Genomic DNA, 46,440 nt, shown 5'->3' with positions numbered 1-46,440 from the left:
GGGCGTTTGCCTCCGGCGGGGATATTTCAGGACAGATGACATCAGGGCCGGCCTTTGCCCCTTCAACTCGGTCCAAATACCCCGGGGGTGCGGGGGCAGCGCCCCCGCTTGCCCGGCCTTCGCCCCCCGGGATCAGCCAGTCTGCCGCGCCAGCCAGTCCAGCAGGGCGGGGTCTTGCGGTTTCGGCCCCGTTGGCGCGGGCGGTGTCGATCACCGCCTTCGCTTCGGCCAGATTCACCCGCCGGATCAGCGCCTTGACCGGCCCGATCGAGGCCGGCCGCATCGACAGTGTGCGGAAGCCCAGCGCCGCCAGCGCCACCGCTTCCACCGGGCGCCCGGCATCTTCCCCGCAGAAGGAGAGCGGCGTTCCCGTTTCGGCCGCCCGGGCGACGATGCCTTCCAGAAAGCCCAGGAAGCTCAGGTTCAGCGTGTCATAGCGCCGCCGCACCCGTTCATTCTCGCGGTCGGCGGCAAAGAAGAACTGCTTGAGGTCATTGCCCCCGACCGAGATGAAATCGGCAAGTTCGAAAAACGCCCGCGGGGCGAAGGCCAGCGAGGGCGTCTCGCACATCGCGCCGATTTCCAGCCGTTCGGGCGCGACATGGCCCAGCGACCGTTCTCGGTGCAATTCGCGCAGCACATGGCTGCGGGCCTCGGCGAATTCGGCATGTTCGGCCACGAAGGGGAACATGATCGACAGCGGCCGCCCCGCCGCCGCGCGGATCAGCGCCTGCACCTGCATCCGCAGCACGCCCGGCTTGTCCAGGCCCACCCGGATTGCGCGCCAGCCCATCGCGGGGTTCGGCTCGTCATTCGGCTTCATGTAGGTCAGCACCTTGTCCGACCCGATGTCGAGGGTGCGGAACACCACGCGCTGGCCCTGTGCGGCATCCATCACCCGCGTGTAGAGCGAGGCCAGCTCGGCCCGCTTGGGCATCTTGTTGCGGATCAGGAACTGCAACTCGGTGCGGAACAGCCCCACCCCCGCCGCGCCCGAGCTTTCAAGGCTGGGCAGATCGGCCATCAGCCCGGCATTCATGTCCAGCCGGATGCAGGTGCCGGCGGTGTCTTCGGCGGGCAGGCCGCGCAGACTGGCATAGCGTTTCTGCGCCTCGGCCTGCATGGCGATCTTGTCGCGAAAGGCGCGGGCAACGGTTTCCTCGGGGCGCAGGTGGACGATGCCCTGATCGCCATCGACAAGGATCTGGTCGCCGTTCAGCGCCTCGGCAGTGATGCGGTCGGCATGGATGACCAGCGGAATGGCCAGCGCGCGGGCGACGATGGCGGCATGGCTGCCGACGCTGCCTTCCTGCAGCACCACGCCACGCAGCTTGCGGCCGTATTCCAGCAGCTCTGCCGGGCCGATGTTGCGCGCGACAAGGACCGGGTTTTCCGGCATCTCGGCGCCGGTGTCCTTGCCCTGCCCGGTCAGGATGCGCAGCAGCCGGTTCGACAGGTCGTCCAGATCGTGCAACCGTTCGCGCAAGTAGGCGTCGGGCACCTGTTCCATCCGCGTCCGGGCCGCCGACTGTTCCTTTTCCACCGCCGCCTCGGCCGACAGGCCGCGCATGATGTCTTCCTCCATCCGGCGCAGCCAGCCGCGCGAATGGGCGAACATGCGATAGGCTTCCAGAACCTGCTTCTGGTCCTTGTCCAGTTCCTCGGCGCCCAGCAGATCGTCGATCGACACCCGCAATTCGCCCACGGCGGCGCGGATGCGGTCGATCTCGGTCAGCGGATCGTCGGCCACCGGGTTGGTCACCACCACCCGCGGCTCATGCAGCCAGACCCGGCCTTCGGCCGCGCCTTCCTGGCCTTGGGTGCCGCGGAACATCACCGGCTGGCGGTGCAGCGCCTTCATCGCGCCGTCATCGCCGATGAAGGCCCCCAGTTCCGTCATCTCGGCCAGCACCATGGCCACGACCTCGACGGCATAGACCTCGTCTTCCGAAAAGCCGCGCGCCTCTTTCGACTGCACGACCAGAACGCCCAGCTTTTCACCAACGCGCTGGATCGGCACCCCCAGGAAGCTGGAGAAGATTTCCTCGCCCGTCTCGGGCATGTAGCGGAAACCCTTTTCTCCCGGCGCATCGGCCGTGTTCACCGGAACCCCGCTGCGCGCCACGCGGCCGACAAGCCCCTCGCCCAGCTTCATCCGGGTCTGGTGGACGGCTTCCTTCTTCAGCCCTTCGGTGGCGCAAAGTTCCAGCGTTTCAGGATCGCGGAACAGGTAGATCGAGCAAACCTCGGTGCCCATCGAATCGGCGATCAGGTGGGTGATGCTGTCCAGCCTGTCCTGGCCCTTGCCCGGAACCGCCAGCACGTCCCGCAGACGGCGCAGCAATTTGCGGCTCTCGCTTTCTGTGCGTTCGGGCATAGGCATGGGTCCCCCTTGCCTTCTCTATAGAAAAGCCGTGCCCCCTTGGCGAGAGGGCACCGCCGCCGCAGGGGCGCTTCGGCGGGCGGACTGCCTGCGTTGCAGGCAGACGCGCGCCCTTGGGGGCGCTGTGCGAACCGTCTCAGGGCGCGGCCAGTGCCGCGGCAACGGCGCGGCCGCTGAGCACCGCGCCATGGGCCGTGCCGAAATAACGCTCTTCACAGGCCTCGCCGCAGAACCACAGCGCGCCGTCCCAATCGGCGCCCGCCAGCGCCTGCCGCTGGCCCGGCACAAGGCCAACCGGATTGAAGCTGTAGCTGCCCAGCGTCCAGGGGTCGCGCGACCAGCGGGTGACCTGCGCCGCAACCGGCTGCGGAAAGGCGCTGCCGAACATGGCGCGCAAGGCGTCATGCGCGGCGGCGGCGGTGGCCCGGTCGTCCAGCCGCTCCACCTCTTGCGCGGCATCGGCGGCGTTGAAGCCCAGAAGGACGGGCTGCTCCAGCCCGCGCGCCAGCGAAACCCATTCGGCCCAAAGCCCCGGCTGCGGCCCCAGCCATTCGATCCAGTCCACATCGCCCGGCCAGGCGATCCGGTCGAAGCGCAGCCATGCCTTGTTCAGAAGGCCCATTTCCAGCCGGTCGATCGCCGCCTGCCGCGCGCTGTCCAGTGATTCGCCAAAGGCAAGGCGCCCTGACCGCAAGAGCCCCAGCGGCACCGACACGATGATGCGCCCCGCCGCGATCTCGCGTCCGTCGGCCAGCGTCACCCGGCCAGGCGCGACGGCCGCCACCGGATGCGACAGCCGGATGTCCAGCCCCCGCGCCAGATGGGCGGTGATCTGGTCATAGCCCTGCGGGAACAGCGCGTCCTCGCCGTCGAATTCGGCCCCGTCCTGGCCATGCCAGGCCGACAGGCGCTGCGCGCTGCCGCCGTATTCCTGTTCCAGCGTGGAATTGACCAGATGCTGCACCAGCCGGCGTTCCCCGGCGGGGGCGCTGGCCCAATCGGCGCTTTCGGTCACCGCCTGCCAGACCGAACGATCCGTCTCTGCCGCCTCGGCCCCGCGCAAGGCCCGGGTCAGCAATCGCTCGGCCTGCCCGAGGTCGATCTCTTCCTCCGCGCCGTCCGGCCCCAGGGTCAGCGCCGCGTCATAGCTGGTGGGCAGCAGCTTCGCCCCCGCCATGCGGGCCAGGTCTGTCAGCGGATTGCCGTCGGTTCCGTGAATCCAGCTTGCGCCCAGGTCCATCGGCAGGTCGGGCCAGAGGCGCGAGGTGTGGATGCGCCCGCCGATGCGGTCGCGCGCTTCCAGCACCACCGTCGCGATCCCGCGCGCCCGCAGCGCCTGCGCCGCCGAAAGCCCGGCCAGACCCGCCCCGATCACCACCACCGGGGCCGCGTCGGCCCGCGCGGTTCGGGCGATCAGCGGGGCGGCCAGGGCGGTGGCAAGAAACGCTCTGCGGCGGATCATGGCGGCCTCTTACAAGGGGTCCGGGCAGGTGGGCACCGCCTTGCAGCCCTTGCGCAATCCGGTCAGCAGCGCGGCAAGCGGATCGGAAAACTGCGTCAGGTCCGGCCGGCTGCACAGGAACGGCAGGTGATCGGCCAGATGTTCGCGCATCGGGGCTTCCCAATCCGGGCCGGTGTCCAGCGCCTGTTCGGCGGTATACAGCAGGAAATCGACATAGGCCTCATAGGCCGCGCCATCGCGGCTGTCGCGGATGGCGCACCAGTCGGCCACGGCCAGTTCGGGCTTGTTCACGGTCAGCGCCAGGAATTCGCGATAGATCTCGCGCGCGGTCTGGCCGCGCTGGATGCGGTCTGTGGCCGCCAGTTGCCACGGGATGATGATCAGCGCCAGCACGGCGGCCAGTGCCGTGATCACCGCCGACAGCGCCCCCAGCGCCGCGGCATGTCTTGCCAGACCACCCATGCGACAACCCCCTACCCTGCGGCGCGCCCGTCCCAACCGGGGGCGCCGCTCACCCTGGGGTGATCGCCTGCCGCCGGGGCGCCTGTCAACAGCGTCGCAGCGGCAGAGCGGGGTGGTGTCAGGCCTTTTCCAGCTCGAACGCGTCGTGCAGCGCCTGCACCGCCAGTTCCATGTACTTGCGGTCGATCAGGACGGAAATCTTGATCTCGCTGGTGGCGATGACCTTGATGTTCACGTTTTCCGCCGCAAGGGCCGCGAACATCTTGGCCGCAACGCCCACCTGGCTGCGCATTCCGATGCCCACGACCGAGACCTTGGCGACATCGGTGTCGGTCAGCAGTTCGTCATACTTGACGATCCCGGCGTCCAGCGCATCCTTCATCGCCTTCTGGGCGCGGGCCACCTGGTTCACCGGCACCGAGAAGGTCATGTCGGTGACGGCCCCGGTATGGGTGCCATAGTTCTTTTCGCTGATGTTCTGGACGATCATGTCCACGTTGACACCGGCTTCGGCCAGGGGGCCGAAGATGGCGCTGGCAACGCCGGGCCGGTCTTCGACGCTGACAAGGGTCATCTTGGCTTCGTCACGGCTGAAGGCCACGCCCGACACAACTTTCGATTCCATGATTTCCTCCTCGTCGCAGACCAGGGTTCCGTTGTTTTCGCTGTCGTCGAAGGATGACAGCACGCGCAGCCGCACCTTGTAGCGCATCGCCAGTTCCACGCTGCGGGTCTGCAGCACCTTGGCGCCAAGGCTGGCCAGTTCCAGCATTTCCTCAAACGCGATCTTGTCCAGCTTGCGCGCCTTGGGGCTGACGCGGGGATCGGTCGTATAGACGCCGTCCACGTCGGTATAGATGTCGCAGCGTTCCGCGCCGAAGGCGGCGGCGAAGGCCACCGCCGTGGTGTCGCTGCCGCCGCGGCCCAGCGTGGTGATGCGGCCTTCGGCCGACAGACCCTGGAACCCGGCAACCACGGCCACCTTGAAGCCTTCGGCGAACTTGGCGTCGATATTGTCGCGCGGAATGTCGATGAACCGCGCGCTGCCATGGGCGCTGGTGGTGTTGATCGGCACCTGCCAGCCCTGCCAGCTTCGCGCGGGCACGCCCATTTCCTGCAACCGCAGCGCCATGAGGCCGGCCGTCACGTTTTCACCGCTGGCGACGACGGCATCATATTCGCGGGCGTCATACAGTTTCGAGGTCTGTTCGACCCAACCCACCAGTTCATTGGTCTTGCCCGACATGGCGCTGACGATGACGATCACGTCATAGCCGCGCTCGACCTCGGCCTGCACCTTCTTCGCCGCATTCTCGATGCGGGCAAGGTCGGCCACAGAAGTGCCGCCGAATTTCATTACCAGAAGCGGCATGGAAACCCTCCCAAGGCCCGTTTCGGAAACCGCGGGCTTCCTAGCCCCCCCTGCCCCTGCACGCAAGGGCAGCCACACGCCCTGACACGGAATTCGCACCCCTCACAGCGCCCTTGCGCGCCGCCCCCCGCCATTGCCATAGTCGCGGCCACCATGACCGCCGCGCCTGCGCCCTTTGACATTGCCGCCTGCCTTGCCGACGGCCCGTCGCAGGCCGAACGCGCCTTGCTGGCCCATGCCGCCGCCGGCACGCTGTGCCAGCTTGGCACCGCCTGCCCCGACCCGGCCGATCCCGCCGCGCCCCGCATCCGTGCGGGCCTGCTGGCGCATCTGCTGTGCGGCGGGTCTGACCTTGCCCCTGTCGCGCCGCAGGGCATCCGCCTGATCGGCGCGGTGATCGAGGGGCCGCTGGTCCTGTCCTTCTGTGACACGCGCGGCGAAACCGACCTGCGGCTTTGCGCCTTTACCGAGACCATCGCCGCCCGCCGCACCCGCTTTGCCCAGCTTGTGCTGTCGGGCAGCCGGATGCCCGGCCTCAATGCCGAAGGGGCCGAGATCGCCGGATCGGCCTTCCTGCTGGGCATCACCGCCACCGGCCGGCTGTCCTTTGCCAATGCCGGGATCGGCGGCCAACTGGCGCTGCATGGCGCGCAGATCGCCGGCCTGACGGCGCAGGGCGCGCGCATCGGCGCCTCGGTCTATCTGCGGGCCACCGCGGGCACCGCTTTCGTCTCGAAGGGCGAGGTTTCGCTGTCGGGGGCCGAGATCGGCGGCCAGCTGGCCTGCGACGGGGCCCGGCTGGCCAACCCCGGCGGCATTGCCCTGACGCTGCAGGCCGCGCATGTGGATGGCGACGTGATCCTGCGCGCGCAAGGCGACCTGCCGTTCCAGACCCAGGGCGAGCTGCGCCTGTCCGGCGCCCGCATCGGCGGCCAGCTTGATTTCGGCGGCGCCCGGCTGGCCAACCCCGCCGGGCCGGCGCTTTCGGCCCAGCGGATGCAGGTCGAGGCCGAGTTCTTCTGGCAGAACGTCACCGTCGAGGCGGGCACCCTGCACCTGCCTTCGGCCCGGGTCGGCGATCTGGTCGATGACCTTGCCTCCTGGCCCGGGGATGGCCGCACCTATCTGGACGGCTTCACCTATGACCGCATCACCCGCGACGCGCCCACCGATGCCGACAGCCGGCTGAAATGGCTGGCCTGCGCCGCCACCAAGGACGGCCGCTTCCTGCCGCAGCCCTATGGCCAATGCGCCAGCGTGCTGCACCGCATGGGGCATGAGGCCGAGGCCCGCGCCATCATGGAGGAACAGGCCCGGCTCAAGGGCATTGCCCGCCGCAAGGCCGCGCGGCTGCGCGGTGGCAGCGGCGACCTGCTGGCCGGGTTCGACTGGCTGTGGGACAGCGCCGCGCGGGCGGTGGTCGGCTATGGCTATGCGCCGTTCCGCGCCCTGCTGTGGATCGCGGGTCTGGCCGTGCTGGCCGCCGGGCTGGCCGCCGCGGCCTGGACCGAAGGTTCGATGGCGCCGAACAATGACCTGATCGTCAGTTCCGAAAGCTGGCAGAAGATCATGGCGCAGGACTGCATCCCCCGCCCCGCCCCCGGCTGCATCGCCAACCCCGCCGCCGTGTGGAACGGCACCGAAGGCGCGGGGCTGGACTGGGAAAGTTTCAATCCCGTCGCCTGGGGCGTCGATGCCGTGGTACCCGTGGTGGACATCGGCCAGACCGCCGCCTGGTCACCGTCGAAAGACCGTGGCTTTTGGGGCTTCACCCTTTGGTGGGCGCGCTGGCCGCTGATCTACCTTGGCTGGCTGGTCACAGCCCTGGCCGCCGCCGCCGCCACCGGCATCATCCAGCGCACCCCGCCGGGAGGTTGAGGGTCCGCGCGGCAGGCGAGCCGCCGGGCGCCCCCAGGGCGGGGCCGGCCTGGCAGATTGCGATGCCGGTCAGTGCCTGTCCCAGGGGATGACGCAGGCGGTGGGTTTGCCGGGGCCGGGCAGGATTTCGAGGGCGCCGCCCAGGGCGTGGCAGGGTGCGCCGTGCCAGGGCGGGACCAGCGCCCCCAGCACATAGCCGGCGATCAGCAGCGCCGCCCCGCCGGCAAGACAGAGGGCCGCCTTAGTCAGCCGCTGTCCAGACACCATCGGCGCCCTTCTTCAGCACCGCGACAAGGCTTTGGACGGGGGCGCCGGCGATCTGCACGTCCACCATGCAGGCAAAGCTGCCATCGTTGTTCTTGCTGCACAGGCCCCCGGGCGTGACCGTGGCCGCCTTTGCGGCCTCGGCCAGGGCGGCATCGGGGGCGGTGGCGGCCATGACCGTGCGGGTCACGGCAATGATGTCGGATTTCTTCGGCCCGCCATAGAGCACGCTTGGCCCGACGGTGAACCAGATCGCGGCAAGCGCGGCGACAACGACAAGGGGAAACAGCTTGAGAAAGGTTTTCATGGGCGCACTCGTTCCTGAACTGCGGTCAGTCAAGCACGCCCTTTCGCCCTTCGCAATCCGGAACAGTGCCGTCCCGCGGCAGAACCCGCGCGCCGGAAACCGGCCTGCGCGCGGGTGGAAGGTCAGGCGCTGATGAAGTCGCGCACGAAGGCGCTGGCGGGCCGGGCGCGGATGTCGGCCGGCTTGCCGATCTGCTCGATCCGGCCGCCCGTGCTGGACCCCGACATCACCACCACCAGATCGGCCAGTTCCATCGCCTCATCCTGGTCATGCGTCACGAACACCGTGGTCAGCCCGGTTTCATCGTGAATGTCGCGCAGGCCCTGGCGCAGCTCCTTGCGGACCTTGGCATCCAGCGCCCCGAAGGGTTCATCCAGCAGCAGCATCCGGGGTTCGATCGCCAGCGCGCGGGCCAGCGCCACCCGCTGCCGCTGGCCGCCCGACAGTTGCGTCGGATAGCGCGCGCCGATTTCGGGCAACTGGATCAGGTCCAGCAGCTTGCCCACCCGCCGCGCGATTTCCGCCTTGGGCGGGCGCGTCGCGCGGGGCCGCGCCTTCAGGCCATAGGCGATGTTCTCGAACACGGTCATGTGCCGGAACAGCGCGTAGGACTGGAAGACGAAGCCCGCCCGGCGTTCCTGCACCGTCAGCCCGGTGGCATCCTGCCCGTCGAACAGCACCCGCCCCGAGGTGGGAAATTCCAGCCCGCCCAGGATGCGCAGCAGCGTGGTCTTGCCCGACCCGGACGGCCCCAGGAGCGCCACCAGCGCCCCCGAAGGAATGGTCAGCGAGACCGGGTGCAGCGCCGCGGTCATGCCGAACTGCTTGGAAATCTCGTCAATCTCGATCTGCATCGGATACCTCTTAATGACGGTGGGTGGCGGCAAGCGCATCTGCATGGCGGATTTCCAGCGCGGTCTTCAGCAGCAGCGTCACCAGCGCCAGCGCCGTCAGCACCGCCGCCAGCGAAAACGCCGCCACCGAAAGATATTCGTTGTACATCATCTCGATGGTGATCGGCATGGTCGCGGTCTGGCCGCGGATCTTGCCCGACACCACGGCGACGGCGCCGAATTCGCCCATGGCGCGGGCGTTGCACAGCAAGACGCCATAGAGCAGCGCCCAGCGGATGTTCGGCAGCGTCACCGTCCAGAAGATGCGCCAGCCGCTGGCGCCCAGCGTCAGCGCCGCCTCTTCCTCGACCCGCCCCTGTTCGATCATCACCGGGATCAGTTCGCGCGCGACGAAGGGAAAGGTGACGAACATGGTGGCCAGCGCAATGCCCGGCAGGGCAAAGATGATGGGGTAGCCCTGCGCCACCAGCCAGCCGCCCAGCGCCGTATTGGCCCCGAACAGCAGCACAAGGCACAGCCCCGCCACCACCGGCGAAACCGAGAACGGCAGGTCGATCAGGGTGATCAGGAAGGCCTTGCCGCGGAAATCGAACTTGGTGATGAACCAGGCCGCCGCGATGCCGAAGACCGCGTTCAGCGGCACGGCGATGGCCGTGATCAGCAGCGTCAGCCGGATCGCGTCGCGCGCGTCCTTGTGGGTCAGAGATGTCACCGCCGCGGCCCAGCCCTTGGCCAGCGCCTCGGTGAAGACGGCGGCCAGCGGGGCCACCACCAGCACGGCCAGCCCCAGCACGGCGATGCCGATCAGCAGCCAGCGCACCGCCGGGCTTTCCTGCGTGGCCGGGCGGAACCGGGGCGCCTTGGCGGGAACAGGAAGTTTCACACCCGCATCAAACATGTCCGATCCTCCGCCGGCTCCAGATCTGGATCAGGTTGATGGCCAGCAGCATGGCGAAGCTGATCAGCAGCATGGCAATGCCGATGGCCGCCGCGCCGTCATAGTTGAACTCTTCCAACTGGATGACGATCAGCAGCGGGGCGATCTCGGTCAGCAGGGGGATGTTGCCGGCGATGAAGATCACGCTGCCGTATTCCCCCACCGCCCGCGCCAGCGCCAGCGCAAAGCCGGTCAGCGCGGCGGGCGCCAGCATCGGCAGGATGACATGGCGCAGCGTGTAAAACCGCGAGGCGCCCAGCGTGGCGCTGGCCTCCTCGACCTCGCGCTCGATCTCCTCGATCACCGGCTGCACGGTTCGGGCCACGAAGGGCAGGCCCACGAAGATCAGCGCGATCAGGATGCCCCATTGCGTATAGGCGATCTTCACGCCGACTTCGCGCGCCAGCGATCCGAAGGCGCCGTTCGGGGCGTAAAGCGCGGTCAGCGCGATGCCCGCCACCGCGGTGGGCAGGGCGAAGGGCAGGTCCACCGCCGCATCCAGAATGCGCCGCCCCGGAAAGCGGTAGCGCACCAGAACCCAGGCCAAAAGCACGCCGAACACCAGATTGAACACCGCCGCCAACAGCGACAGGCGGAACGACAGGAACAGCGCGGACCACACCCGCGGACGATTCACGACTTCCCACATGTTCCCCAGACCGAAACTGGCGCCCCGCAAAAGCAGGGCGCCGATCGGCAGAAGAACAACGATGGACAGCATTGTCAGGGTGATCCCCATGCTCAGCCCAAGGCCGGGCATGGGGGACCGTTGCAGAAGGGGCCTGCCCATCCGGTTCACCTTACTTTGCCACATAGATCTGGTCGAAGATCCCGCCGTCCCCGAAATGTTCGGGCTGCACCTTCTTCCAGCCGCCCAGGTCGTCGATGGTCACCAGATCCAGCTTCGGGAAGCGGGCCACGTCCTCGGGGTTGGCCTTCGAGGCATCCCAGGCACGGTAGAAGTGCTTGTAGGCCAGCGCCTGCCCTTCGGGGCTGTAAAGGAAGTTCAGGTAGGCTTCCGCCAGCTTGCGCTGACCGTCGCTCTTGATATTGGACTCGACCAGCGCGACCGGCGGTTCGGCCAGGACCGAGACCGAGGGGACCACGATGTCGAACTGGTCATCGCCCAGTTCGGCCAGCGCCAGATAGGCCTCGTTCTCCCAGGCCAGCAGCACGTCGCCGATGCCGCGCTGTGCGAAGGTCGTGGTCGAGCCGCGCGCCCCGGTATCCAGCACCGGCACATGCTTGAACAGCGCGCCCAGGAATTCCTTGGGGTCCTTGCCGTTCTTCTCGGCCCAGGCCCAGGCGGCCAGATAGTTCCAGCGCGCGCCGCCGCTGGTCTTGGGGTTGGGGGTGATCACCTCAACCCCGTCGTTGATCAGATCGCCCCAGTCCTTCAGGCCCTTCGGATTGCCCTCGCGCACCAGGAACACGATGGTCGAGGTATAGGGCGAGGAGTTGTGCGGCAGTTTCGACTGCCAGTCCTCGGGCAGCTTGCCCGCCGCCGCGATCTTGTCGATGTCGGACGCCAGCGCCAGCGTGACCACCTGCGCCTCAAGCCCGTCGATCACGGCGCGCGCCTGCGCCCCCGATCCGCCGTGCGAGGTTTCGATGGCGGGGGCTTCATTGCCCTGCGCCACCCACCATTCCGCGAACACCTCGTTGAAATCGCGATAAAGTTCGCGCGTCGGGTCATAGCTGACGTTCAGCAGGCTTTCGGCCTGGGCCGGCGCGCTGCCGAAGCCGATCAGCGCCAGGGCCAGGGCCGACAGCGCCCCTTTCAGGCCGCGCGTCACCGGCCAGCCGGTCAGACGGCGCGAACCGTCGGCAATGGTCACGCGGCCATCGTCATGGTCGGCGATCCGTTCGCCCTGCGCCGTCACGTCACCGGCAATCTTGATGGTTGCAAACATGGGAAACTCCTGTGGGTCTTGCCGGCGGCGAGAGAAGGGAAAGATCGCGGACACAAGGTCCGGCAGAGAGATCAGGGGAAAGGGATGTGCGGTCATCGACGCGCCTCCCGGCCCAGCGGTTCGATCCGGGCCTCCCAGACCGCGGGATCGCGGCCTTCCAGCAATTCGGCGACCGCCTCGTCGGGGCGGCGGGTGAACAGCACCAGCGGGCTGCCGTTGACCCGCAGCGACCGGCCGGTGCGCCGGTCGATCAGGCGCACCGCGCAGGTCACGCGCAGGTCGGCGGCAGGCATGGGCATCGCGGCGGCGGTGCTGGCCAGGCGGAAGGTGCGGTGCGGTGCGGCGGCGGTCATCGTCATCTCCTTGGGCTCAAGGCGGGGCATCAGGCCCCGTCGATGAATTAATAACGACATGATCAGTCGAGTATTGCAAAGGAATATTCACGTCAAAATGTGTCGTGATTTAAGAAGAAAATTCTACCGGCCGCGGCGGGGCACGCGGCAGGGTTGCAGGGGGAATGTTCAGAAAATCAGGGCGTTATTCGCCCAGAACCTGCGCCGCCGTCTGGCCCGACCGCAGCATGTCGGCCAGGGTCAGCGAGTCGATGATCAGCAGGTAGGACCAGAACACTTCGGCAAAGACCTTTCGGATACGGCAGCTTGCCTCATCCGTGCAGTCCTCGCAGCGCTGGTAGGCCGACCGCGACAGGCAGGGCAAGGGCGCGATCGGGCCATCAATCCGCCGCAGCAGATCAGAGATCGACACTTCCGAGGGTTTCTTGATCAGGCTGTAGCCGCCCGACCGGCCCCGGGTCGAGGCGATCACGCCGGCATTGCGCACTTCCAGAAGGATATGTTCCAGAAACCGCTTGGGCGTGCCGGACCGCCGCGCGATCTCTTCGATCGTCAGCGGTTCGGGTGCCTCGCGGGCGGCTTCGTCGGCCAGGGCCAGCAAGGCTTTCAGCGCATATTTCATCTTCTGCGTGATCATGGACCGTACCTAAGGCGCGCAAACACGGGAATCAATGTCGAGAATCACGTCATCCCGCCGACGCGCCCCCTGCCCTGCAACAGAAGAGATTGTATCCCTTCTGTTTCCAATGGAAAATTATACACGATAAAGACTATAGACAATAAGAATATTCCTGCCATGCTGACGCAACCCCCGCCAAGGGACCGAAGACAGGAGATGCAGGATGACCGACCTTGACCTGATCGACCGCAAGATCGTGGCCGAACTCATGCGCGATGCCACCCTTCCCGTGGCCCAGATCGCCGACAAGGTGGGCCTGTCGCAGACCCCGTGCTGGAAGCGCATCCAGAAACTGGAAGCCGCCGGCGTTCTGACGGGCCGCGTCGCCCTGGCCGATCCGGCCCGGCTTGGTTTCGGGCTGACCGTCTTCATGGGGATCGAGGCGCCCGATCATTCCGCCGAATGGCGCGAGACCTTTGCCAAGGCGGTTGCCGCCCTGCCCTCGGTGATGGAAGTCTATCGCATGGCCGGCGAGATGGATTATCTGCTGCGCGTCGCCGTGCCCGACATGGCGGCCTTCGACACGCTTTACAAACGCCTGACCGATGCGGTGCCGATCAAGAACGTCACCTCGCATTTCGCGATGGAGCGGATGAAGTTCACCACCGCCTATCCGGTGGACACGCGCAACCGCTGATCCGCGATATGCTGCCGCGCGAGAACATCCTTCCCTTTCCGGCCCGATCTTTGGACTCCATAATCACGATTAACTTGCTAGATTTACTCCATGGACCCGAGTCGCCCCGAAAGGAGACCGCCATGACCAAGACGCTGATCATTCCGGGCCTCGACGGTTCGCCCGCCCCGCACTGGCAGCATTGGTGGGCCGCCACCGACCCGCGCGCGCTGATGGTCGAACTCTCCGACCCCGGCCGCCCCCTGCCGTCGGTGTGGGAGGTCGAGCTGGCCAGCATGATCCTGCAACACCCCGACAGCGTGCTGGTCGGCCATTCGCTGGGGGCGGTGCTGATCGCCCGCATCCTGGCCCGCTGGCCGCAGCTCAAGGTGCGGGCCGCGCTGCTGGTGGCCCCGGCCGAGCCGGTGGGAAGCGACCGCATCGGTCGCTTCGGCCCGGTGCCGGAACAGCCCTTCGACATTCCCGCCACCATCGTTGCCAGCCGCAACGACCCGTGGATGAGCTTCTCCCGCGCCCGCCAACTGGCCGATAGCTGGGGCGCCTACCTGGTCGACTATGGCATGGCCGGGCATATCAACGTGGCTTCGGGCTTCGGCCCCTGGCCCGAAGGCAAGGCGCTGCGCGACGACCTGATCCAGCGCAGCGAACCCGTCTTCCTTCCCGTACTTCCCGAACCTGCCCGAAGAGCCCTGTGATGAACCGAATTTTCCGCAGCAACCGACCCGGACGCGCCGAATATGCCGGCCTTGTGCTGTTCGTTCTGGCCTGGGGGGCCACCATCGCGCTGACCACCCTGCCGCGCAGCGCCTTTGTGGGCACGACCGCCCCGGTGCAGGCCAGCACGCTGCCCTGACACCGCGGCCCTGCCGCGAAAGCCAAAGGCCCGGAGCATCACGCTCCGGGCCTTTGTCGTTTCGCCGTCTTGGCCCCGGTGTCAGGCCTCTGTGTCAGGCCGGGGTGCCCGTGGCATCGAACACGCCTTCGAACAGGGCCGAGGACAGGTAGCGTTCGCCCGAATCCGGCAGGATCACCACGATGGTCTTGCCCGCATTCTCGGGCCGCGCGGCCAGCCGCAGCGCCACCGCCGTGGCCGCCCCGCAAGAGATGCCGGCCAGAATCCCCTCTTCGCGGGCCAGCCGCAGCGCGGTGGCCATGGCCTCGGCGCTGGTCACCTGTTCGATGGCATCGACCAGCGACAGGTCCAGCACATCCGGCGCGAACCCCGCCCCGATGCCCTGAATCTTGTGCGGACCCGGCGCGACCGGCTCGCCCGCGCGGGTTTGCGTCAGCACCGGGCTTTCCGCCGGCTCGACCGCGACCGAGGTCAGCTTGTGCCCCAGCGTCTGCTTGATGTGGCGCGAGACGCCGGTGATGGTGCCGCCGGTGCCCACGCCCGCCACCAGAATGTCCACCACCCCGCCGGTGTCTTCCCAGATTTCCGGGCCGGTGGTGCGTTCATGAATCGCCGGGTTGGCCGGGTTCTTGAACTGTTGCAGCAGCACATATTTCGGGTCGCTCGCGGCAATCTCCTCGGCCTTGGCGATGGCGCCCTTCATGCCCTTGGCGCCTTCGGTCAGCACCAGTTTCGCGCCATAGGCCAGCAGGATCTTGCGCCGCTCGAGGCTCATCGTCTCGGGCATGGTCAGGGTGATCGGGATGCCGCGCGCCGCCGCCACGAAGGCCAGCGCGATGCCGGTATTGCCCGAGGTCGGCTCGACGATCTCTTTCCCCGGCCCCAGCAGGCCCCGCTCCTCGGCATCCCAGATCATCGCGGCACCGATCCGGCATTTCACCGAATAGGCCGGGTTGCGGCCTTCGATCTTGGCCAGAATCCGCGCGCCCGTCCCGGCGCCGATCCGGTTCAACTGCACCAGCGGCGTGCGCCCGATGCTTAACGAGTTGTCGTCATAGATCCGTGTCATCCGATTGCTCCTTGCAGCCGGGGGCGGCATCCGCCCCGGCCTCTGGCCGCATCCAGCACGGGTTTTCAGGCCCTGAGAAGGTGAAATCGCACCTTCTGTTCTGCGGACCCCGAATTTTGGAACCCCTTTCCGCCCGCGATTTCGGAAGGAGAAGAATATTTTTCCCCGCGCGATCAGACGGTCACGCCGGCCCGCGGGCAAGCCCGGCACCGGCCCCCCGATTCCCGCAGCCCCGCCCGGCCCGTCGCCATGCTGCACCGCAGCCAAGGATTTCGTGGACGCCCCCGCCCCGGCCCGCTTATCACTGCGTCTCAGCCCCGCTGCCAGGAGACCGGATTGCCGCCCCCGCCCCGCCGCCATCTCACCCTTCCGCTGGCGCTGGCCGCGCTGGCCGCAGGCCAGCCCGTCGGGGCCGAAGTGTCCTTCGCCGACCGTGCCGCCGCCCTGCCGGTGCAGCACAGCTATGAAGGCGACTGGAACCATTATGTCGGCGGCGGTGTCGCGGTCTTCGACTGCAACGGCGACGACCTGCCCGAGCTTTTTGCCGCCGGCGGGGCCGCCCCGGCGCATCTGCTCCTCAACACCTCGAAACCGGGGGGCGAACTGACCTTTGCCGAAGGCCAGCTTCCACCGCTGGACGGCACGACCGGCGCCTATCCGATGGACATCGACGGCGATGATCTGCTGGACCTTGTGGTCCTGCGCGACGGCACCAACGCGCTGCTGCGCGGCACGGGGGATTGCAAGTTCACCCCCCCGCCGGCCGAATGGCATTTCGACGGCGGGCAGGAATGGACCACCGCCTTCACCGCCACGTTCGAACCCGGCGAAAGCTGGCCCACCCTTGTTTTCGGCAATTATGTTGACCGCACCAACCCGGACGGCCCGTTCGAGGCCTGCGACCGCAACTTCCTGCACCGCCCCGATGGCCGCGCCTTCGCGCCGCGTGTCGCGCTGGAACCGGGCTTCTGCGCCCTGTCGATGCTGATCTCGGACTGGCAGCGCAACGGCACGCCCGACCTGCGCATCTCGAACGACCGGCAGTATTACGTCCGGGCCGGGCGCGAACAGATGTGGCATCTGCGGCCGCTGGCCGAATATACCGAGGCCGAGGGCTGGCCCACCCTGCGGCTGTGGGGCATGGGCATCGCCAGCCGCGACATCACCGGCGACGGCCTGCCCGAAGTGGTGCTCACCTCGATGGGCGACCAGCCGTTGCAGATCAACCAGGGCGGCGGCGTGATGAAGAACGCCCCCTATTCCATGGGCAGCTACGCCACCACGCCCTATTCCGGCGACGATGGCCGCCCCTCGACCGGCTGGCACGCCCAGTTCGGCGATGTGAACAATGACGGTTGGGACGATCTGTTCATCGCCAAGGGCAATGTGGAACAGATGCCCTCGAACGCCATCCACGACCCGAACAACCTGCTGATCCGCCAGCCTGACGGCAGCTTTGCCGAAAAGGGCGGCGTGACGGGCATCGGCACCACCGAACGGTCGCGCGGGGCGGGGCTGGCCGACCTGAACCGCGACGGCAAGCTGGATCTGGTCGTGGTCAACCGCCGCGCGCCGCTGGAACTGTGGCAGAACACCACCGCCGACGCCGGGCACTGGATCGCGCTGGACCTGCGCACGCCGGGCGCCAACAGCCGCGCCATCGGCGCCATCGTGGAGCTGCGCCTGCCCGATGGGCGCGTCCTGACGCAGGAAAACACCGTGGGCGGCGGCCATGTCTCGGGCCAGGCCGTGCCGCTGCATTTCGGCCTTGGCGCGGCGCAGACCGCCGAGCTGCGGGTGATCTGGCCCGACGCCACCGCTTCCGACTGGACGCCCGTCACCGCCGACCGCCTGTATCGCCTGTCCCCCGGACAAGGCGCCGCCCTGACCCTGACCGAAAGGCCCTGAGCCATGCCCCTGCGCCCCGCCCTGCTGTCGCTGGCCCTTGGCACCGCCGCCCTGGCCGACCCCGTGGCCCCGCCCGCGCCGCTGACCGACGCCGATTTTCCCGCCTTCCCGACCGAGGAAGTGGAACTGGGCCGGCTGCTGTTCTGGGATGCCGAACTGTCGGGCAACCGCAACATCGCCTGCGCCTCGTGCCACCATCCGCGCTTCGGCACCTCGGACGGGCTGTCGCTGGGCATGGGCGAAGGCGGCATCGGCCTTGGCCCCGACCGCCGCGCCAACCCCGACAACCTGCCCGAACAGCGCATCCCCCGCAACGCACCGGCGCTGTGGAATGTCGGCGCCCGGGGCTTCACCGTGATGTTCGCCGATGGCCGCATCGAACAGGACGCCACCCGCCCCTCGGGCTTCCGCACCCCGCTTGAGGACGAGATGGTCAGCGGCTTTGCCTCGCTGCTGTCGGCGCAGACCATGTTCCCCGTGCTGTCCAACGATGAAATGGCCGGCCATTACGAAGAGAACGAAATCTCGACCCTGGTCCGTCAGGGCCGCATCACCGGCGACCATGGCGCCTGGGCCGCCATCGCCGCCCGCATCAGCGCGCTTCCCGCCTATGTCGACCGCTTCCGCGCCGTCTATCCTGAAATCGCCGCCGGCCGCCCCATCGCCTTTACCGACATCTCGAATGCGGTCGCGGCCTATATGACCTTCGACTTCCGGTCGGACACCGCGCCCGTCGATGCCTGGATGCGCGGCGAGGCCCCGCTTGCCCCCGACGCCATGGCGGGGGCCGAACTGTTTTACGGCAAGGCCGGCTGCGGCACCTGCCATTCGGGCGCGCTTTTCACCGACATGAAGTTCCACGCCATGGGCGATCCGCAGATCGGCCCCGGCAAGGCCGAACGCTTCGAATCCCACCAGCATGACACCGGCCGGATGCGGGTGTCGAACAACCCCGACGATGCCTATGCCTTCCGCACGCCCTCGTTGCGCAATGTCACGCTGACCGGGCCCTGGGGCCATGCCGGCGCCTTTGCCAGCCTGCCGGACTATCTGCGCCAGCACATCGCCCCCGGCTCGGCCATCGCCGGCTATACGCTGGAGGCGGCGCTGCTTCCCGCCATGAAGACCGGCAAGCCCGACTTGAACCCCGCCGATGGCGCGGGCGACTTTGCCGCCATCACCGCCGCCGCCAGCCGCACCCCCGCCGTTGCCCTGAGCGACAGTGAACTGGCGCAGATTCTGGCCTTTCTGCAAAGTCTGGAAGACCCGGTCGCCCGCGCCGGGGGCCGGATGCCCATACCCGACAGCGTGCCGTCCGGCCTGCCCGTTGATCGCTGACCGGAAAACACAACCCCTGCGGCAAACCGCTTGATTGTCCAATGGCTGGCTCTATTCTGGGCCGGAACGCTTCAAAAGGTGACCTCGTGCTTCGCAAATCCGGCCTTTCGCTTCTTTTCATTGCCCTTGCCTCTTCCGCGCTTGCGGCCCCCTGCTCGGACACGGGTGGCAATTACGAAAACTGGAAATCGGTCATGGCAGAGGAAGCCCGCAGCGAAGGCGTGGGCGACCGTGGCATCGCCGCGCTGATGGGATCGTCCTATTCCAAGGCCACCATCTCGGCCGACCGGAACCAGAAAAGTTTCAAGTACAGCCTCGACAAGTTCCTTCAGGTGCGCGGCGCCGATACGATCGTGTCGCAGGGCCGCAGCCGCAAGAAGAAGAACGCCAGCTTCTACGCCGGGCTTGAGGCGCAGTATGGCGTGCCCGCCGGGGTTCTGCTGGCGATTCACGGCATGGAAACCGGCTTCGGCGGCTTCATGGGCGATACCAATGTCGTCTCGGCCATTGCCACGCTGACCTATGACTGCCGCCGGTCCGACTATTTCCGTCCGCATCTGATCGGCGCGCTGAAACTGGTGGATCGCGGCAGCATCAGCGCCGCGTCGATCGGGGCCAAGCATGGCGAGCTGGGCCATACCCAGTTCCTGCCGGGCAATGCGCTGGCCTATGGCGTGGACGGCAACGGCGACGGCAAGGTTGACCTGAACAACGTCACCGACGCGCTGGCCTCGACCGCCAACTTCCTGCGGCAGAAGGGCTGGCAGCCCGGCAAGGGCTATCAGGAAGGCGAGCCGAACTTTGCCGTCATCAAGCAATGGAACGCGGCCACGGTCTATCAGCAGGCCATCGCGCTGATGGGCGCCCGAATCGACGGCTGAGTCCCCCGCGAAAGACCGTGCGCCGGCTGCGGCGCACGGGTCGCCCGGCATCGCCTTGCCGGGCAGGGTTGCCTTGGCGCCACAAGCGTGACGGATGCCCCTTTCCCCGGCGGAAATCCGCGCTAGCTCTGCGTCAACCGGAGGTTGCCGATGCCCGCCCTGACCCTTTACGCCCTGACCGCGCTGGTCTTCCTGATTCTCGATGCGCTGATGCTGAGCTTCGTGATGAAGCCCCTGTTCACGCGCCATATCGGCCCGCTGATGGCCGATCCGATCCGCATCGCCCCGGCGGTGGTGTTCTACCTTGCCTATGTGGCAGGTCTGGTCTGGCTGATTTCGGCCGCGGCGCTGCGCGACGGCACGCCGGTCGTGCTGCCCGCGCTGGTGCTGGGGCTGATGGCCTATGGCACCTACGAATTCACCTCCTGGACCATCCTGCGCGACTGGCACCCCGCGATGGTGATCACCGATACCCTTTGGGGCGGCGTGCTGACGGCCTTCTCGGCCTGGGCCGGGGTGACGCTGACGCGGATGATCCACGGCTGACCCGGGACGCGGCGGCGCGCCCCGCTTTGCGGCGGGGGCGTGACGTGGTAACAAGGGCCAAAGGCGGCCTTGCAAGCCGTTGAATTTCCTTGCCCCTGCCCTGTCCCCGCACGGGGCAACCTGAAAGGCCCGTCCATGATCCTTTACGGCATCCCCACCTGCGACACCTGCAAGAAGGCCCTCAAGGCGCTGCAAGCCGCCGGCAAACAGGTGACCTTCCGCGACATCCGCGCCGAACCGCTGTCAGACGCCGAAATCGCGGCAATCGTCGCGGAATTCGGGTCGAAAGCCGTGAACACCCAGTCCACCACCTACAGATCGTTCAGCGATTTCCTGAAAGCATCAGAGCCCGAGGCGCAGATCAAGGCGCAGCCTACGGTCATGAAGCGGCCCGTCATCAAGGCAGACCGCTGGCACCTCGGCTGGGACGCCACAACCGAGGCGGAACTGACGGCATAGGGCGGGGTTTCCCCCGCCCCACCGGGTCAAAGCAGCTTCAGCTCGCCCGCCGAAGCGCGCCCGTCGCGGCCCGACAGCAGCTCGTAGGCCACCTTCTGATTGTCGTTCAGCCCCTTCAGTCCGGCGCGTTCGACGGCCGAGATATGGACGAACACGTCCTTGCCACCATCGTCAGGGGCAATGAAACCAAAGCCCTTCGTCGCGTTGAACCACTTCACGGTGCCTGTCGGCATACCCGCTCTCCCATTTCAACCCTCCTCCCGGCACCATTGCCGCGAGGCGTAGCGCCAGGTCTTCCAGGGCCTTCTTCAGAGAGAGGCAGTCAGAAAGTCTGTCGTACTGAGCGCAAGGATGCCACGCTGCGTTTGAAAATCAAGCCGCAAGGCGATGGGCACCCCGCCAGACGCGGAAAATGCCCATCTGTTGCGCTTGAAGGCCCCGCCAACAGATCAGGCCAGGTCCGGCGGCAGGGCGGCACGGGCAAATTCTTCCACCGCCGCGGCCAGCGTCATCGTCTCGGTGCGGTTTTCGCCCAGGCGGCGTACCGAAACGGTCCGCTCCTCGACTTCCTTCATGCCCACGGCCAGGATCACCGGCACCTTGCCCACCGAATGTTCGCGCACCTTGTAGTTGATTTTCTCGTTGCGCATGTCGGCTTCGGCCCGCACCCCGGCCAGGGTCAGCGCCGTCACCACTTCCTCGACGAAGGGATCGGCGTCCGACACGATGCTGGCCACCACCACCTGACGCGGTGCCAGCCAGAACGGCAGCTTGCCGGCGTGGTTCTCGATCAGGATGCCGATGAAGCGTTCGAACGACCCAAGGCAGGCGCGGTGCAGCATGAACGGCCGATGCCGCCCACCGTCTTCGCCGATATAGGACGCATCCAGCCGTTCCGGCAGGTTCGGGTCAAGCTGCAGCGTGCCGCATTGCCAGTCGCGGCCGATGGCATCGGTCAGCACGAATTCCAGCTTGGGCGCGTAGAACGCCCCCTCGCCCGGGAAGATCTCATAGGAATAGCCCGCCGCCGTCACGGCATTGGCCAGCGCGGTTTCCATCTTGTCCCAGATCTCATCCGACCCGACCCGCTTTTCGGGCCGCGTGGACAGCTTGATCCGCCACTTGTCAAAGCCAAGCTCGGCATAGATCCGGCTGAGGAACTCGATGAACTTCTTCGATTCGCTTTCCACCTGCTCCAGCGTGCAGAAGATATGCGCGTCGTCCTGGGTAAAGCCGCGCACCCGCATGATGCCATGCAGCGCGCCGCTGGGTTCATAGCGGGCGCAAGACCCGAATTCGGCCATGCGCAGCGGCAGGTCGCGATAGCTTTTGATGCCCTGGTTGAAGATCTGCACATGGCAGGGGCAGTTCATCGGCTTCAGCGCGTTGATGACCTTTTCCCGCGCGCCGTCCTCGTCCACTTCGACGATGAACATGTTTTCGCGGTAGTTTTCCCAGTGGCCGCTGGCTTCCCACAGCTTGCGGTTCACCACCTGCGGCGTGTTCACCTCGACATAGCCATCGGCCCGCTGGCGGCGGCGCATGTAGTCTTGCAGCGTCGTGTAGATGGTCCAGCCGTTCGGATGCCAGAAGATCTGGCCCGGCGCCTCTTCCTGCATATGAAACAGGTTCATCTCGCGGCCCAGCTTGCGGTGGTCGCGTTTCGCGGCCTCTTCCAGCATGTGCATATGGGCCTTCAGGTCATCGCGGTTCTTGAACGCCAGACCGTAGATGCGTTGCAGCATCGGCCGCGTGCTGTCGCCCAGCCAGTAGGCCCCGGCCACATGCGTCAGCTTGAAGGCATCCGCCGGCACCTGCCCCGTATGTTGCAGATGCGGGCCACGGCACAGATCCTGCCAGTCGCCATGCCAGTACATGCGGATGTCCTGGCCTTCGGGGATGCGGTCCAGCAGTTCCAGTTTGAACGGCTCGCCCCGGCCCCGGTAGTATTCCACCGCACGGGCCCGCTCCCACACCTCGGTGCGGACGGGGTCGCGGGCGTTGATGATCTGCTTCATCCGCGCCTCGATCACGCCCAGATCTTCCGGCGTGAAGGGTTCGGCGCGGTCGAAGTCATAGAACCAGCCGTAATCGCGGACCGGCCCGATGGTGACCTTCACATCCGGCCACAGCTCCTGCACGGCGCGGGCCATGATATGGGCGCAGTCATGGCGGATCAGCTCCAGCGCCGGGCCGTCATCCTTCATCGTGTTCAGGCTGATCGTGGCATCCTGCGTGATCGGCCAGGCCAGATCGTAATGAATCCCGTTCACCTGCGCGGAAATCGCCGCCTTGGCCAGCGACGGCGCGATCGAGGCCGCCACTTCGGCCGCCGTCACCCCGGCATCGTAAACGCGCTTGTTGCCATCGGGAAAAGTCAGGGAAATCTGGCTCATGGCCATGCTCCTCGTCAGTTTGGCGCCCACGGAACGCCCGGTTGCGGGTTATGTCGGGCGACGGTTTGCGCCCGCCCGCGCGCGGCGTCAAGCCCCGGACGCGCAGGTTCTTGCCCGATGTGGCGGCCTCTGCCAGTCTGGCGCCACCCCTTTGGATCACCGCCGATGCGCCCCTTTGCCGAAATCCGCGACATTGCCATCGCCCGCAAGGGCAGCCTTGAGGCCGTGCTGGCCAACCTGCCCGTGCCCAGAACCGCCGCCGAACTGGCCGCCATCCCCGATGACCGCTGGCTGGCGCAAATGGCCAAGGGCATCTTTCAGGCCGGAATAAGCTGGACGGTCGTCACCGCCAAATGGCCCGGAATCGAGTCCGCCTTCCACGGCTTTGCCCCCGGCCGGGTGGCGATGATCGAGGGCGACGCGCTGGAGGCGCTGCTGTCTGACCCCCGCGTGATCCGGTCCGGCGCCAAGATCGTGGCGATCCGCGACAATGCCGCCGTGATGGCCGCCAGCCCCGGCTTTGGGCGCAAGGTGGCCGACTGGCCCGCGTCCGATTTCGTCGGGCTGCTGGACTGGCTGACCCGCGATTTCAGCCGGCTGGGCGGCACCACCGGACAATATCTGATGCGCTTCATGGGGAAAGACGGGTTCCTGCTGTCGCGCGATGTGGTGGCGCGATTGCAGGCCGAAGGCGTGATCGACGGCCCCGCAACCTCGGCCAAGGCGCGGCGGGCGATTCAGGCGGCGTTTGACCGCTGGCAGGCGGAAAGCGGGCTGAGCCAAAGCCAGATCAGCCGGATTCTGGCGCAAAGCATCGACGCCGCGTGATCATCAACCGCAAGGCGATCTGAAGGGGCTGCACCCGCGCGGCGCGGCTGCTATAAGCCGGACATGACCGAATTCCTCACCACCCCGCAAGGCCGCCGCATCGCCTACAACCGCCTTCCCGGCACAGGCCCGGGCATCGTGTTCCTGGGCGGCTTCAAATCCGACATGCAGGGTTCAAAGGCCCTGTTCCTGCAGGACTGGGCCGCCGCACAGGGCCGCGCCTTCCTGCGGTTCGACTATTCCGGCCATGGCCAGTCCTCCGGCGATTTCGAGGAGGGCTGCATCGGCGACTGGGCCGCCGACGCCCGTGCCGCGATCGAGGCGCTGACAGAGGGGCCACAGGTTCTGGTCGGTTCATCCATGGGGGGCTGGATCGCGCTTCTGCTGGCGCGCGGCCTGCCGGACCGGGTGGCGGGGCTGGTGGGCATCGCCGCCGCGCCCGATTTCACCGCCCGCACCTGGGCCGAGGATCTGACCGACGCCCAGCGGGCCGAGGTCACGGCGCGCGGGCGGATCGAGATTCCGTCCGACTATTCCGATCAACCCTATGTCTTTACCCGCCGCCTGTTCGACGATGGCGCGCAGAACCTTGTGCTGGACCGCCCGCTGTCGCTGCCCTTCCCCGCGCGCTTCCTGCAAGGCACGGCCGATACCGATGTGCCGCCCGCCGTCGCGCTGGCGCTTCTGGATCACGCCACCGGCCCCGATCTGCGGCTGACGCTGGTCAAGGGCGCGGACCACCGCTTTTCCACCCCCGACTGTCTGGCCCTGATCGCCGCCTCGGTTGCGGATGTGCTGGCGCGACCCCCGGCATGACCGACCCGCTGGTTGTCCTGCCGGGGTTCATGGCCGACGCGCGGGGCTTTCTGCCACAGATCGTGCATCTTGGGGTGGATCGGCCGGTGATCTTGCGCCTGCCGACCGGGGGCGAATCGGTCGAACACATCGCGCAGGGGCTGCTGCCCCATCTGCCACCGCGCTTTGCCCTTCTGGGCCACGGGCTGGGGGGTGATGTCGCCATCGACATCCTGCGCCGCCTGCCCGACAGGGTGTCGCGGATCGCGCTGGTCTCCACCGATCCGCTGCCCGAGCCGCCCAACGTCGCCGCCGCGCGCGAACCCCGGCTGGTCGCCGCCCGCGCCGGCCGGCTGGCCGAGGCGATGCGGGGCGAGGTGCCGGAAACCGCGCTGGCCGCCACCGAATGGCGGATCGAGGTGCTGGCGCTGGTGCAGGACATGGCCGCCGGTCTGGGGCTGGACACCTACCTTCGCCAGACCCGCGCGATGCAACGCCGCCCCGACCAGCAGCGCACCCTGCGCAATGTGCGGGTGCCGGCGCTGATGATCGCCGGCGCCGCCGATACGCTGGTGCCGCCGCGCCGGCAGGATTTCATGGCCGGGCTGATGCCCTTTGGCCGGCTGGTGGTGATCGAAGGCGCGGGCCACCTGCCCCAGCTTGAACAGCCCGAAGCCGTCAGCGCGGCCCTGCGCGATTTCCTTGCCGGGCCGCTGTTCCTGCGCTGAAGGCGGTTGCGCGGGTGGAAACTGCCGCCCGGCCTAGTTGGATGCCGCCAGCCGCACCGGCGGTTCGGCCGCCGGCGCACCCGAATTGGCGTCGATGAAGCTCAGCACCAGCGGGCGGATGTTCAACCGCCAGCTCTTGCCGGCAAAGATGCCGTAATGGCCCGCGCCCGGTTCCAGGTGGCTGGCCTTCTTTTCGGCCGGCAGGCCGGTCAGCAGGTCCAGCGCGGCCACGCATTGCCCCGGCGCGCTGATGTCGTCATTCGCACCTTCGACCGTTTTCACCGCGACCTGGGTGATGGCGCCGATGTCCACCTTCTTGCCCGCCACGACGAACTGGTTCAGCGCAATCTCGCGATTCTTGAAGATGCGTTCGACCGTGGACAGGTAGAATTCCGCCGTCATGTCCATCACGGCCAGATACTCATCGTAGAACCGGTTGTGGGCGTCGTGATCGCCGGCCTCGCCCCGCGCCACCTTCATGATCTGTTCGCGGAAGGCTGCGGAATGGCGGTCGGAATTCATCGAGATGAACCCGGCCAGTTGCAGCAGGCCCGGATAGACCAGCCGCCCCGCGCCCTTGTACTTGAAGCCGACGCGCTGGATCGCGGTCTGTTCAAGCTGGCCCATGGTGACGCGGCGGCCGAAATCGGTGACTTCGGTCGCGGCGGCGTCCGGGTCGATCGGCCCGCCGATCAGCGTCAGGCTGCGCGGCTGCGCCGCCGGCTCTTCCGCCGCCAGATAGGCGGTGGCGGCCAGCGTCAGCGGCGCGGGTTGGCAGATCGCGATCACATGCGTATCCGGCCCCAGCGCCCGCATGAATTCGACAAGGTAAAGCGTGTAATCCTCGACATCGAACTTGCCGGCGCTGACCGGAATGTCGCGCGCATTGTGCCAGTCGGTCACATAGACATCGGCATCGGGCAGCAGCGAGGCCACGGTAGACCGCAGAAGCGTGGCGTAATGGCCCGACATCGGCGCCACCAGCAGGATCTTGCGCGCCATCGGTTCACGGCGGCGCACGAAGAACTGGATCAGGTTTCCGAAAGGCTTTTCCACCACGGTCCTGATGTCGACCAGGTGATCCTGCCCTTCCGGCCCCACGATGGACCGGATGCCCCAGTCAGGCTTGGCCACCATGCGCGAGAAGGTTCGCTCCGTCACCTCGCCCCAGGCGGCCATCAGCGGCAGCATCGGGTTCATCGAAAGCGCGAAGATCGGATAGCTTGCCATCGCACGGGCGGTGGCCCCAAGCCACTCGTTCGTGTTGCGAGCGCTTTCCATGAGGTCGTAGGTGGTCATATACTTCATCTACCGTCTCCAAGCCCGGGCGGGACCAACACGCATCGTCGTGTGTCCCAACGGGCCGGTGACGCGATGCTGCACAGCAGCGACGATAGGGGGGATGAGTGACGATGGCAACAGAATCCGATGACTCGGGGATTCGGCAGGAACGGCTGAACGCAAATCTCGCGAGGATGGAGGAGTTGTCAAAACGTCTTGCCTCGGCGCTGGGGCAGCGGCGGCTGCATGACGCCGCGCTGAACGGGCCGTCAACCGATGTCTACATGAAGGCCGCCGCCGCCTATTTCGCCGAGATGATGCAGAACCCCGCCCGTGTTCTGGAACATCAGATCAGCTACTGGGGCAAGACGCTGAAGCATTACGTCGAGGCCCAGCAGGTGCTGGCCAAGGGCGAATTCCGCGCGCCCGAAGACCCCGGCCCGAAAGACCGCCGCTTTTCCAATCCGCTGTGGGACAGCCACCCCTATTTCAACTTCCTCAAGCAGCAGTATCTGCTGAACGCCGAGGCCGTCAGCACCGCCGTGGGCGACATGGAAAGCCTGCCGCCGGAAGACAAGCGCCGGGTCGAATACTTCACCCGCCAGATCGTCGACATGTTCAGCCCGACGAATTTCCTGGGCACCAACCCCGATGCGCTGGAACGCGCGGTGGCCACCGATGGCGAAAGTCTGGTGCAGGGGCTTGAGAATCTGGTCCGCGACATCGAGGCGAACAACGGCGAGGTCGTCGTCACGCTGGCCGACCGCGAGGCGTTCCGTGTGGGCGCCAATCTGGCAACCACGCCGGGGGCGGTTGTCTACCGCAACCGCATGTTCGAGCTGATCCAGTATACGCCGACCACCGAAAAGGTTCACAAGACGCCGCTGCTGATCTTCCCGCCCTGGATCAACAAGTTCTACATCATGGACCTGAAGCCGGCGAATTCGCTGATCAAGTGGATCGTCGATCAGGGCTTCACCCTGTTTGTCGTCAGTTGGGTCAACCCCGATTCCAGCTATGCCGATGTCGGGTTGGACGACTATATCCGCGACGGCTATCTGCGGGCCATGGCCGAGGTGCGCCGCATCACCGGCGAGGAGCAGGTCAATGCCGTCGGCTACTGCATCGCCGGCACCACGCTGGGCCTGACGCTGGCGCATCTGCACAAGGCCGGTGACAAGACCGTCAAGACCGCAACCTTCTTCACCACCATGACCGATTTCTCGGAACCGGGCGAAGTGGGCGTGTTCCTGACCGATGATTTCGTGGACGGGATCGAACGCCAGACCGCACAGGACGGCATCCTGTCGCGGCTTTACATGGCGCGGACCTTTTCCTTCCTGCGCTCGAACGACCTGATCTACAGCCCGGCGATCAAGTCCTACATGCTGGGCGAGGCGCCGCCCGCCTTCGACCTGCTCTACTGGAACGGCGACGGCACCAACCTGCCCGCGAAAATGGCGGTGGAATACCTGCGCGGCCTGTGCCAGCGCGACGGCTTTGCCAAGGGCGAGTTCCAGGTGTTCGGCAAGCCGGTCAGTCTGAAGGACGTGACCGTGCCGCTGTGCGCCGTGGCCTGCGAGACCGACCACATTGCCCAATGGCGCGGCAGCTTCAACGGGGTGAAGCAGATGGGATCGAAGTCCAAAACCTTCATCCTGTCCGAAAGCGGCCATATCGCCGGGATCATCAACCCGCCCGGCCGCGACAAGTATGGCCATTACGTCAGCCCTGCCCCGGTGACCGGAACCCCGGAAGACTGGAAAGCCGGCGCCGAGTTCCACAAGGGAAGCTGGTGGCCGCGCTGGGGCGCCTGGCTGGCCAAGGCTTCCGGCCCGATGGTGGCGGCCCGCATCCCCGGCGACAGCGTTCACCCGGTTCTGGCCCCGGCCCCCGGGGTGTATGTGACCGCCGTGCCGGCGCTGACGGCCCCCTGATTCGCGGCAAGTCGCAGCGAAACCCGGCCGGTCCGCCCTGCGGTCCGGCCTTGCGCCCGTGGGGCTTTCCCGCTGTCGGCATGGGTCCGGCTGCGGGGAAATCTCGTTTCGTCAAGTGCTTGCGGCCTTGCCTTTTGCCGCCGGGACGAAAGGCCGCGCTCTGGCCCCGCCAAGGCGCCGGGCGCAATGCTGCATTGCAGAAAAATACTTGAAATGCTGCACCGCAGCATGTATATGTTTCTCATGAAATCCGGCCAGTGTCCGGCATTAGGAGATACCCAGATGACCAAGACCCCCGACATGACCAAGGCGTTCCAGGACATGATGGCCGCTTTCCCGGTTGACGCCTCGGCCTTCCAGAACGCGTTCAAGACCCAGGCCGCTTTCGGCGAGAAGTTCTCGAAGGTCGCCATCGAGGCGGCTGAGAAGTCGACCGAAATCACCGCCAAGTGGACCAAGGACACCCTGGCGAAGCTGGGCGACATGGCCAAGGCCAAGGCTGACCCGGTCGACTACACCAAGTCGGTGACCGACTACGCGTCGGCCGCTGCCGAGATGGCCGCCGAAAACCTGGCCGCCTTTGCCGAAGTGGCGAAGAAGGTTCAGATGGAAACCGTCGAGCTGATGCTGGCTGCGGGCAAGGAAGTGTCGGAAGACGCCACCGCCGTCGTGAAGAAGGCCACCAACGAAGTGACCACGGCCGCCAAGAAGGCCGCCGCTTCGGCCGCGAAGTAAGTCTTCCGACCGGCTGCGCGGCTTCGCTCCCTGTCGCGCGCAGCCCTTGTCGAAAGATCAGCGGGCGGGCTCTTCCTGAGCCCGCCCTTGCTTTTTTCTGCGGCCCTGCCCTAAGCTTCTCTGCACACGCAAAAGCGTGCCGTAGTCCAGGGGGGTCCGTGCATGGCCGATACCGACAAGCCGCTTCTGATCAAGCGCTATGCCAGCCGGCGCCTCTACAATACCGAAACCTCGGATTATGTGACGCTGGAAGACATTGCAGGCTTCATCCGGCAGGGCCGCGAGGTGCAGATCGTCGATCTGAAATCCGGCGATGACCTGACCCGGCAGTATCTGTTGCAGATCGTTGCCGAACACGAATCCAAGGGCGAGAACGTGCTGCCGGTGAACGTGCTGACCGATCTGGTCCGCAGCTATGCCACCGGGATGCAGTCGGTCATGCCGCAATTCCTGCAGGCCAGCTTCGACATGCTGCGCGAAAGCCAGACCAAGATGGTGGAAAACCTGTCCGCCTTCCCCAATCCGATGGCCGCCGTTCCCGGCTTCGATGCCCTGCGCAAGCAGCAGGAAGTGTTCCTCAAGTCGATGATGGGCGGCCTGCCCGGCTGGGCCGCGTCGGGCCCCGCGCGTGAAGACGACAGCGCCGACAAGCCCGACGACATTGCCGAGATCAAGAAACAGCTCGCCGAACTGCAGGCCAAGCTGTCCAAGCTCTGACCGATGGCCGAGGCCGAGGGCCGCGTCACCCTCTGGGGGATCGAAGTCTTTCTCGCCGCGGCCGAGGAAGGCGCCATTTCCGCTGCGGCGCGGCGTCTGGGCGTCAGCCCCTCCGCCGTCAGCCAGCAGCTTTCCGGTCTGGAAACCGCGCTTGGCGCGCTGCTGCTGGATCGCGGCGCCCGGCCGATGCGGATGACGCCCGCCGGAACCATGTTCCGCCGCCACGCGCAGGTGATGCTGAACGCAGCACTTGAGGCCCGCGCCGAACTGGCCCGCGCCGATCTGGCCGGTCTGACAACCCTGCGCCTTGGCATGATCGAGGATTTCGAGGCCGATGTGACGCCCCGCCTGCTGTCGGGCCTGTCGGAAGAACTGAAAGGCTGCCGCTTCCTGCTGGAAACCGGCCCGTCGCACCGGCTGCTTGACCAGCTTGACGCCCGCGCGCTGGACGTGATCGTCGCCACCGACCTGCCCGGCGACACCGCCGCCGAGGCCGCCCCGCGCGAGGTTCACCCGATCCTGCGCGATCCCTTCGTTGCCGTCTGCCCGCGCGGGCAGGCCCCCGGCGACCTGCCGCTGATCCAGTATTCCGCCCGCCATCTGATCGGGCGCCAGATCGCCAGCCACCTGTCGCGGCTGGGCGTGAAGCCCGCCTCGCGCTTTGAACTGGACAGCTATCACGCGATTCTGGCCATGGTGGCGGCCGGTGCCGGCTGGGCCATTCTCACGCCGCTGGCGCTGCATCAGGCCCGCCGCTTCCGCGCCGAGATCGAGGTGCAGCCCCTGCCCTTCGCGCCGCTGGACCGCACGCTGTCGCTGCAGGCCCGCGCGGGCGTGCTGCGCGACATTCCCGATCTGATCGCGCACCGCCTGCGCGCGCTGATCGCGGAAGAGGTGGTCGCGCCGATGCGCGCGGCCTACCCGTTCATCGGGGACAGCCTGTCGGTCCTGTAACCGGGCGGCGCCTCAGCCCTTGACGGCCTCGGCCGCGCCCAGGATCGCGTTGGCGATGAAATCCAGTTCCGCCGCGCTCAGACGGGTGGGCAGGCGCACGTCGCAGGCGCGCATCAGCATGGCGCGGGTCTGCGGCAGCTCGGGCACCTCGCCCAGGAACTGCCAGTTCCAGAACGCCCGCGCATTGCCTTCCGACAGGCCGAAGACCTGCACCGAAACGCCGCGCTGCTTGGCGGCGGTCTGGAAGGCCACCGCCTCTTCGTCGGTCCAGTCGCCCACAAGGTTGAACTGGATGGAATCCGGCGCGCGCTGTTCGGGTTTCAGCGGATCGGGCACCCGCAGCCAGGGGCAGGCGTTCAGCATGTCCGCCACCCGGTCGTGGTTCGCCCGGCCCTTTTCCACCCGCTCGGCCACCAGCGGCAGTTGCGGCCGGATCACCGCCGCCGACAGGTTCTGCATCCGCAAGTTATAAAGCGGCAGCTTGTTCTGCCAATGCGCGCAACTGTTGGACAGGCCCGGGTGCTTCTTCCAGTTTTCCTCATAGGCGCCCGACATGATGATCGCCCGCGCCGCCACCTCGGGATCGTCGGTGATCAGGATGCCACCCTCGCCCGCGTTCACCATCTTGTAGGACTGGAAGCTGAAGCAGCCCACCTTGCCGATGGTGCCGATGTTGCGCCCGCCCCAGACGGTGCCCAGGCTGTGCGCCGCATCCTCGATCACCGGGATACCGGCCGCATCGGCCAGGTCCATGATCGCATCCATGTCAGACGTGTGCCCGCGCATGTGGGAAATCATCACCGCATCGGCCCCGGGCAGCTTGGCCGCGAAATCGGCCATGTCCACGCGGTAGTTCGCGCCCACTTCCACCAACACCGGCACGCAATCGGCGTGCACGACTGATGACGGCACGGCGGCAAAGGTAAAGGCCGGGATCAGCACCTTGGCGCCCTTGGGCAGGTCCAGCGCCTTGAGCGACAGGAACAGCGCCGCCGAACAGGACGATACCGCCAGCGCATAGCGCGCGCCCAGAAGCGCCGCGAACTCTGCCTCCAGCAGCGCCACCGGCGCATCCTTCGGCGCGGTATAGCGGAACAGGTCGCCCGAATTCAGCAGCCGGTCGATCTCGGCCCGCGCCGCTTCGGGAATGGATTCGGCCTCGTGAACATTGGGGGCAAGGGTCTGACCGTCGGGCGCCATCTTCAGCTTTCCTGAATGTGTCTTTCAGAAAGCGTGTAAACACTGCGCCCGTGACGCGCCAGTGACAAATCATCCGCTGCGCCGGATTTCGCCACCGCGTTCTTCCACTGCCGCGATATGCGGTAGAAAATCCTTCCTCAGCCCTTGATCGCGATCCGCGCCTCAAGCCGATCCAGCACCTCGGCCAGCTCGTGCCACAGGGTCCGTGCCATCGACCGGAACACCCAGATTTCAACCGCCTCCGCCCCCGTCCGCAGGATCACCGCCGACATGTGGTTGACCGGCGCCCGGATCGCCGCCCCTTCGGGAAAGGCCGCCGGCGTCAGGTCCACCGGCACCAGCCGCGCCAGCGCCTGCGCAAGCCCCGGCCCCGACAGCGCCACCCCGGCCCAGCCGCCAGACTGATCCGTCACCGCGGCCGCACCGGCCAGACCTGCCGGCGGCTCGGCCCCCATCAGGAAGGCCTGATCGCGCCCGGTCCAGACCAGCCGCGCCGCCCCCGCCGAAACCCAGCGGTTCGGCTGCGGAAAGCCCAGGCCCAGCGGCGCCAGCACGGCACCCGCCGCCTCGGCCCCGCCGGGAAACAGCGCCACCGACCAGATCGCCCGGTCCTCCAGCGGCACCAGGCTGAGACCGGCCTTCGTCACCGACGCCTGTCCCGCCCAGGCCTGTTTTGCAATCAGTTCAGGCACGCATCCGCCCTCCGTCCGGGTCCAGGAACACCGGCCCCGTCACCTCGCAGGTAACGTCGATGTCCCGCAGGTGATCCACCAGCCGGATCTGTTCGCCATGCCGCGCCCGGCCATCGGCCAGGAAGGCCAGCGCCAGCCAGCAGTTCAGCGTGGGCGACCAGCAGACGCTGGTGACATAGCCTTCGTCCGTCGCCGGTTCGACCACCGCGCCGGGCCGGAACAGATGCGCCCCCGCCGTCAGCGGCGCATGGGTCTTCAGCCCCACAAGCTGCTGGCGTTCCGGTCCCGTCAGCCCCGGCCGCTGCGCCGCCGCCTTGCCGATACAGTCCTTCTTGGCGCTGACCATCTTCTCCATGCCAATGTCGAAGGCGGTCACCCGGCCGTGAATCTCGGCATGGGTGATGAAGCCTTTCTCGATCCGCAGCACGTTCAGCGCCTCCATCCCGTAGGGACCGCCGCCCATGGTCTCGGCCCGGCCAACCAGATCGCGGAACAGCGCCTCGCCATAGCGGGTGGGAACGGCCAGCTCATAGCCCTCTTCCCCGCTGAACGAGATGCGGAACAACCGCGCCTCGACCCCGCCGACGCGCACCGTCGTCACCCCCATGAAGGGCAGATCGCCCAAGGGCGCATCCAGCGTGGCATTCAGCAGCGCCCGCGCCATCGGCCCGGCCACGGCGAACTGCGCCCAGCTTTCGGTGACGCTGAGGAAGCGCAGATCCCAATCGGCGCAGAAGGCCTGATGCACGAAATCCAGATGCCGCATCACCAGCCCGGCGGCGGCGGTGGTGGTGGTCATCAGGAAATGGTTTTCCCCCAGCCGCGCCGTGGTGCCATCATCCAGCACCATCCCGTCCTCGCGCAGCATCAGCCCATAGCGGACCCGGCCCACCGGCAGGGTGCTGAAGGTGTTGGTATAGACGAAATCCAGAAACCGCGCCGCATCGCGGCCCTGGATGTCGATCTTGCCCAAAGTGGACACATCGGCCACGCCCACTGCGGTGCGCACCCAGCCAACCTCGCGGTCGCAGGCTTCCTTCCAGCCCGTCTCGCCCGGCTTCGGAAAATAGCTGGGCCGATACCACAGCCCCGCCTCGATCATCGGCGCGCCCCGGTCGCGGCTGGCCTGATCGCTGGTCAGGAAGCGTTGCGGCGCAAAGCCCGCCCCGCGCCCGCCCGCCCCCATCGAGGCGATGGACACCGGCACGAAGGGCGGCCGGAAGGTGGTGATCCCGGTATCGGCGATCGAACGGCCGGTGGCATCGGCCAGCACGGCCAGCGCCGCCACATTCGACGACTTGCCCTGATCCGGCGCCATGCCCTGCGTGGTATAGCGCTTCATGTGCTCGACCGAGGTATAGTTCTCCTTGGCCGCCAGACGCACGTCCTTGGTCGTCACGTCATTGGCAAAGTCGATCCAGGCCCGCCCCTCGCCGCCCACGTCCCACAGGGCGCGCGGCTCATAGGGCGCATCCTCGGCCGCCGGCAGCGGCAGGTCGGGCACCGCCATCCCCAGATCCTTCAGCGCGGCCGTCGCGGCGGCCTTGCCATCGCCCAGCGCCGCATGGGTCGAGAAGCGGCCCGCCGCCGCCCCCGCCGCCGTCAGCCCCGGCACCGCGCCCTCCATCGGCACGAAGGCCATGATGTCCTCCGACCAGCGCGGGCGTCCGTTCATGTGGCAGGTCAGGTGCAGGCTGGGGTTCCAGCCGCCCGACATGGCCAGACAGTCGGTCTCGATCTCGAAGGTCTCGGCCCCCTTGCGCACGGTGATCGCCCGCAGGCCAAGGCGGCCCCGGCTGCCCACCACCTGCGCGCCCAGATGCACCGGGCAATCCTCCAGCCCCGAAGCCTCGGCGCGCGGGTCGATGATCGCCGCCACCTGCACCCCGGCGGCCATCAGCTCGCGCGCCAGAACGCGGCCGGCCTCGCTGCCGTCAAAGATGGTGACCCGCCGCCCCGGCACCACGCCAAAGCGGTTCAGATAGGTGCGCACCGCGCTGGTCAGCAGGATGCCGGGCCGGTCATTGTCGGGAAAGGCGATCGGGCGTTCCAGCGCGCCCGCGCCCAGAACCGCGCGCTTCGCGACGATGCGCCAGAAACATTCGCGCGGCAGGTTCGGCCGGGCCGGGCGGTGCAGCCCCACCCGCTCCAGCGCGCCGAAGGTGCCGTTGTCATAGGCGCCGGTCACGGTGGTGCGCGTCATCACCCGCACGTTCGGCATTGACCGCAGCTCCGCCTCGACGCCGGCCACCCAGATCGCCGCCGGCTCGCCGCCCAGGGTGCCGCCGTCACCGACCAGACGCCCGCCCAGCAGCGGGTTCTCGTCGGCCAGGATGACCTGCGCCCCCGCCCGCGCCGCCGTCAGCGCCGCCATCAGCCCGGTCGGCCCGGCCCCGATCACCAGCAGGTCGCACCAGGCCCAGGCTTTCTCGTAAACGCCCTCGTCATGCTTGCCCGACAGGCTGCCCAGGCCCGCCGCCCGGCGGATCACCGGCTCATAGACCCGTTCCCAGAAGGCCCGCGGCCACATGAAGGTCTTGTAATAGAACCCCGCGCTCAGGAACGGCGCCAGCAGGTCGTTGACCTCAAGCAGGTCATATTTCAGCGTGCCCATCCGGTTCTGGCTGCGGACATCCAGCCCGTCGAACACTTCCAGCATGGTCGCGCGGACGTTCGGCGTCTGGTTGGTCTTGCCATGGATCTCGACCAGCGCGTTCGGCTCTTCGCTGCCGGCGGTCAACGGGCCGCGCGGGCGGTGATACTTGAAGCTGCGCCCCATCAGCCGCACGTCATTGGCCAGCAATGCCGAGGCCAGCGTGTCGCCGCGATAGCCGCCATAGCTCTTGCCGTCGAAGGTAAAGCGCAGCGGGTGGCTGCGGTCGATGATGCCCTTGCCCTCGACCCTCATTCCGCGGCCCTCCCGGCAACCAGCTCGACGGCGGTGATCTCATGCGTCACCGTGTTGCGCGTGACCACCAGCCACTGCGCGCAGCCCTGTTCGTGATACCACAGGTCGCGCGTCACCCCGGCCGGGTTGTCGCGGTTGTGCAGATAGTCGTCCCAGGCCGCGGGCGCGGCCCCGGCCTCGGGGCGCGACAGGTAATCGGCCGCGCCGGAGTAATAGAACTCCCGCCGGTCACGTTCGCCGCAAAGGGGGCATTTCAGGCGCATCGGGTGGTCTCCTTCGGGGCCGGCGTTGCCAAGGGGCGCTGCCCCTCGGCCCTGCGGGCCTCACCCCGGGGTATTTGGGCCAAGATGAAACCCTGCCACTTCATCTTGGCAAAAATACCCCCGCCGGAGGCAACCGGCAGTCTGGCGAGGCGTTTCGGGTGAACATGAGGCATGGCGGTCAATGCAGGTTGTGCTGGCTGCCGGTGCCTTCTTCATCCAGAAGATGCCCGGTCGCGAAACGGTCAAGGCGGAAGCGACGGGCCACCTCATGCGGGGTGTCGGTCGCCATCAGATGCGCCATACACCAGCCGCTGGCCGGCACCGCCTTGAAGCCGCCGTAGTTCCAGCCGCAGTCAAGATACAGCCCCTCGACATGGGTCTTGTCGATGATGGGGCTGCCATCCGGCGACATGTCCATGATGCCGCCCCAACTGCGCAGCACACGGGCGCGGCCGATCATCGGCATCAGCGTCATGCCCGCTTCCATCACATGTTCCACCATCGGCAGGTTCCCCCGCGCAGCGTAGCTGGCGTAGAAGTCCAGATCGCCGCCGAACACCAGACCGCCCTTGTCGGACTGGCTGATGTAGAAATGCCCCATGCCGAAGCTGATCACATGGTTGATCACCGGCTTCAGCCCCTCGGTGACGAAGGCCTGCAGCACATGGCTTTCGATCGGAAGCCGCATCCCGGCCATGGCCGCCACCTGGCTGGACCGTCCGGCCACCACGATGCCGACCTTGGGCGCCCGGATCGGGCCGCGCGTGGTCTGCACGCCCACGACCTTGCCGCCCTCGATGTCGATGCCGGTCACTTCGCAGTTCTGGATCAGGTCCACGCCGCGCCGGTCGGCGCCGCGCGCATAGCCCCAGGCCACCGCGTCATGCCGCGCCGTGCCGCCGCGCGGGTGCAGAAGCCCGCCATAGATGGGAAAGCGCGTCTGTTCGAAATCCAGCCAGGGCAGCAGTTCACGCACGCCGTCGCGGTCCAGCAGGATGGCATCGTCGCCCTGCGTGATCATCGCATTGCCGCGCCGGGCAAAGGCATCGCGCTGGCCATCGGAATGGAACAGGTTGATCAGCCCGCGCTGGCTGTGCATCACGTTGTAATTCAGCTCGGATTCCAGACCCTCCCACAGCTTCAGCGAATGGCTGTAGAATTCCTGGTTGCCCGGCAGGAAATAGTTGGCGCGCACGATGGTGGTGTTGCGCCCCACGTTGCCGCCGCCCAGATAGCCCTTCTCCAGCACGGCGATATTGGTCAGCCCGTGGTTCTTGGCCAGGTAATAGGCGGTGGAAAGCCCGTGCCCGCCGCCGCCGATCACGATGGCATCATAGGCCGGCTTCGGGGCCGGGTTGCGCCAGGCGGGTTTCCACCCCTTGTTGCCGAATAGCCCCTCGGTAATGACCTTCAGGCCCGAATAGCGCATCCTGCCGCTCCCGTCGTTCCGGTCCCAGTGAACCGGCTTTGTCCCCGGTTTGCAAGGCGCGGCGGCGCCAAGCCTGCCCAACCGCGACAAAGGCTGTCGCTTTCAGTCCCGCCCCCGGCATCACAAGGCTGTGTCCGGGTGACGCAGCCCCCGGCGGCGCGTCAGTCCAGTCGTGCATGGGGGCCGCCGCAATGGGCATGGTCGGCCAGGCTTTCGATCACGGCGCAGCGGGCCACCCGGTCATGCTGGCAGGCGGTGATCATCCGTTCCAGCTCGGACTCCAGCGCGCGCAGCGCGTCGATGCGGCGGCGCACATCGACCAGCCGGTCGCGCGCCAGCCGGTCGGCATTGTCACAGGGCGCGTCGGGGTGGCCGGCCAGATCCAGCAGATCGGCCAGCGCGGCCATGTCGAAGCCAAGGTCGCGTGCATGGCGGATGAAGCGCAGCCGCGCGATGTCATCCGCGCCGTAAAGGCGTTGCCCGCCATCGCTGCGGGGCGGGGCCGGCAACAGCCCGCGCCCTTCGTAGAAGCGGATGGTCGTGACCTTGACGCCGCTTTCGCGGGCCGCCTCGCCGATTGTCACCTCGCGCATCACTTTCCCCTTGCCTCTACAGTCGCTGTAGAGGTTACGCCCGACTCACCGGAAAGAAAACAGGAGATCGGGCATGTCTGCCGCGTGTGGCCATGAGGTGAATTTTGACGGGCAGTCAGCGGCCTACCGCCGCGCGCTCTGGGCGGTGATCGGGCTGAATGGGGCCATGTTCGGGGTGGAACTCTGGGCGGGGGCGCTGGCCGGGTCGCAGGCGCTGCGGGCCGATGCGCTGGACTTTCTGGCCGATGCCGCGACCTATGGCCTGTCGCTCTGGGTGATCGGGCGGCCGCTGGCCACCCGGGCGCGGGTGGCGATGGCCAAGGGGCTGTCGCTGCTGGCCATGGGGCTGTGGGTGTTCGGCTCTACCCTGTGGCTGTTCTTCGGCCCCGGCCTGCCGCGGGCCGAAGTCATGGGCGTGGTCGGGGCGCTGGCGCTGGCCGCCAACCTGTCCAGCGTGCTGATCCTGATGCGCTACCGCAACGGCGATGCCAATGTCCGGTCGGTCTGGCTGTGTTCGCGCAACGATGCCGTGGGCAATGTCGCGGTGATGGGCGCGGCGCTGCTGGTGGGGCTGACGGCAACGCCCTGGCCCGACCTTGTGGTCGCGGCGGCGATGTCGGGGCTGTTCCTGTCTTCCGCCGTGCAGATCCTGCGCCACGCGCTGGCCGAGATGCGCGCCGGATCGGCGGGCGATGCCCATGGCCACGCCCGTTCCTGCGGGCACGACCATGGACATTCCCATTAGGGCGCGGGCTTACAGGCCCTTCGAGCGGTAGGTCTTGGCCACCCGGTCGATGGCCACGATATAGGCGGCCACGCGCAGATCCTCGACATCCGCACGCGAATGCCAGATCTCGCGCATCGCCTGATAGGCGGTGCGCATCGTGTCATCCAGGCCCGAACGCACCAGCGCCAGTTCGTCCGATCCGGTCAGGAACTTTTGCTTGAAGTCCGGGCCCAGCGTCCAGCCCAGGCCCTTGTCGGCCGACAGCCGCTCCAGCTCCTCGACCAGCAGCCGCGACCGCGATTCCTCGGCCCGCCGCTGCATCCGGCCAAAGCGGATGTGGCTCAGGTTCTTGACCCATTCGAAGTACGAAACCGTCACCCCGCCCGCGTTGGCATAGAGGTCGGGAATGATGATCGTGCCCTTCTTGCGCAGGATTTCATCGGCGCCATAGGTGATGGGGCCGTTCGCGGCCTCGATGATCAGCGGCGCCTTGATGCGCGCGGCATTGTCCAGATGGATCACGCCTTCCATGGCCGCCGGGATCAGCAGGTCGCAGTCCTGTTCCAGAACCGCCGCACCATCGGCCACATGCGTGGCACCGGCAAAGCCCTTCAGCCCGCCCGTGGCCGCCATATGCGCCTTGACCGCCTCGATCTCCAGCCCGGCGTCGTTCAGCAGCGCGCCGTCGCGTTCGATGATGGCAATGATCTTGCAGCCGTCTTCCTCGCTCAGGAACTTGGCCGCGTGATAGCCCACGTTGCCCAGGCCCTGCACGATCACGCGCTTGCCTTCCAGACCGCCCGACAGGCCGGCCTTGGCCACGTCCTCGGGGTGGCGGAAGAATTCGCGCAGCGCGAACTGCACGCCGCGGCCCGTCGCCTCGACCCGGCCCTGAATCCCGCCGGCATGGGGCGGCTTGCCGGTGACGCAGGCCTTGGCGTTGATGTCGGTGGTGTTCATCCGCGCATACTGGTCGGCGATCCAGGCCATCTCGCGCTCGCCCGTGCCCATGTCGGGCGCCGGCACGTTCTGCGCCGGATGGATCAGGTCGCGCTTGATCAGCTCATAGGCAAAGCGCCGGGTGATCTGTTCCAGCTCATGCTCTTCCCAGGCGCGCGGGTCTATGCACAGCCCGCCCTTCGAACCGCCGAACGGCGTTTCCACCAGCGCGCATTTGTAGGTCATCAGCGCCGCCAGCGCCTCCACCTCGTCCTGGTTGACCGAGGTGGCGAAGCGGATGCCGCCCTTGACCGGCTCCATATGCTCGGAATGGACCGAGCGATAGCCGACGAAGGTTTCGATCTTGCCGCGCAGGCGCACACCGAAACGGACGGTGTAGGTCGAATTGCAGACCCGGATCTTCTGTTCCAGACCAGGGCTCAGGTCCATCAGGCGCACCGCGCGATTGAACATCAGATCGACCGAGTCGCGGAAGCCCGGCTCGTGGGTGGCCACTGTCATAACTACTATCCTCCCTGTGCCGGCACATTCCGGGCCCCTCGCCCGCCGACCGCTGCATCATAGCCAAGCGAAACCTGTCGCGCATCTGTCGAAATGCCTGACGGCAACCCTCTGCGTCGTCATTGTGAAGTCTGTTCCGGCACTCCGATTCGCCACCGGCGAGCGCCATGCTGCGCGCCGGACGCACAGACACAATCGGGGGTTGAGGGCGCCGGTTGCCAGCCCGGCATCAATCCCGAAAACCCGTACAAATCGTTTCCTCAACCCACAATTGTCGGCTCTCAGACCCGGACTCGCCACAATTTGGCCGATGACTCCCTCTAATCCGGTAGAATACTCACGTCCCTGTTCCATTCGGACATGAATTTGACCTGACAGGATGCCCGGCATGAAGAACCTTCTGCGGATTGCATTGCACGGACTGGGCCGCCGCTCTGCCCGATTTGCCCGCGACACATCAGGGGTGATGGCCGTCCATATCCTGATCTTCTTCTTCCTGATGATCCTGATCGGCGGCATCGCGGTTGACATGATGCGCTTCGAAACCAAGCGCGTCTCGGTGCAGAACACCATGGACCGCGCCACCCTTGCCGCGGCCAGCCTGAAACAGACGCTGAACCCGACCGCGGTCGTTGAGGACTGGTTCAAGAAATCCGGCCTCGACGAGGAGCTTGACACCGTCGATGTCCAGCAGGCGATGAACTCGCGCACCGTCACCGCCAAGGCAACGGTGAATTCGCCCAACCACTTCATGTCGATGATGGACGTGCCCTATCTGGAGGCGCTGAACGTCAGCCAGGCCGAACAGCGGGTCACCAATGTGGAAATCGCGCTGGTTCTCGACGTTTCCGGGTCAATGTACAACACGATCAGCCGCATCAACAACCTCAAGTCGGCGGCAAAGGATTTCGTCGATACGGTCCTTGAGAACGATACCGAGAACAAGATCTCGATCACCATCGTGCCCTATAACGGCCAGGTGAACCTTGGGCCGACGCTGATCTCGAAATTCAACGTGAACGGCGGGCACACATTCCCGACCAGCCAGCCGAACGGGGCGACCGGGAAATCATATTGCCTGAACCTGCCCACCAATACCTACGGCACCACCACGATTTCGCGCACGACGCCGATCAAGCAATCGCCCTTCGGTCAGGCCTGGGCCACGAACATGTCAACCCCGACCAGCTATGTCGCGATCGTGGAGCCCCAGTGGGACACCACGCGGAAGCTGTATACGAACCTCTGGTGCAGCCCGGTCGCCGGAAACTATGTGCGGATGCACAACAACAACAAGACAACCCTGAAGGCACAGATCGACGGGCTTGTTCCGGTTGGCGCAACCTCCATCGACCTTGGCATGAAATGGGGCACCTATCTGCTTGACCCCACCTCGCGCGGCATCACGGAATCGATGGTCACCTCGGGCGACATTCCGGCCTATTTCAGCACCCGCCCGGCCGACTATGGCGACAAGGAAACGCTCAAGGTCATCGTGCTGATGACAGACGGCGCCAACTTCGACCAGGAGCGGTTCTCGGACACCTATCTCGGCACCACGAAATCGGACATCTGGCGCGCGAACGACAAATACATGTCGATCTTCGTGGCCAGCAAGGTCGATTCCTCGACCACCACCAAGCTGTGCAACAGCCGCCCCTTCTATGTTCCGCACCTTGGCGCCTGGCATTCCCGGCCCTGGAACGGCACCGCCCCCTCGGGCTCGGCCTGCTATTCCACCACGGCGACCTATACGAACACCACCCGGCTTTCCTGGAACGAGGTCTGGTCCTACGCCCATACCGACTGGGTGGCCTGGCAGCTTTACGCCCGCGCCCTGTGCACGACCACAAGCTGCATGAACACCACCTATGCCGAATGGAAGAACAAGTTCCGCAGCTATCTTGACTGGACCAACACCCACGACAACACGCCCACCATGGACGCCAACCTGAACGACATCTGCGCCCAGGCCAAAAGCAAGGGTATGCTGGTTTACGGCATCGCGTTCGAGACCGACAACCGCGGCGCGAATGCGATCCGCAACTGCGCCTCAAGCCCGTCCTCGACCTATTTCTTCGATGTGAACGGCCTTGAAATCAAGACGGCCTTCGCGCTCATCGCCTCGAACCTCAGCCAGTTGAGGCTGACGCAATGACACGCCCCCTGCTGTCGCGCATGGCCCGGCGCCTGCGCCGTCTGTGGCGGCGCGAAGACGGAACCGCCACGATCGAATTCGTGATGTTCGTGCCGGTCGTGGTGGGCATCTTCATGGCCTCGGTCGAGGCGGGCTATTACACGCTGCGCTATGTCTCGATGGACCGCGGCCTTGATCTGGTGATGCGCGACTTCCGCCTTGGAAACATTGCCGAAATCAACCATGACAAGCTGCGCGACCTGATCTGCGACGCGACCCCGATCCTGGGCGACTGCAAAAGCAAGCTGAAGGTCTGGATCGCGCCGGTCAACACCTCGACCTGGGTCATCCCGGGCGACAATGCCTATTGCGGCGATGGCAATGGCAAGCTGGTCAGCCTGGAATCCGGCAAGGTCTCGGCCGGCAGCGCCAACCAGATCATGGTCGTGCGGATCTGCACCACGGCGAAGCCGATCTTCCCGACCACCGGCCTTGGCCTGGGGCTTCGGGCCGACTCGCTCACCGGCGATTATCAGATCATGACCTCGACCCTGGTCGTGACCGAACCGTACTGAGGAGCAAGCGGTATGCGTTCCCTCGTCTCACGCATCCGGCAGTTCTCGCGCCGCGAGGACGGTCTGGTCATGACAGAGTTCCTTATCCTTCTGCCCCTGCTGATCTGGGCCTTCCTGGCGCTGTTCGTCTATTGGGAAAGTTTCCGCGCGATCAACATGGCGCAGAAGGCGAATTACGCCGTCTCGGACCTGATCTCGCGGCAAAGCGACATCGACATGAACTTCGTGAACGGTATGCAGAAGTCGATGGAATACCTGACCGGCGGCGCCCCGGTGCGGATGCGCATCACCTCGTTCCAATGGGATGCCACCAAGAAGGAATATTACGTCCTCTTCTCGAAATCGCCCAACAACGCCGTGCCACCGCTGACCAAGACGGAGCTGGCGGCCATGGCCACCGAACGGATTCCCGTGATGGCCGATCGCGATTCCGCGGTGCTGGTCGAAACCGAGGTGGGCTTCACCCCCACTTTCTTCGTCCTGTCGAACCCGGCCAGGGAACTGGGCCTGTTCGGGCTGGGAACCGGCTCAAGCTATACGTTCGACAATTTTGTCATCACCCGCCCGCGCTATGCGCGCCGGGTCTGCCTGATCGAACAGCCCTGCCCGGCCACGCTCTGACCCAGGAGACAGCCCTTCCGCCCGCGGCGCGGCGCGGCTAGGATGCCGGCATGACCGATCACGCCCCCCTTCGCAAACTGCCCGGGTCCGCCCGCCTTGCCGCGGTTGTGGCGCTTGGCCTGGTCACGGGCTGCACGCAGTTTCCCGAAGTTGCCGCCATGCCGGCCGATCCCACCCCCGAAAAGCCGGTGCTGCTGCCGCTGGACGATCTGATCGCACAGGACCGCGCCCCCGCCGCTGCCGAACCTGCGTCCGAGGGCCTTGTCTCGCAGGCCGCCCTTCTGCGCGCCCGCGCCGCCCGCCTGCGTGCCGAAGCCGCGCAACCCTAACCCTGCGTTGCGCCCGTTGCGGCGAACAGCTAACAGGCTGGGTCAGGGAACCCAGGAACCGAAAGGCCCGTCCATGTCCGCCGCTCCGCTTCGTCTTGGTCTCGCCGGTCTCGGCACGGTCGGAATCGGCGTCGTCAAGATCGTCCAGCGCGAAGCCGCGCTGATCGCCGCCCGCAGCGGCCGGCCTGTCACCATCACCGCCGTCTCGGCCCGCGACCGCACGAAGAACCGCGATGCCGATCTGTCGGGATATGCCTGGGAAACCGATCCCGTCGCCCTGGCCACCCGCCCCGATGTCGATGTCTTCGTCGAGGTGATGGGCGGCCACGAAGGCCCCGCCCGCGCCGCGACCGAGGCCGCCATTGCCGCCGGCAAGGATGTGGTCACCGCCAACAAGGCCCTGCTGGCCCACCACGGCCAGGCCCTTGCCCTTGCCGCCGAAGCCGCCGGCCGCACCATCCGTTTCGAAGCCGCCGTCGCCGGCGGCATCCCCGTCATCAAGGCGCTGACCGAAGGTCTGGCCGGCAACCGCATCCGCCGCGTCATGGGCGTGATGAACGGCACCTGCAACTATATCCTCACCCGGATGCAGGCCGCCGGCCTGCCCTATGAGACCGTCTTCGAAGAGGCCCGCCAGCTTGGCTATCTGGAAGCCGACCCCAACCTTGACGTGGGGGGGATCGACGCCGGTCACAAACTGTCGCTTCTGGCGGCCATCGCCTTCGGCACCCGCGTCAGCTTTGATGCGGTGGAACTGGAAGGCATCGGCAATGTCTCGATCGACGACATCCGCCTCGCCGATGAAATGGGCTACCGCATCAAGCTGCTGGGTGTCGCGCAACTGACGGGCCGTGGCCTGGAACAGCGCATGACCCCCTGCCTTGTGCCCGCGGCCAGCCCGCTGGGCCAGTTGCAGGGCGGCACCAACATGGTGGTGCTGGAAGGCGACAGCGTCGGCCAGATCGTGCTGCGCGGCCCCGGGGCCGGCGAAGGCCCCACCGCCAGCGCCGTCATGGCCGATGTGATCGACCTTGCCCGCGGCTTCCGCGTGCCCACCTTCGGCCTTCCCGCCGCCGATCTGGCCGCCCCCGTGCCCGCCCGCGCCGCCACGCCCGCGCCCTATTACCTGCGCATGACGCTGCTCGACAAACCCGGCGCGCTGGCCAAGATCGCCACCTGCCTGGGCGATTCCGGCATCTCCATCGACCAGATGCGCCAGATCAACCAGCCCGGCGACGCCGACAATGACGCCATCGTCCTGATCGTCACCCACAAGGCCAGCCCCGCCGACATCGGCCATGCCCTGACCCAGTTCGACCGCACCGGCGTTCTGGTGGACCGGCCCATCGCCATCCGCATCGAAGAGGTCTGACCGCCGGGGCCCCGGCCCCGGACCGCCGGAAAAACCCTGGGCCCCGTTAGCGTCACCATCCTTGCCGCGCCCCTTGGCCCCGGCTAGAGCGGTCGCAACCAAGCCTCAGGGACGGAGACCCCCATGTCCGACGCCAGTATCTTCCAGGATCGCCTGCTTTCGCTGGGCCTTGCCCGTGTGTCCGAAGCGGCCGCGCTGGCCAGCGCCCGGCTGATTGGCCGGGGCGATGAAAAGGCCGCCGATCAGGCCGCCGTCAACGCCATGCGCGACCAGTTGAACGAACTGGACATCGCCGGTGTAGTCGTCATCGGCGAAGGCGAGCGGGACGAGGCGCCGATGCTGTTCATCGGCGAAGAGGTGGGCACCGGCCACGGCCCCGCCGTGGACATCGCGCTGGACCCGCTGGAAGGCACCACGCTGACCGCCAAGGACATGCCCAATGCGCTGACCGTCATCGCCATGGCGCCGCGCGGCACGCTGCTGCACGCCCCCGATGTGTACATGGAAAAGCTGGCCATCGGCCCGGGCTACAAGACCGGCGTCGTCACCATGACCATGACCCCGTCCGAGCGCGTCTCGGCGCTGGCCGCCGCCAAGGGCGTTTCCACCGAGAACATCACCGTCTGCGTGCTGGAACGCCCGCGCCATGAAGACCTGATCCGGGAAATCCGCTCGACCGGCGCCTCGATCCGCCTGATCACCGACGGGGACGTGGCCGGCGTCATGCACTGCGCCGAACCCGAAGTCACCGGCATCGACATGTACATGGGCTCGGGCGGGGCGCCCGAAGGCGTGCTGGCCGCCGCCGCGCTGAAATGCATGGGCGGGCAGTTCTTCGGCAAGCTGCTGTTCCGCAACGATGACGAACGCGCCCGCGCCAAGAAGGCCGGCATCACCAACTTCGACCGCGTCTATACCCGCGACGATCTGGTCCGCGCCGACGTGATCTTCGCCGCCACCGGCGTCACCAACGGCTCGCTTCTGGCCGGCATCAAGCGCGAACCCGGCTGGATCACCACCGAAACCCTGCTGATGCGCTCGAAAACCGGCTCGGTCCGCCGGATGACCTACCGCAGCCCGATGAAGTAAGCCCCGGCACCGCGTTCCGGGCGCCTGCAAGCCAGGCGCCCGGAATGCAGCTCAGTCCTCGGCCCAGACGCCGGCCAGCATGTCGCGCAGCGCGGCCAGGGCGGGGGCGGCATCCTCG

General features: G+C 66.9%; 46 protein-coding genes and 1 pseudogene (1 of these 47 only partly in view). 23 read left to right on the top strand and 24 right to left on the bottom strand.

The window, feature by feature from the left end; all coding sequences use genetic code 11:
* Positions 1 to 132: 132 nt before the first annotated feature.
* The 4 genes and pseudogenes from ptsP to C5F44_RS13615 all read right to left on the bottom strand — a co-directional run bounded on the left by ptsP (position 133) and on the right by C5F44_RS13615 (position 5,679).
* Positions 133 to 2,377, bottom strand: a pseudogene (ptsP, locus tag C5F44_RS13630) (phosphoenolpyruvate--protein phosphotransferase).
* A gap of 142 nt (positions 2,378 to 2,519) precedes the next feature.
* Positions 2,520 to 3,845 (bottom strand): flavin monoamine oxidase family protein, encoded by a 1,326-nt coding sequence (locus C5F44_RS13625; RefSeq protein ID WP_107674089.1) that lies wholly within the window; start codon positions 3,843 to 3,845, stop codon positions 2,520 to 2,522.
* A gap of 9 nt (positions 3,846 to 3,854) precedes the next feature.
* Entirely contained in the window at positions 3,855 to 4,307 is a 453-nt protein-coding gene (locus tag C5F44_RS13620) for a hypothetical protein (RefSeq protein ID WP_107674088.1), read from the bottom strand.
* A gap of 118 nt (positions 4,308 to 4,425) precedes the next feature.
* Entirely contained in the window at positions 4,426 to 5,679 is a 1,254-nt protein-coding gene (locus C5F44_RS13615; RefSeq protein WP_107674087.1) for an aspartate kinase, read from the bottom strand.
* 153 nt (positions 5,680 to 5,832) lie between these two features.
* On the opposite strand from C5F44_RS13615, the gene C5F44_RS13610 reads away from it, so the two are divergent.
* Complete coding sequence (locus C5F44_RS13610; RefSeq protein WP_107674086.1) at positions 5,833 to 7,557, top strand: hypothetical protein; 1,725 nt, start codon at positions 5,833 to 5,835, stop codon at positions 7,555 to 7,557.
* A gap of 69 nt (positions 7,558 to 7,626) precedes the next feature.
* On the opposite strand, the gene C5F44_RS17855 is transcribed toward C5F44_RS13610, so the two are convergent.
* The 8 genes from C5F44_RS17855 to C5F44_RS13575 all read right to left on the bottom strand — a co-directional run bounded on the left by C5F44_RS17855 (position 7,627) and on the right by C5F44_RS13575 (position 12,822).
* On the bottom strand, positions 7,627 to 7,824 hold the full coding sequence (locus C5F44_RS17855) for a hypothetical protein (RefSeq protein WP_146161953.1): 198 nt from the start codon (positions 7,822 to 7,824) through the stop codon (positions 7,627 to 7,629).
* The gene (locus C5F44_RS13605; RefSeq protein ID WP_107674085.1) at positions 7,799 to 8,128 is read right to left on the bottom strand and encodes a hypothetical protein; all 330 of its coding nucleotides are present in this window, start codon (positions 8,126 to 8,128) and stop codon (positions 7,799 to 7,801) included. The genes C5F44_RS17855 and C5F44_RS13605 overlap by 26 nt, the downstream gene beginning before the upstream one ends.
* A gap of 122 nt (positions 8,129 to 8,250) precedes the next feature.
* Positions 8,251 to 8,982: a sulfate/molybdate ABC transporter ATP-binding protein gene (locus tag C5F44_RS13600; protein WP_107674084.1), complete on the bottom strand. Its 732-nt coding sequence runs from the start codon at positions 8,980 to 8,982 to the stop codon at positions 8,251 to 8,253.
* 10 nt (positions 8,983 to 8,992) lie between these two features.
* A complete protein-coding gene (gene cysW, locus C5F44_RS13595) occupies positions 8,993 to 9,880 on the bottom strand; it encodes a sulfate ABC transporter permease subunit CysW (RefSeq protein WP_107674083.1) in 888 nt (295 codons plus the stop codon).
* Positions 9,873 to 10,709 carry a sulfate ABC transporter permease subunit CysT gene (cysT, locus tag C5F44_RS13590; protein WP_107674082.1) on the bottom strand — a complete coding sequence of 279 codons (837 nt, stop codon included), beginning with the start codon at positions 10,707 to 10,709 and terminating at the stop codon, positions 9,873 to 9,875. The genes cysW and cysT overlap by 8 nt, the downstream gene beginning before the upstream one ends.
* Before the next feature lie 10 nt (positions 10,710 to 10,719).
* Positions 10,720 to 11,832, bottom strand: coding sequence for a sulfate ABC transporter substrate-binding protein (locus C5F44_RS13585; protein WP_107674081.1), 1,113 nt, complete (start codon positions 11,830 to 11,832; stop codon positions 10,720 to 10,722).
* Between the two features lie 92 nt (positions 11,833 to 11,924).
* Entirely contained in the window at positions 11,925 to 12,185 is a 261-nt protein-coding gene (locus C5F44_RS13580; RefSeq protein ID WP_146161952.1) for a spore germination protein, read from the bottom strand.
* A 184-nt stretch (positions 12,186 to 12,369) separates the two neighbouring features.
* Complete coding sequence (locus C5F44_RS13575) at positions 12,370 to 12,822, bottom strand: Rrf2 family transcriptional regulator (protein WP_107674079.1); 453 nt, start codon at positions 12,820 to 12,822, stop codon at positions 12,370 to 12,372.
* A gap of 205 nt (positions 12,823 to 13,027) precedes the next feature.
* On the opposite strand from C5F44_RS13575, the gene C5F44_RS13570 reads away from it, so the two are divergent.
* From C5F44_RS13570 to C5F44_RS18025, 3 genes are all read left to right on the top strand, one after another.
* On the top strand, positions 13,028 to 13,501 hold the full coding sequence (locus C5F44_RS13570) for an Lrp/AsnC family transcriptional regulator (protein WP_107674078.1): 474 nt from the start codon (positions 13,028 to 13,030) through the stop codon (positions 13,499 to 13,501).
* Positions 13,502 to 13,623: 122 nt separating this feature from the next.
* The gene (locus C5F44_RS13565) at positions 13,624 to 14,196 is read left to right on the top strand and encodes an RBBP9/YdeN family alpha/beta hydrolase (protein WP_107674077.1); all 573 of its coding nucleotides are present in this window, start codon (positions 13,624 to 13,626) and stop codon (positions 14,194 to 14,196) included.
* On the top strand, positions 14,196 to 14,354 hold the full coding sequence (locus tag C5F44_RS18025; RefSeq protein WP_181318269.1) for a hypothetical protein: 159 nt from the start codon (positions 14,196 to 14,198) through the stop codon (positions 14,352 to 14,354). The genes C5F44_RS13565 and C5F44_RS18025 overlap by 1 nt, the downstream gene beginning before the upstream one ends.
* Before the next feature lie 94 nt (positions 14,355 to 14,448).
* Here the strand turns inward: C5F44_RS18025 and cysK are convergent, their stop codons facing one another.
* On the bottom strand, positions 14,449 to 15,423 hold the full coding sequence (gene cysK / locus C5F44_RS13560; protein ID WP_107674076.1) for a cysteine synthase A: 975 nt from the start codon (positions 15,421 to 15,423) through the stop codon (positions 14,449 to 14,451).
* Positions 15,424 to 15,759: 336 nt separating this feature from the next.
* Between cysK and C5F44_RS13555 the strand changes: the two genes are divergently transcribed.
* From C5F44_RS13555 to C5F44_RS13535, 5 genes are all read left to right on the top strand, one after another.
* Complete coding sequence (locus C5F44_RS13555) at positions 15,760 to 17,331, top strand: CRTAC1 family protein (protein ID WP_235822630.1); 1,572 nt, start codon at positions 15,760 to 15,762, stop codon at positions 17,329 to 17,331.
* A 3-nt stretch (positions 17,332 to 17,334) separates the two neighbouring features.
* Positions 17,335 to 18,669, top strand: coding sequence for a cytochrome-c peroxidase (locus C5F44_RS13550; RefSeq protein WP_107674074.1), 1,335 nt, complete (start codon positions 17,335 to 17,337; stop codon positions 18,667 to 18,669).
* A gap of 86 nt (positions 18,670 to 18,755) precedes the next feature.
* Positions 18,756 to 19,550, top strand: coding sequence for a lytic murein transglycosylase (locus C5F44_RS13545; RefSeq protein WP_412917550.1), 795 nt, complete (start codon positions 18,756 to 18,758; stop codon positions 19,548 to 19,550).
* A gap of 150 nt (positions 19,551 to 19,700) precedes the next feature.
* Complete coding sequence (locus tag C5F44_RS13540; protein ID WP_107674072.1) at positions 19,701 to 20,096, top strand: DUF2177 family protein; 396 nt, start codon at positions 19,701 to 19,703, stop codon at positions 20,094 to 20,096.
* 135 nt (positions 20,097 to 20,231) lie between these two features.
* Positions 20,232 to 20,555, top strand: a complete 324-nt coding sequence (locus C5F44_RS13535) for an arsenate reductase family protein (protein ID WP_107674071.1) — start codon at positions 20,232 to 20,234, stop codon at positions 20,553 to 20,555.
* Positions 20,556 to 20,581: 26 nt separating this feature from the next.
* Here C5F44_RS13535 and C5F44_RS13530 read toward each other — a convergent pair whose 3' ends face one another.
* A complete protein-coding gene (locus C5F44_RS13530) occupies positions 20,582 to 20,788 on the bottom strand; it encodes a cold-shock protein (protein WP_107674070.1) in 207 nt (68 codons plus the stop codon).
* Between the two features lie 216 nt (positions 20,789 to 21,004).
* Entirely contained in the window at positions 21,005 to 22,951 is a 1,947-nt protein-coding gene (thrS, locus tag C5F44_RS13525) for a threonine--tRNA ligase (RefSeq protein WP_107674069.1), read from the bottom strand.
* 165 nt (positions 22,952 to 23,116) lie between these two features.
* On the opposite strand from thrS, the gene C5F44_RS13520 reads away from it, so the two are divergent.
* From C5F44_RS13520 to C5F44_RS13510, 3 genes are all read left to right on the top strand, one after another.
* Positions 23,117 to 23,779 carry a DNA-3-methyladenine glycosylase I gene (locus tag C5F44_RS13520; RefSeq protein WP_107674068.1) on the top strand — a complete coding sequence of 221 codons (663 nt, stop codon included), beginning with the start codon at positions 23,117 to 23,119 and terminating at the stop codon, positions 23,777 to 23,779.
* A gap of 63 nt (positions 23,780 to 23,842) precedes the next feature.
* The gene (locus C5F44_RS13515; protein ID WP_107674067.1) at positions 23,843 to 24,595 is read left to right on the top strand and encodes an alpha/beta hydrolase; all 753 of its coding nucleotides are present in this window, start codon (positions 23,843 to 23,845) and stop codon (positions 24,593 to 24,595) included.
* Complete coding sequence (locus tag C5F44_RS13510) at positions 24,592 to 25,302, top strand: alpha/beta fold hydrolase (RefSeq protein ID WP_107674066.1); 711 nt, start codon at positions 24,592 to 24,594, stop codon at positions 25,300 to 25,302. Before C5F44_RS13515 ends, C5F44_RS13510 begins: the two co-directional genes overlap by 4 nt.
* 33 nt (positions 25,303 to 25,335) lie before the next feature.
* On the opposite strand, the gene phaZ is transcribed toward C5F44_RS13510, so the two are convergent.
* On the bottom strand, positions 25,336 to 26,610 hold the full coding sequence (phaZ, locus tag C5F44_RS13505; protein ID WP_107674065.1) for a polyhydroxyalkanoate depolymerase: 1,275 nt from the start codon (positions 26,608 to 26,610) through the stop codon (positions 25,336 to 25,338).
* 104 nt (positions 26,611 to 26,714) lie between these two features.
* On the opposite strand from phaZ, the gene phaC reads away from it, so the two are divergent.
* The 4 genes from phaC to C5F44_RS13485 all read left to right on the top strand — a co-directional run bounded on the left by phaC (position 26,715) and on the right by C5F44_RS13485 (position 30,926).
* Positions 26,715 to 28,520, top strand: coding sequence for a class I poly(R)-hydroxyalkanoic acid synthase (gene phaC, locus C5F44_RS13500; protein ID WP_107674064.1), 1,806 nt, complete (start codon positions 26,715 to 26,717; stop codon positions 28,518 to 28,520).
* Between the two features lie 282 nt (positions 28,521 to 28,802).
* Positions 28,803 to 29,255: a Phasin gene (locus C5F44_RS13495; RefSeq protein ID WP_107674063.1), complete on the top strand. Its 453-nt coding sequence runs from the start codon at positions 28,803 to 28,805 to the stop codon at positions 29,253 to 29,255.
* 162 nt (positions 29,256 to 29,417) lie between these two features.
* Positions 29,418 to 29,972: a polyhydroxyalkanoate synthesis repressor PhaR gene (phaR, locus tag C5F44_RS13490; RefSeq protein ID WP_107674062.1), complete on the top strand. Its 555-nt coding sequence runs from the start codon at positions 29,418 to 29,420 to the stop codon at positions 29,970 to 29,972.
* 3 nt (positions 29,973 to 29,975) lie between these two features.
* On the top strand, positions 29,976 to 30,926 hold the full coding sequence (locus tag C5F44_RS13485; protein ID WP_107674061.1) for a LysR family transcriptional regulator: 951 nt from the start codon (positions 29,976 to 29,978) through the stop codon (positions 30,924 to 30,926).
* 12 nt (positions 30,927 to 30,938) lie between these two features.
* Here C5F44_RS13485 and C5F44_RS13480 read toward each other — a convergent pair whose 3' ends face one another.
* The 6 genes from C5F44_RS13480 to C5F44_RS13455 form a co-directional block, all read right to left on the bottom strand.
* Positions 30,939 to 32,126 carry a DegT/DnrJ/EryC1/StrS family aminotransferase gene (locus C5F44_RS13480; protein WP_107674060.1) on the bottom strand — a complete coding sequence of 396 codons (1,188 nt, stop codon included), beginning with the start codon at positions 32,124 to 32,126 and terminating at the stop codon, positions 30,939 to 30,941.
* A gap of 137 nt (positions 32,127 to 32,263) precedes the next feature.
* Positions 32,264 to 32,818, bottom strand: coding sequence for a sarcosine oxidase subunit gamma (locus C5F44_RS13475; RefSeq protein ID WP_107674059.1), 555 nt, complete (start codon positions 32,816 to 32,818; stop codon positions 32,264 to 32,266).
* Complete coding sequence (locus tag C5F44_RS13470; RefSeq protein ID WP_107674058.1) at positions 32,811 to 35,726, bottom strand: sarcosine oxidase subunit alpha family protein; 2,916 nt, start codon at positions 35,724 to 35,726, stop codon at positions 32,811 to 32,813. Before C5F44_RS13470 ends, C5F44_RS13475 begins: the two co-directional genes overlap by 8 nt.
* Positions 35,723 to 35,989, bottom strand: coding sequence for a sarcosine oxidase subunit delta (locus C5F44_RS13465; protein ID WP_107674057.1), 267 nt, complete (start codon positions 35,987 to 35,989; stop codon positions 35,723 to 35,725). The genes C5F44_RS13470 and C5F44_RS13465 overlap by 4 nt, the downstream gene beginning before the upstream one ends.
* Positions 35,990 to 36,167: 178 nt before the next feature.
* The gene (locus tag C5F44_RS13460; protein WP_107674056.1) at positions 36,168 to 37,418 is read right to left on the bottom strand and encodes a sarcosine oxidase subunit beta family protein; all 1,251 of its coding nucleotides are present in this window, start codon (positions 37,416 to 37,418) and stop codon (positions 36,168 to 36,170) included.
* A 161-nt stretch (positions 37,419 to 37,579) separates the two neighbouring features.
* The gene (locus tag C5F44_RS13455) at positions 37,580 to 38,011 is read right to left on the bottom strand and encodes a MerR family transcriptional regulator (RefSeq protein ID WP_107674055.1); all 432 of its coding nucleotides are present in this window, start codon (positions 38,009 to 38,011) and stop codon (positions 37,580 to 37,582) included.
* Between the two features lie 73 nt (positions 38,012 to 38,084).
* Here C5F44_RS13455 and C5F44_RS13450 point away from each other — a divergent pair, with 73 nt between their 5' ends.
* Positions 38,085 to 38,756, top strand: a complete 672-nt coding sequence (locus C5F44_RS13450; RefSeq protein WP_107674054.1) for a cation efflux transmembrane domain-containing protein — start codon at positions 38,085 to 38,087, stop codon at positions 38,754 to 38,756.
* A gap of 9 nt (positions 38,757 to 38,765) precedes the next feature.
* Here the strand turns inward: C5F44_RS13450 and C5F44_RS13445 are convergent, their stop codons facing one another.
* The gene (locus C5F44_RS13445; RefSeq protein WP_412917549.1) at positions 38,766 to 40,199 is read right to left on the bottom strand and encodes a Glu/Leu/Phe/Val family dehydrogenase; all 1,434 of its coding nucleotides are present in this window, start codon (positions 40,197 to 40,199) and stop codon (positions 38,766 to 38,768) included.
* Between the two features lie 388 nt (positions 40,200 to 40,587).
* Between C5F44_RS13445 and C5F44_RS13440 the strand changes: the two genes are divergently transcribed.
* The 6 genes from C5F44_RS13440 to glpX all read left to right on the top strand — a co-directional run bounded on the left by C5F44_RS13440 (position 40,588) and on the right by glpX (position 46,322).
* Positions 40,588 to 42,357, top strand: a complete 1,770-nt coding sequence (locus C5F44_RS13440) for a pilus assembly protein TadG-related protein (RefSeq protein ID WP_181318268.1) — start codon at positions 40,588 to 40,590, stop codon at positions 42,355 to 42,357.
* Positions 42,354 to 42,911: a TadE/TadG family type IV pilus assembly protein gene (locus C5F44_RS13435; protein ID WP_107674052.1), complete on the top strand. Its 558-nt coding sequence runs from the start codon at positions 42,354 to 42,356 to the stop codon at positions 42,909 to 42,911. Before C5F44_RS13440 ends, C5F44_RS13435 begins: the two co-directional genes overlap by 4 nt.
* Before the next feature lie 12 nt (positions 42,912 to 42,923).
* The gene (locus tag C5F44_RS13430; RefSeq protein WP_146161951.1) at positions 42,924 to 43,532 is read left to right on the top strand and encodes a TadE/TadG family type IV pilus assembly protein; all 609 of its coding nucleotides are present in this window, start codon (positions 42,924 to 42,926) and stop codon (positions 43,530 to 43,532) included.
* A 50-nt stretch (positions 43,533 to 43,582) separates the two neighbouring features.
* A complete protein-coding gene (locus C5F44_RS13425; protein WP_107674050.1) occupies positions 43,583 to 43,861 on the top strand; it encodes a hypothetical protein in 279 nt (92 codons plus the stop codon).
* Positions 43,862 to 43,934: 73 nt separating this feature from the next.
* Positions 43,935 to 45,233 carry a homoserine dehydrogenase gene (locus C5F44_RS13420; protein ID WP_107674049.1) on the top strand — a complete coding sequence of 433 codons (1,299 nt, stop codon included), beginning with the start codon at positions 43,935 to 43,937 and terminating at the stop codon, positions 45,231 to 45,233.
* A gap of 123 nt (positions 45,234 to 45,356) precedes the next feature.
* The gene (glpX, locus tag C5F44_RS13415; RefSeq protein ID WP_107674048.1) at positions 45,357 to 46,322 is read left to right on the top strand and encodes a class II fructose-bisphosphatase; all 966 of its coding nucleotides are present in this window, start codon (positions 45,357 to 45,359) and stop codon (positions 46,320 to 46,322) included.
* Between the two features lie 51 nt (positions 46,323 to 46,373).
* Here the strand turns inward: glpX and C5F44_RS13410 are convergent, their stop codons facing one another.
* Positions 46,374 to 46,440, bottom strand: the final stretch of a protein-coding gene (locus C5F44_RS13410; protein ID WP_107674047.1) for a hypothetical protein. The gene runs 290 nt beyond the window's last position; 67 of the gene's 357 nt are visible here — the last part of the coding sequence; its start codon lies off the right edge, out of view — the gene reads right to left on this strand; its stop codon occupies positions 46,374 to 46,376.

It is taken from the genome of Fuscovulum blasticum DSM 2131 (assembly GCF_003034965.1).
Taxonomy (GTDB): Bacteria; Pseudomonadota; Alphaproteobacteria; order Rhodobacterales; family Rhodobacteraceae; genus Pseudogemmobacter; species Pseudogemmobacter blasticus.
This window is presented reverse-complemented; position numbering and strand designations above follow the sequence as displayed.

Excerpts from the sequence above, each read along its gene's own strand:
- C5F44_RS13625 (WP_107674089.1), bottom strand. The coding sequence starts at position 3,845 with ATGATCCGCCGCAGAGCGTTTCTTGCCACCGCCCTGGCCGCCCCGCTG.
- C5F44_RS13620 (WP_107674088.1), bottom strand. The coding sequence starts at position 4,307 with ATGGGTGGTCTGGCAAGACATGCCGCGGCGCTGGGGGCGCTGTCGGCG.
- C5F44_RS13615 (WP_107674087.1), bottom strand. The coding sequence starts at position 5,679 with ATGCCGCTTCTGGTAATGAAATTCGGCGGCACTTCTGTGGCCGACCTT.
- C5F44_RS13610 (WP_107674086.1), top strand. The coding sequence starts at position 5,833 with ATGACCGCCGCGCCTGCGCCCTTTGACATTGCCGCCTGCCTTGCCGAC.
- C5F44_RS17855 (WP_146161953.1), bottom strand. The coding sequence starts at position 7,824 with ATGGTGTCTGGACAGCGGCTGACTAAGGCGGCCCTCTGTCTTGCCGGC.
- C5F44_RS13605 (WP_107674085.1), bottom strand. The coding sequence starts at position 8,128 with ATGAAAACCTTTCTCAAGCTGTTTCCCCTTGTCGTTGTCGCCGCGCTT.
- C5F44_RS13600 (WP_107674084.1), bottom strand. The coding sequence starts at position 8,982 with ATGCAGATCGAGATTGACGAGATTTCCAAGCAGTTCGGCATGACCGCG.
- cysW (WP_107674083.1), bottom strand. The coding sequence starts at position 9,880 with ATGTTTGATGCGGGTGTGAAACTTCCTGTTCCCGCCAAGGCGCCCCGG.
- cysT (WP_107674082.1), bottom strand. The coding sequence starts at position 10,709 with ATGGGCAGGCCCCTTCTGCAACGGTCCCCCATGCCCGGCCTTGGGCTG.
- C5F44_RS13585 (WP_107674081.1), bottom strand. The coding sequence starts at position 11,832 with ATGTTTGCAACCATCAAGATTGCCGGTGACGTGACGGCGCAGGGCGAA.
- C5F44_RS13580 (WP_146161952.1), bottom strand. The coding sequence starts at position 12,185 with ATGACCGCCGCCGCACCGCACCGCACCTTCCGCCTGGCCAGCACCGCC.
- C5F44_RS13575 (WP_107674079.1), bottom strand. The coding sequence starts at position 12,822 with ATGATCACGCAGAAGATGAAATATGCGCTGAAAGCCTTGCTGGCCCTG.
- C5F44_RS13570 (WP_107674078.1), top strand. The coding sequence starts at position 13,028 with ATGACCGACCTTGACCTGATCGACCGCAAGATCGTGGCCGAACTCATG.
- C5F44_RS13565 (WP_107674077.1), top strand. The coding sequence starts at position 13,624 with ATGACCAAGACGCTGATCATTCCGGGCCTCGACGGTTCGCCCGCCCCG.
- C5F44_RS18025 (WP_181318269.1), top strand. The coding sequence starts at position 14,196 with ATGAACCGAATTTTCCGCAGCAACCGACCCGGACGCGCCGAATATGCC.
- cysK (WP_107674076.1), bottom strand. The coding sequence starts at position 15,423 with ATGACACGGATCTATGACGACAACTCGTTAAGCATCGGGCGCACGCCG.
- C5F44_RS13550 (WP_107674074.1), top strand. The coding sequence starts at position 17,335 with ATGCCCCTGCGCCCCGCCCTGCTGTCGCTGGCCCTTGGCACCGCCGCC.
- C5F44_RS13540 (WP_107674072.1), top strand. The coding sequence starts at position 19,701 with ATGCCCGCCCTGACCCTTTACGCCCTGACCGCGCTGGTCTTCCTGATT.
- C5F44_RS13535 (WP_107674071.1), top strand. The coding sequence starts at position 20,232 with ATGATCCTTTACGGCATCCCCACCTGCGACACCTGCAAGAAGGCCCTC.
- C5F44_RS13530 (WP_107674070.1), bottom strand. The coding sequence starts at position 20,788 with ATGCCGACAGGCACCGTGAAGTGGTTCAACGCGACGAAGGGCTTTGGT.
- thrS (WP_107674069.1), bottom strand. The coding sequence starts at position 22,951 with ATGAGCCAGATTTCCCTGACTTTTCCCGATGGCAACAAGCGCGTTTAC.
- C5F44_RS13520 (WP_107674068.1), top strand. The coding sequence starts at position 23,117 with ATGCGCCCCTTTGCCGAAATCCGCGACATTGCCATCGCCCGCAAGGGC.
- C5F44_RS13515 (WP_107674067.1), top strand. The coding sequence starts at position 23,843 with ATGACCGAATTCCTCACCACCCCGCAAGGCCGCCGCATCGCCTACAAC.
- C5F44_RS13510 (WP_107674066.1), top strand. The coding sequence starts at position 24,592 with ATGACCGACCCGCTGGTTGTCCTGCCGGGGTTCATGGCCGACGCGCGG.
- phaZ (WP_107674065.1), bottom strand. The coding sequence starts at position 26,610 with ATGAAGTATATGACCACCTACGACCTCATGGAAAGCGCTCGCAACACG.
- phaC (WP_107674064.1), top strand. The coding sequence starts at position 26,715 with ATGGCAACAGAATCCGATGACTCGGGGATTCGGCAGGAACGGCTGAAC.
- C5F44_RS13495 (WP_107674063.1), top strand. The coding sequence starts at position 28,803 with ATGACCAAGACCCCCGACATGACCAAGGCGTTCCAGGACATGATGGCC.
- phaR (WP_107674062.1), top strand. The coding sequence starts at position 29,418 with ATGGCCGATACCGACAAGCCGCTTCTGATCAAGCGCTATGCCAGCCGG.
- C5F44_RS13485 (WP_107674061.1), top strand. The coding sequence starts at position 29,976 with ATGGCCGAGGCCGAGGGCCGCGTCACCCTCTGGGGGATCGAAGTCTTT.
- C5F44_RS13480 (WP_107674060.1), bottom strand. The coding sequence starts at position 32,126 with ATGGCGCCCGACGGTCAGACCCTTGCCCCCAATGTTCACGAGGCCGAA.
- C5F44_RS13470 (WP_107674058.1), bottom strand. The coding sequence starts at position 35,726 with ATGAGGGTCGAGGGCAAGGGCATCATCGACCGCAGCCACCCGCTGCGC.
- C5F44_RS13465 (WP_107674057.1), bottom strand. The coding sequence starts at position 35,989 with ATGCGCCTGAAATGCCCCCTTTGCGGCGAACGTGACCGGCGGGAGTTC.
- C5F44_RS13460 (WP_107674056.1), bottom strand. The coding sequence starts at position 37,418 with ATGCGCTATTCGGGCCTGAAGGTCATTACCGAGGGGCTATTCGGCAAC.
- C5F44_RS13455 (WP_107674055.1), bottom strand. The coding sequence starts at position 38,011 with ATGCGCGAGGTGACAATCGGCGAGGCGGCCCGCGAAAGCGGCGTCAAG.
- C5F44_RS13450 (WP_107674054.1), top strand. The coding sequence starts at position 38,085 with ATGTCTGCCGCGTGTGGCCATGAGGTGAATTTTGACGGGCAGTCAGCG.
- C5F44_RS13445 (WP_412917549.1), bottom strand. The coding sequence starts at position 40,199 with ATGACAGTGGCCACCCACGAGCCGGGCTTCCGCGACTCGGTCGATCTG.
- C5F44_RS13440 (WP_181318268.1), top strand. The coding sequence starts at position 40,588 with ATGAAGAACCTTCTGCGGATTGCATTGCACGGACTGGGCCGCCGCTCT.
- C5F44_RS13435 (WP_107674052.1), top strand. The coding sequence starts at position 42,354 with ATGACACGCCCCCTGCTGTCGCGCATGGCCCGGCGCCTGCGCCGTCTG.
- C5F44_RS13430 (WP_146161951.1), top strand. The coding sequence starts at position 42,924 with ATGCGTTCCCTCGTCTCACGCATCCGGCAGTTCTCGCGCCGCGAGGAC.
- C5F44_RS13425 (WP_107674050.1), top strand. The coding sequence starts at position 43,583 with ATGACCGATCACGCCCCCCTTCGCAAACTGCCCGGGTCCGCCCGCCTT.
- C5F44_RS13420 (WP_107674049.1), top strand. The coding sequence starts at position 43,935 with ATGTCCGCCGCTCCGCTTCGTCTTGGTCTCGCCGGTCTCGGCACGGTC.
- glpX (WP_107674048.1), top strand. The coding sequence starts at position 45,357 with ATGTCCGACGCCAGTATCTTCCAGGATCGCCTGCTTTCGCTGGGCCTT.